Origin of the sequence: Thalassotalea algicola (assembly GCF_012932965.1) — a bacterium.
GTDB lineage: Bacteria > Pseudomonadota > Gammaproteobacteria > Enterobacterales > Alteromonadaceae > Thalassotalea_F > Thalassotalea_F algicola.
The window spans coordinates 807,156-864,826 of the sequence record NZ_JABBXH010000001.1 but is presented as its reverse complement, the minus strand read 5'-3'; the positions used below and the strand labels follow the sequence as shown (position 1 = coordinate 864,826).

At 39.9% G+C, this 57,671-nt stretch carries 45 protein-coding genes (2 of these 45 cut by a window edge); 20 read left to right on the top strand and 25 right to left on the bottom strand.

What is annotated here, in order from left to right:
* On the bottom strand, nucleotides 1-466 hold the 5' portion of the coding sequence (gene ubiE, locus HII17_RS03900) for a bifunctional demethylmenaquinone methyltransferase/2-methoxy-6-polyprenyl-1,4-benzoquinol methylase UbiE (RefSeq protein ID WP_169073979.1). Its footprint begins 311 nt before the window's first position; only the first 466 of its 777 coding nucleotides appear in the window; its start codon is at nucleotides 464-466; its stop codon lies beyond the left edge, outside the window.
* Nucleotides 467-618: 152 nt separating this feature from the next.
* On the opposite strand from ubiE, the gene HII17_RS03895 reads away from it, so the two are divergent.
* The 8 genes from HII17_RS03895 to HII17_RS03860 all read left to right on the top strand — a co-directional run bounded on the left by HII17_RS03895 (nucleotide 619) and on the right by HII17_RS03860 (nucleotide 10,847).
* Nucleotides 619-1,014 (top strand): acyl-CoA thioesterase, encoded by a 396-nt coding sequence (locus HII17_RS03895; protein WP_169073978.1) that lies wholly within the window; start codon nucleotides 619-621, stop codon nucleotides 1,012-1,014.
* A 255-nt stretch (nucleotides 1,015-1,269) separates the two neighbouring features.
* The gene (locus HII17_RS03890) at nucleotides 1,270-3,420 is read left to right on the top strand and encodes a putative bifunctional diguanylate cyclase/phosphodiesterase (protein WP_169073977.1); all 2,151 of its coding nucleotides are present in this window, start codon (nucleotides 1,270-1,272) and stop codon (nucleotides 3,418-3,420) included.
* Nucleotides 3,421-3,537: 117 nt separating this feature from the next.
* Nucleotides 3,538-3,849, top strand: coding sequence for a hypothetical protein (locus tag HII17_RS03885; protein ID WP_211185236.1), 312 nt, complete (start codon nucleotides 3,538-3,540; stop codon nucleotides 3,847-3,849).
* Between the two features lie 77 nt (nucleotides 3,850-3,926).
* A complete protein-coding gene (locus HII17_RS03880) occupies nucleotides 3,927-5,456 on the top strand; it encodes an efflux RND transporter periplasmic adaptor subunit (protein WP_211185235.1) in 1,530 nt (509 codons plus the stop codon).
* A gap of 11 nt (nucleotides 5,457-5,467) precedes the next feature.
* Nucleotides 5,468-8,587 carry an efflux RND transporter permease subunit gene (locus tag HII17_RS03875; RefSeq protein WP_169073975.1) on the top strand — a complete coding sequence of 1,040 codons (3,120 nt, stop codon included), beginning with the start codon at nucleotides 5,468-5,470 and terminating at the stop codon, nucleotides 8,585-8,587.
* 16 nt (nucleotides 8,588-8,603) lie between these two features.
* Complete coding sequence (locus tag HII17_RS03870) at nucleotides 8,604-9,338, top strand: PepSY domain-containing protein (protein ID WP_328824454.1); 735 nt, start codon at nucleotides 8,604-8,606, stop codon at nucleotides 9,336-9,338.
* Nucleotides 9,335-10,051, top strand: coding sequence for a PepSY domain-containing protein (locus HII17_RS03865; protein WP_169073974.1), 717 nt, complete (start codon nucleotides 9,335-9,337; stop codon nucleotides 10,049-10,051). The genes HII17_RS03870 and HII17_RS03865 overlap by 4 nt, the downstream gene beginning before the upstream one ends.
* Before the next feature lie 34 nt (nucleotides 10,052-10,085).
* Entirely contained in the window at nucleotides 10,086-10,847 is a 762-nt protein-coding gene (locus HII17_RS03860; RefSeq protein WP_169073973.1) for a winged helix-turn-helix transcriptional regulator, read from the top strand.
* 39 nt (nucleotides 10,848-10,886) lie between these two features.
* On the opposite strand, the gene HII17_RS03855 is transcribed toward HII17_RS03860, so the two are convergent.
* The 5 genes from HII17_RS03855 to HII17_RS03835 all read right to left on the bottom strand — a co-directional run bounded on the left by HII17_RS03855 (nucleotide 10,887) and on the right by HII17_RS03835 (nucleotide 18,148).
* Complete coding sequence (locus HII17_RS03855; protein ID WP_169073972.1) at nucleotides 10,887-12,221, bottom strand: sensor histidine kinase; 1,335 nt, start codon at nucleotides 12,219-12,221, stop codon at nucleotides 10,887-10,889.
* Between the two features lie 17 nt (nucleotides 12,222-12,238).
* Nucleotides 12,239-13,621 carry a sigma-54-dependent transcriptional regulator gene (locus HII17_RS03850; protein ID WP_169073971.1) on the bottom strand — a complete coding sequence of 461 codons (1,383 nt, stop codon included), beginning with the start codon at nucleotides 13,619-13,621 and terminating at the stop codon, nucleotides 12,239-12,241.
* Between the two features lie 66 nt (nucleotides 13,622-13,687).
* Nucleotides 13,688-16,111, bottom strand: a complete 2,424-nt coding sequence (locus HII17_RS03845; RefSeq protein WP_169073970.1) for an ABC transporter permease — start codon at nucleotides 16,109-16,111, stop codon at nucleotides 13,688-13,690.
* Nucleotides 16,112-16,121: 10 nt separating this feature from the next.
* Nucleotides 16,122-16,838, bottom strand: a complete 717-nt coding sequence (locus HII17_RS03840; RefSeq protein WP_169073969.1) for an ABC transporter ATP-binding protein — start codon at nucleotides 16,836-16,838, stop codon at nucleotides 16,122-16,124.
* A gap of 56 nt (nucleotides 16,839-16,894) precedes the next feature.
* On the bottom strand, nucleotides 16,895-18,148 hold the full coding sequence (locus tag HII17_RS03835; RefSeq protein WP_169073968.1) for an efflux RND transporter periplasmic adaptor subunit: 1,254 nt from the start codon (nucleotides 18,146-18,148) through the stop codon (nucleotides 16,895-16,897).
* Nucleotides 18,149-18,433: 285 nt separating this feature from the next.
* On the opposite strand from HII17_RS03835, the gene HII17_RS03830 reads away from it, so the two are divergent.
* Nucleotides 18,434-20,170: a glycoside hydrolase family 9 protein gene (locus HII17_RS03830; RefSeq protein WP_211185234.1), complete on the top strand. Its 1,737-nt coding sequence runs from the start codon at nucleotides 18,434-18,436 to the stop codon at nucleotides 20,168-20,170.
* 1 nt (nucleotide 20,171) lies between these two features.
* On the opposite strand, the gene HII17_RS03825 is transcribed toward HII17_RS03830, so the two are convergent.
* The 9 genes from HII17_RS03825 to prlC form a co-directional block, all read right to left on the bottom strand.
* Nucleotides 20,172-22,430: a response regulator gene (locus tag HII17_RS03825; RefSeq protein ID WP_169073967.1), complete on the bottom strand. Its 2,259-nt coding sequence runs from the start codon at nucleotides 22,428-22,430 to the stop codon at nucleotides 20,172-20,174.
* A gap of 110 nt (nucleotides 22,431-22,540) precedes the next feature.
* The gene (locus HII17_RS03820) at nucleotides 22,541-23,302 is read right to left on the bottom strand and encodes a ceramidase domain-containing protein (RefSeq protein ID WP_169073966.1); all 762 of its coding nucleotides are present in this window, start codon (nucleotides 23,300-23,302) and stop codon (nucleotides 22,541-22,543) included.
* 45 nt (nucleotides 23,303-23,347) lie between these two features.
* Nucleotides 23,348-24,535, bottom strand: a complete 1,188-nt coding sequence (locus tag HII17_RS03815) for a BaiN/RdsA family NAD(P)/FAD-dependent oxidoreductase (RefSeq protein WP_169073965.1) — start codon at nucleotides 24,533-24,535, stop codon at nucleotides 23,348-23,350.
* Nucleotides 24,536-24,605: 70 nt separating this feature from the next.
* A complete protein-coding gene (gene ftnA / locus HII17_RS03810; protein ID WP_169073964.1) occupies nucleotides 24,606-25,136 on the bottom strand; it encodes a non-heme ferritin in 531 nt (176 codons plus the stop codon).
* 136 nt (nucleotides 25,137-25,272) lie between these two features.
* On the bottom strand, nucleotides 25,273-25,746 hold the full coding sequence (locus HII17_RS03805) for a peroxiredoxin (RefSeq protein ID WP_169073963.1): 474 nt from the start codon (nucleotides 25,744-25,746) through the stop codon (nucleotides 25,273-25,275).
* 233 nt (nucleotides 25,747-25,979) lie between these two features.
* Entirely contained in the window at nucleotides 25,980-27,938 is a 1,959-nt protein-coding gene (locus HII17_RS19295) for a methyl-accepting chemotaxis protein (RefSeq protein WP_169073962.1), read from the bottom strand.
* 105 nt (nucleotides 27,939-28,043) lie between these two features.
* Nucleotides 28,044-28,829 (bottom strand): class I SAM-dependent methyltransferase, encoded by a 786-nt coding sequence (locus HII17_RS03795; RefSeq protein WP_169073961.1) that lies wholly within the window; start codon nucleotides 28,827-28,829, stop codon nucleotides 28,044-28,046.
* Complete coding sequence (locus HII17_RS03790; protein WP_169073960.1) at nucleotides 28,829-29,542, bottom strand: DNA-3-methyladenine glycosylase I; 714 nt, start codon at nucleotides 29,540-29,542, stop codon at nucleotides 28,829-28,831. Before HII17_RS03790 ends, HII17_RS03795 begins: the two co-directional genes overlap by 1 nt.
* A gap of 26 nt (nucleotides 29,543-29,568) precedes the next feature.
* Nucleotides 29,569-31,611, bottom strand: coding sequence for an oligopeptidase A (prlC, locus tag HII17_RS03785; RefSeq protein ID WP_169073959.1), 2,043 nt, complete (start codon nucleotides 31,609-31,611; stop codon nucleotides 29,569-29,571).
* 237 nt (nucleotides 31,612-31,848) lie between these two features.
* Between prlC and HII17_RS03780 the strand changes: the two genes are divergently transcribed.
* From HII17_RS03780 to polA, 3 genes are all read left to right on the top strand, one after another.
* Nucleotides 31,849-36,399, top strand: a complete 4,551-nt coding sequence (locus HII17_RS03780; protein ID WP_169073958.1) for an EAL domain-containing protein — start codon at nucleotides 31,849-31,851, stop codon at nucleotides 36,397-36,399.
* Between the two features lie 93 nt (nucleotides 36,400-36,492).
* Nucleotides 36,493-37,848, top strand: coding sequence for a glutathione-disulfide reductase (gene gorA, locus HII17_RS03775; RefSeq protein WP_169073957.1), 1,356 nt, complete (start codon nucleotides 36,493-36,495; stop codon nucleotides 37,846-37,848).
* Nucleotides 37,849-38,388: 540 nt separating this feature from the next.
* Nucleotides 38,389-41,124, top strand: a complete 2,736-nt coding sequence (polA, locus tag HII17_RS03770; protein ID WP_169074177.1) for a DNA polymerase I — start codon at nucleotides 38,389-38,391, stop codon at nucleotides 41,122-41,124.
* Between the two features lie 274 nt (nucleotides 41,125-41,398).
* On the opposite strand, the gene HII17_RS03765 is transcribed toward polA, so the two are convergent.
* The 4 genes from HII17_RS03765 to HII17_RS03750 all read right to left on the bottom strand — a co-directional run bounded on the left by HII17_RS03765 (nucleotide 41,399) and on the right by HII17_RS03750 (nucleotide 43,731).
* On the bottom strand, nucleotides 41,399-41,953 hold the full coding sequence (locus HII17_RS03765; protein ID WP_169073956.1) for a hypothetical protein: 555 nt from the start codon (nucleotides 41,951-41,953) through the stop codon (nucleotides 41,399-41,401).
* A gap of 149 nt (nucleotides 41,954-42,102) precedes the next feature.
* Complete coding sequence (locus HII17_RS03760; protein WP_169073955.1) at nucleotides 42,103-42,258, bottom strand: DUF2986 domain-containing protein; 156 nt, start codon at nucleotides 42,256-42,258, stop codon at nucleotides 42,103-42,105.
* A 22-nt stretch (nucleotides 42,259-42,280) separates the two neighbouring features.
* Nucleotides 42,281-43,141 (bottom strand): hypothetical protein, encoded by an 861-nt coding sequence (locus HII17_RS03755; RefSeq protein WP_169073954.1) that lies wholly within the window; start codon nucleotides 43,139-43,141, stop codon nucleotides 42,281-42,283.
* Between the two features lie 119 nt (nucleotides 43,142-43,260).
* Nucleotides 43,261-43,731: an FKBP-type peptidyl-prolyl cis-trans isomerase gene (locus HII17_RS03750; RefSeq protein WP_169073953.1), complete on the bottom strand. Its 471-nt coding sequence runs from the start codon at nucleotides 43,729-43,731 to the stop codon at nucleotides 43,261-43,263.
* Nucleotides 43,732-44,015: 284 nt separating this feature from the next.
* Here HII17_RS03750 and HII17_RS03745 point away from each other — a divergent pair, with 284 nt between their 5' ends.
* On the top strand, nucleotides 44,016-45,719 hold the full coding sequence (locus tag HII17_RS03745; protein ID WP_169073952.1) for a sensor domain-containing diguanylate cyclase: 1,704 nt from the start codon (nucleotides 44,016-44,018) through the stop codon (nucleotides 45,717-45,719).
* Between the two features lie 5 nt (nucleotides 45,720-45,724).
* On the opposite strand, the gene HII17_RS03740 is transcribed toward HII17_RS03745, so the two are convergent.
* Nucleotides 45,725-46,516 carry a PhzF family phenazine biosynthesis protein gene (locus HII17_RS03740; protein WP_211185233.1) on the bottom strand — a complete coding sequence of 264 codons (792 nt, stop codon included), beginning with the start codon at nucleotides 46,514-46,516 and terminating at the stop codon, nucleotides 45,725-45,727.
* Between the two features lie 265 nt (nucleotides 46,517-46,781).
* On the opposite strand from HII17_RS03740, the gene HII17_RS03735 reads away from it, so the two are divergent.
* Both HII17_RS03735 and HII17_RS03730 read left to right on the top strand, forming a co-directional pair.
* Nucleotides 46,782-47,630: an ABC transporter permease gene (locus tag HII17_RS03735; RefSeq protein WP_169073951.1), complete on the top strand. Its 849-nt coding sequence runs from the start codon at nucleotides 46,782-46,784 to the stop codon at nucleotides 47,628-47,630.
* Nucleotides 47,627-48,556 (top strand): ABC transporter ATP-binding protein, encoded by a 930-nt coding sequence (locus HII17_RS03730; protein ID WP_169073950.1) that lies wholly within the window; start codon nucleotides 47,627-47,629, stop codon nucleotides 48,554-48,556. The genes HII17_RS03735 and HII17_RS03730 overlap by 4 nt, the downstream gene beginning before the upstream one ends.
* Before the next feature lie 58 nt (nucleotides 48,557-48,614).
* Here HII17_RS03730 and HII17_RS03725 read toward each other — a convergent pair whose 3' ends face one another.
* Nucleotides 48,615-49,304 carry a DUF2306 domain-containing protein gene (locus tag HII17_RS03725; protein ID WP_169073949.1) on the bottom strand — a complete coding sequence of 230 codons (690 nt, stop codon included), beginning with the start codon at nucleotides 49,302-49,304 and terminating at the stop codon, nucleotides 48,615-48,617.
* A 181-nt stretch (nucleotides 49,305-49,485) separates the two neighbouring features.
* On the opposite strand from HII17_RS03725, the gene HII17_RS03720 reads away from it, so the two are divergent.
* From HII17_RS03720 to HII17_RS03710, 3 genes are all read left to right on the top strand, one after another.
* Nucleotides 49,486-50,679, top strand: a complete 1,194-nt coding sequence (locus tag HII17_RS03720) for a helix-turn-helix domain-containing protein (RefSeq protein ID WP_169073948.1) — start codon at nucleotides 49,486-49,488, stop codon at nucleotides 50,677-50,679.
* 140 nt (nucleotides 50,680-50,819) lie between these two features.
* Nucleotides 50,820-51,791 (top strand): GGDEF domain-containing protein, encoded by a 972-nt coding sequence (locus HII17_RS03715; protein ID WP_169073947.1) that lies wholly within the window; start codon nucleotides 50,820-50,822, stop codon nucleotides 51,789-51,791.
* 244 nt (nucleotides 51,792-52,035) lie between these two features.
* On the top strand, nucleotides 52,036-53,016 hold the full coding sequence (locus tag HII17_RS03710) for a restriction endonuclease (RefSeq protein ID WP_169073946.1): 981 nt from the start codon (nucleotides 52,036-52,038) through the stop codon (nucleotides 53,014-53,016).
* 464 nt (nucleotides 53,017-53,480) lie between these two features.
* Here HII17_RS03710 and HII17_RS03705 read toward each other — a convergent pair whose 3' ends face one another.
* The 4 genes from HII17_RS03705 to HII17_RS03690 form a co-directional block, all read right to left on the bottom strand.
* Nucleotides 53,481-53,675 (bottom strand): DUF4177 domain-containing protein, encoded by a 195-nt coding sequence (locus HII17_RS03705; protein ID WP_169073945.1) that lies wholly within the window; start codon nucleotides 53,673-53,675, stop codon nucleotides 53,481-53,483.
* Between the two features lie 131 nt (nucleotides 53,676-53,806).
* Nucleotides 53,807-54,745, bottom strand: coding sequence for a DUF2268 domain-containing putative Zn-dependent protease (locus tag HII17_RS03700; protein WP_169073944.1), 939 nt, complete (start codon nucleotides 54,743-54,745; stop codon nucleotides 53,807-53,809).
* Between the two features lie 44 nt (nucleotides 54,746-54,789).
* Nucleotides 54,790-55,464 carry a DUF2306 domain-containing protein gene (locus HII17_RS03695; protein WP_169073943.1) on the bottom strand — a complete coding sequence of 225 codons (675 nt, stop codon included), beginning with the start codon at nucleotides 55,462-55,464 and terminating at the stop codon, nucleotides 54,790-54,792.
* A 32-nt stretch (nucleotides 55,465-55,496) separates the two neighbouring features.
* Entirely contained in the window at nucleotides 55,497-56,207 is a 711-nt protein-coding gene (locus tag HII17_RS03690) for a hypothetical protein (protein WP_169073942.1), read from the bottom strand.
* A gap of 147 nt (nucleotides 56,208-56,354) precedes the next feature.
* On the opposite strand from HII17_RS03690, the gene HII17_RS03685 reads away from it, so the two are divergent.
* Entirely contained in the window at nucleotides 56,355-57,053 is a 699-nt protein-coding gene (locus HII17_RS03685; protein WP_169073941.1) for a response regulator transcription factor, read from the top strand.
* 26 nt (nucleotides 57,054-57,079) lie between these two features.
* Nucleotides 57,080-57,671, top strand: the 5' end (the start) of a protein-coding gene (locus HII17_RS03680) for a HAMP domain-containing sensor histidine kinase (RefSeq protein ID WP_169073940.1). It continues 728 nt past the right edge of the window; the window shows 592 of its 1,320 coding nt (coding positions 1-592); the start codon lies at nucleotides 57,080-57,082; its stop codon lies off the right edge, out of view.

Here is a 57,671-nt window from a genome sequence, read left to right as displayed (position 1 = left end):
TATTGGTTACGTTTCGAAGACCAAATGCGATAGTAACAATATCAAATGTGTTTTCTTCAAAAGGTAAGTACTCGGCATTGGCTTGAACATATTCAATATTCTGAACTAAACCTTTATCTCGCAATTTATCGCGACCAACATTGAGCATTGAGCTGTTGATATCCGCTAATATCACTTTGCCGTCTTTGCCAACCAGCTGCGAAAATTTTGCCGTTAAATCACCGGTACCGCCAGCCAAATCCAATACATTATTGCCTGGGCGGACACCTGATGCATCTATGGTAAAACGTTTCCATAAACGATGAACACCAAATGACATCAAATCATTCATAATGTCATATTGTTGCGCTACAGAGTGAAATACTCCGGCAACCAGCGATTCTTTATCTTTTTTATCAATGGTTTGATAACCAAAATGCGTTTGATTTTCGCTAGAATTTGTATTGTTTTGTTGCTGTTCCGACATGAATTATTCGCTTACTCTGTCAAGTTGACGCTAGTGTACTGCATGCAAAAGTTAAAATCAGCAACAACACAGCAAACTTCGCCATTTATCAATGCGGATCAAACATCTGTGCTAAAATATGCTCTTTGTCCTTATAAGTTTCGGTAGTCTTTATGAACGAGCAGTCTCAAGAATGGGTGTTTTACGGTCGTCGTTTGGTTCAAACGGGTAACCTCAATCATAACAATACCTTATTTGGTGGCACTATGATGTCGTGGATTGATGAAGAGCTATACATCTATGCCAAGTGTCAGCTAGGTAATAAAGACGATATGACGATGGTGACAGCACGCTTTGGTGAAATTAATTTCCGCTCGCCAGCCTTTAAGGGCAATATCATTGAGTTTGGCATGAAAACTAAAAATCTTGGCCGAACCTCCATTACGGTTGATGTTTTAGTGCGTAATAAGTCTACTCATTGTGTGATATGTGAAGTACATGATGTGACTTTTGTATGTGTTGATCCAGAATCGATGAAGCCAGTTCCACATGGCTACTTTGAAGAATAGCGAGTTTCAGCGATACATTTAATTAGCTCTTGCAAAAATATTGATAACTGGCTGTTTTATAATTGCTTACCTCTGCTGGCAGTATTTTTATTTCCTGCTATAAATTAAGGTGGTAAGAGCACTACGCCACGGATTTTAAGGTAAAACATAATATTGAATATATTCGCTCAAATATGGTTAGTTAAAGTAAAAACCTAATCAGAGCGTATTGGCTCACTAAATTTGAGGTAGTTTTTGAGCGTTCCAGCTAAGCGAATGAAAGAAATCATTGCATCTCGTCGGACTATTTTATTAACCAGCTTAATTTTTTTAGCGCTGGTGCTTTGGAATGCGTATTCCTCTGTTCAATTACACAAAAGCTATCAACATGCCTTAATGAAATCAGTTACCGACAGTGTTTTAGCTGATTATCAAGAATATTTGGCTCAATTACGTACTGACGTAATTCATTTTCAAGGACAAAACTATACGCAAATTGCAGCATTAGCAAATAAAGGGCCGCTAGCTAGTAAAGAAGAATATATGCAATTGCTAAAACTGATGAAAAATCAGTTTAGTGATTTAAGGCTATTTGCCATTATCGACAACAATGCGCAAGGAGTGCTAAAGCATATCACGGGTGACTTTCTTGATGACTGTAAGGACGAAATTAGAACCACAGTTGACGTCGGTAGCCAAGAGCATTTGTTTTTGCATCGTAGTAGCAATAGCATTCATTATGATTTATTAGAACCTCTGAATATCCCTGGTAAACAGGGCTGGTACTTTTTTGTAGCGTTTAATACTACGGTTTTTGAATCTCTTTTAATTAAATACCAATTACCACATCAAGAACTTTTCTTACTGCGTACTGATTTAATCGGAAAAATAGAGTTAAGCACTACAACCACTACAGATGAACATATAGCGGGTATTGAAATGAGTGCCGAAGAAGTACAAATGTTTAGTTTTGTGAAAGAAATACCTGGAACCCGCTGGCAACTGGCTATCCGACAAGAACCTAATTACCAATCCTCCATTTTAGTTAAAAGTGTTATTAAAGCACTAATTTTATGGCTGTTTGCGAGTGCAATTATTCTAGCGTTTTACTTGTTCCAGCGCCAACGAGCACGCTCGCATTATGCGATTAAAAAGGCGTTGGAATTCAACGCTACACATGATGCGCTAACGGGGTTGATGAATCGAGCGACCTTTGAGCAGAGCTTAACTAACTTTATAAGCCAAGCAAAAGATAACCCTACCCATGGCGTTGTGCTCTTAGTTGATATTGACCAGTTCCAGCTTATTAATAATGGTTACGGCTATGCAGTAGGAGATAGCGTTTTAAACTTTTTATCAATTGAGCTTAAGCGCTACCTACCAGAAAATGTGGCATGTAGTCGTTTAGGTAATGATGAGTTTGCGATTTTAGTGCCTGATTTATCGTTCGAGCATGCGCAAGCTTGTGCCAATAAACTTAAACAGTTTATTAATGATTTAAGTTATGTCACCGAAGAGTCGTTAATAAAGCTAACTGCTAGCATCGGTGTTTTGCATATCGATACAGATCAGATCTCAAGAGAGCGAATTTTTAATTCTCTAGCGCAGGCAGTTCGAATTGCGAAAGAGAAAGGTCGCAATCGCGCGCAGTTATACCAAAGTGATGACCAAGCGCTGATACAACACGCACAAGAAATGTCAGTCATTAAAGACATAGATGCAGCACTTAATGAAAATCGCTTTATGCTATATCGTCAACATATTAATGCGCTGCAAGGTGATATTAATATTCCCAAATATGAAGTATTAGTCAGGCTTAAGAGTCGACAAGATGAAATTATTCCACCCGATCACTTTATTCCTGCTTGTGAGAAGTTTGGCTTAATCACTAAATTAGATCGCTGGGTTATAGAAGCAACGTGTAAAAGCATTGCTGATACAGGAGATAATGGCCATTACAGTATTAATTTGTCTGGTATTACATTAGCAGATAAAGATATTAAAGAATTCGTCAGTAATATGTTTGAAAAATATCATATTAACCCTAACCGGATAGGCTTTGAAATCACTGAAACTTACGCAATAACTCACTTAGAATCGGCAACTAAATTCATTGGTCAAATGTCAGAAATGGGCTGTGAATTTTCGTTAGATGATTTTGGTAGTGGCTTATCATCTTTCAGTTATTTACAGCAACTTCCTGTTCATCACATAAAAATTGATGGCAGCTTTATTAAAGACATTTGCAATAACCGTTTAAACCAAGTATTTGTTGAAACCATGCACAAACTCGCCAAAGAAATGGGTAAAGACTGCATTGCTGAATTTGTTGAAGATAAAGCGACTCAAGAGCATCTTATAGAACTAGGGATTGAATTTGCTCAAGGCTACTATCACCATAGACCAGAAAAATGGTTTGAATACTAGTGGTGTTACATTTGCAGTTAATTGATTACAATTAGTATTGCGAAATAAACTTTAGGTAGGTACCCTTAGCTTCGAAAATCAAAGCGATATTTTGGTATGATGAAACAGATTTTATTCATGATTTTTTTGATATCTTTAGCTGTGGGGCAACCCCAAGCTAGTGTCGATCATGAGTGTAAATCTCAGTCTGCCCAACACCAGCATTCTATTGAAATGGATCATCATGCCATGATGGAAATGGAAGAAATGGACTGTTGTAAAACGCTTTGCCAATGTCAAATTTCCAGCTGTAGTAGCTCAGCTTCCATTGCGATGTTTAGTGCACAAATCCCGGTATTTGAATTAACCCAAGAAGTTCCAATTCACTTTAATGAAGGCCGTCTTGTCCAGTTACAGGACTTAGCCTATAAACCACCCATTCTCGCTTAACCCTAGGATAGATCTATCCAGAATTCCCTTTAGCACTTGCACATCGTGCTAGTTATATAGTTTTTAGGTTAAGTTTTATGAATGTTTTAAATCCTATTTCGGCAACTCGTGGCCGAATAAATACACTTGTACTTGTTGTTATCGCCGCAATACTAGGTGCTGCTGCAAGCTATTTCTTTATTGGCCAACAGAATGGCAGTTCGTCTATTGACGAACTGCAAAATAGCCAAGAGCAAAAGCCTTTATATTGGGTTGCTCCAATGGACGCTAACTTTCGTCGGGACCAACCGGGTAAATCTCCAATGGGGATGGATCTAGTCCCTGTTTATCAAGAAGATAATAGTGAATTTGATGATGCAGGAGTTGTGTCGATTTCTCCAGGAGTTGTTCAAAACCTAGGCGTACGAACAGCAAAAGTGACACTAGGTAAATTAAAACCTGAAATCAATACTATTGGCGTTGTTCGATATGATGAAGAGCGATTGATCCACGTTCATCCGCGTATCGCTGGTTGGCTTGAAAAGCTCTATGTTAAAGCGACAGGTGAGCATGTTGAACAAGGTGCGCCACTTTATGAGCTTTATTCTCCGGAGCTTGTTAATGCGCAAGAAGAATACTTATTAGCGGTTAGCTCTAATGAAAAACGTTTGGTTGATGCAGCAAAAAGTCGTCTTGAAGCCTTACATATACCAAGCTCCACCATCGAGCAATTGCATAAAACTAAGCAAGTGAAGCAATATGTTTTATTCACCGCACCTCAATCTGGCGTGATAGAGAACCTTAACATTAGAGAGGGTTTTTATGTGCAGCCAGACACCACGCTATTGTCTATTGGTGACTTGTCTCAGGTATGGGTTGAAGCACAGGTTTTAGAACGTGATGCTCCTTTTGTTTCTGTTGATGACAAGGTGACTATGCAATTAGATTATTTACCAAGCCGTCTATGGTCAGGGAAGGTTGATTACATTTATCCTAGCCTAGACCCTCAGCAGCGAACACTAAGAGTCAGATTACGCTTTAATAATCAGGAGTTAGTGTTGAAGCCCAATATGTATGCAACGGTTACTATTCATCAATCGCCCCGTATGTCGCAATTATTATTGCCTAAGGCTGCATTGATCCGAACTGGTCATCAACAACGAGTCGTTGTCGCACTTGAGCAGGGTAAATACAAATCTGTTGAAGTAGAAACTGCAGCGTTTGACGATGACTATATTGTCGTGACTTCAGGCGTTGAATTAAATGATGAGGTGGTTATTTCGGCTCAATTTTTATTAGATTCAGAATCTAGTATAGCTTCTGACTTTCGCCGATTTGGTCAAGACAACTCCAATACAATGGAGGACGAGAGTACTGAAGTAAGTCGAGCAAGAGTCAAAGGTGTCGTACAAGCGTTGGAGACCACTAGTAGAGTAGTGACTATCGCTCGAGAAGCGATTGAAAAGTGGCAGCGCCCTGCTGCGACCATGGAGTTTATGCTAGCTGACGATATTGACCTAACTATGCTTTCGAAAGGTAGCGAAATAGATTTTACCTTTGAAATATCTGATGGCGAATTTACGGTAACCACACTTCACGCACACTCAATGCCTACGCATCAGCATTAAGGACGGTGAGCATGATTACGCATATTATTTATTGGTCGGTAAAAAATCGCTTATTAGTGCTTTTGCTTGCATTGCTTTTAGTAGTAGCTGGCTTATACGCGATTAAGCAAACACCGGTCGATGCTATTCCTGACTTATCTGATGTTCAGGTCATAGTTAAAACTACTTATCCAGGTCAGGCGCCGCAAGTCGTTGAAGATCAAGTAACCTACCCGTTAACCACGGCACTATTATCAGTTCCGGGAGCAAAAACCGTAAGAGGTTTTTCTTTTTTTGGTGATTCATATATTTACATAATTTTTGATGATGATACTGATTTGTATTGGGCTAGATCGCGAGTGCTAGAATACCTATCACAAGTGACACCATCACTGCCTTCTGAAGCTAAACCCGAGCTTGGCCCAGATGCAACTGGCGTTGGCTGGGTATATCAATACGCCTTGGTAGATCGAACTAACCAACATGATTTAAGCCAATTAACCTCTTTGCAAAACTGGTTCCTAAAATATGAATTGCAAACGGTGGCAGGTGTCGCGGAAGTTGCGACGGTGGGCGGCATGGTCAAACAGTATCAAGTACAGCTTAACCCTGAAAAGATGCGCGCATATGACATTCCTCTTGGGCTAATTCATACCGCAATTGTTCAAAGTAACCAAGAGGTTGGTGCATCTGTTATTGAAATGGCTGAAGCTGAATACATGGTGACCGTTGCGGGTTATGTAAAATCGACCGCTGATCTTGGTAATACGCCACTTGGTATAAGCATTTCTGGTACTCCGCTTCTCCTTAAAGATGTTGCTGAAATTCAATTAGGCCCTCAAATGCGTCGCGGTATAGCCGAACTTAATGGTGAAGGTGAAGTGGTAGGCGGAATTGTTGTCATGCGTTTTGGTGAGAATGCCGCGCAAACAATAGCAGGTGTTAAAGCTAAGTTGCAGGCGCTTGAAAAAGGCCTGCCTGACGGCGTGGAAATAGTGACTGTTTATGATCGCTCATCATTGATTAATCGTGCAGTAGATAACTTATGGCAAAAGCTAATGGAAGAGTTAGCAGTCGTTGCTGTCGTTTGTATGGTATTTCTTTTTCACATGCGCTCCTCAATTGTTGCGGTGATTAGTTTACCTCTGGGTATTATTGCCGCCTTTGTTGTGATGTATTTTCAGGGCATTAATGCCAATATTATGTCGTTAGGTGGTATAGCTATTGCGATAGGTGCCATGACTGATGGCGCAATCGTCATGATTGAAAATATGCATAGACATATGGAGAAAACACCGCTAACCAAAGAAAACCGATGGCAGGTGGTTGCTCAATCAGCAAGTGAAGTGGGACCAGCGTTATTTTTTAGTTTATTAATTATCACGGTTAGCTTTTTGCCCGTCTTTATTTTGGAAGCACAGGAAGGGAGATTGTTTGCACCGCTTGCCTATACAAAAACGTATGCTATGGCTGCAGCAGCAGGGTTGGCCATAACCTTAGTGCCTGTGCTCATGGGCTACTTTATACGCGGTAAAGTCATGGCTGCCGATAAGAATCCAATTAACCGTCTATTAGTTGCCGTTTATACTCCTGCATTACGCGTAGTGCTCAGCTTTCCTAAAACGACCTTGCTATTAACTATAGCCATTACGGCGTGGGGCTTTAGCCCTGTTAATAAAATAGGAAGTGAGTTTATGCCGCCGCTTGATGAAGGAGATTTGATGTATATGCCGACAACCTATCCGAGTATTTCTATAGGTAAGGCACGGGAATTATTACAACAAACAGACAAGCTTATCCGCACAGTACCGGAAGTTGAAAATGTGTTTGGCAAAGTGGGGCGTGCACAAACAGCCACTGATCCAGCACCATTGACTATGATCGAAACTATCATTCAATTAAAACCTCGCGAGCAATGGCGTACGGGTGTGACTAGTCAGTCGCTAAGGGAAGAGTTTGATCAGTTAGTGAAGTTTCCTGGCTTAACTAATGCTTGGGTAATGCCGATTAAAACGCGAATCGACATGTTAGCAACTGGGGTTAAAACCCCCGTGGGTATTAAGGTTTCAGGGGATAAATTAGCCACTATTGAACAGGTCGCTACTGAAATTGAGAAAGTACTCCATAATGTTGAAGGTACTGCGTCGGTGTATGCTGAACGAGTTGCAGGAGGCCGATACATCGATGTTCAAATTGATCGATTAAAAGCCGCTCGCTATAACCTTACCATTGAGCAAATTCAGCAAGTGTTAGGCATGGCGGTTGGCGGTCGAAATATCGCACAGTCTGTAGAGGGAAGAGAAAGGTACCCTATTAATTTACGTTATCCTCAAAGCTATAGAGATTCGCCAGAGTCGTTAGCAAAATTACCTATTGTAACGGAACAAGGTCTACACCTAGTGCTAGCTGATGTTGCTTCAATAGAAGTCAAAGAAGGCGCTCCGGGGATTAAAAGTGAAAATGCTCGTATTAATGGCTGGATTTATGTCGACATTGCTGGCGTTGATATTGGTCGCTATGTTGAACAAGCAAAGCTAGCGATTGCAGACCAGGTTGCATTGCCATCAGGTTATTCGATCAACTGGGCAGGACAATATCAATATATGGAGCGAGCACAAGAAAAGCTTAAATTTGTACTGCCATTAACTTTGGCGATTATTATCGTTTTGTTATTTCTGAACTTCAGAAATTTTTCAGAAGTGTTAATTATTATCGCCACTTTACCATTTGCCTTAATTGGCGGGATTTGGCTGTTATACCTTGAAGGGTTTAATTACTCGGTAGCTGTTGGTGTAGGGTTTATCGCGCTAGCAGGAGTTGCGGTAGAAATTGGCGTCATTATGCTGGTGTATTTAAATCAGGCGTATAACTCGTTACTATGCGGCAGGACTGATAACCTAGCTCGTATCGATGCAGAGCAATTAAAACAAGCGGTTATACAGGGGGCAGCATTGCGCGTTAGGCCGGTAATGATGACAGTAGCAACGATAGTTGTCGGGCTTTTACCGGTACTTTATGGTAGCGGCACTGGAAGTGAAGTGATGAGCAGAATCGCTGCACCTATGGTCGGCGGAATGGCAAGTGCGTTAATACTTACTTTACTAGTTTTGCCGGTTGTTTATTATCTATGGCGCAAACAACAAATAAAATAATAAAAGGTGTAGTTTAGTGAAGTATCACAAACTTAGTCGACAGCTCCACCAATGGCTGATGGCCTTAATAGGCCTTCAGTTTGTCATCTGGTCGATAACTGGTGTGTATATGGTGGTTATGGATATCGATTATATTCATGGAGATAGCCTTATTGAGAATCACCAAATAACTATTGATGCCACTAAGGTTAATTACACTCTGCCTGCACTGATTAATGCTTACCCTGACGCTATTGAAATAGAACTTGGTAATTTACTTGAGCAAGCAGTTTATCGTTTTAAGCGAAAAAATTCTGGGAACCGTGTCATGGTATCAGCAATCGATGGCTCACTATTATCGCCTTTGACGCAAGATACCGCACAAGAGATAGCCGAGTTTTATTATGCAGGTGGAGGTACAATTAGCGCGATTAATCTGATTGCACAAACTCCGCCTTTTGAACTTAGTGCCCGACATTTACCGTCATGGCAGATTATTTTCGATGACAATGAATCCTCAGTTTTATATGTATCAGCGTTAACAGGAAACATTGTTACTAAACGCCATCAATATTGGCGCATGTTTGATTGGATGTTTCGCTTTCACGTAATGGATTACCAAGATAGTGAAATAGATAACCAATTATTATTTTGGATTGCATTATTTGGCTTAATTGCCGCTTTTTCAGGGGCGGCTCTGGCTTACTTTCGCGTTTACAAACCTTATCAACACAAGCGTAAGGTTAGTGCCAATAACCGAGTATCAATATGATGTCAGTGATCAGAAAAATACATAAATGGCTGGCGATCATCGTTGGTTTGCAACTTATTATTTGGCTGAGTTCCGGGCTTTATTTAAATATTGCCGATGCAACTAAAGCATCAGGTCGACAGTATTTAGTGAAGACAAAGCCGACAGTCGTAGATATTGCATCAACAGTGTCAGTTAAGTCTGTTTTGACGCAATACCCCAATGCTCAATCGATAAAATTAATTACCTTATTGGATAAGCCCTTTTTTTTAGTGACGCTAGAAAAAGGGCTATATGCGCACTTTCCCAATCGCTATCAATTGGTCAATGCAGTTCAAGGTAATCGTATCGAAATAGACTCAACATTTGCCGCTGAACTTGCACAGGCGAGCTATAGTGGAGGTGGTGACATTAGTGATGTCCGTATTATCGAAACTCGGCCGAGTGCATTTCCTAAGCAACAAAATGCGAGCTGGCAAATAAGTTTTACGGATGAAGTGTCAACACAAGTATATATTGAGGCAGATTCTGGTCGGTTGATTGGTCATAGTAATGATCACAAGGCGCTTGCTGGTTTGATGTTAATGTTACATTTTATGGATTATGGTCGTATTGGTAGTTTCAATAGTTGGCAAATGATTTTCTTTGCCCTAATAGCGCTGTGGCTGTCTATTTCAGGCATGATTATGGCGGTAACGTTCACTAAACGAAACGTTCAACGTTTAAAAATATAGCAAGCACTGTCAACCAATTGCTTAGCGTTTCGTTATGGTATTAAACAACCATAACGAAGACTTTCCTTTGAAAAAGAAAATACTACTCTTTAACCGTAATTTGGCTTTAAACAATGCGTTAATGCCATTTGTCCAATCAGCGAGTTGGCAAGTTAATATTATTTTGTTGCCAGAGCTGATTAGTTACCTGTTATCGAAACAACATTTTGATGCACTCATTTTAGGTTTTTCTAGTTTAGATACTGAGGATTTGGCATTGATTGCTAAACTTCGTCAGCAGTTTTCTTTACCCATAATAGCGATGTGCGATGGTCAAGATGCCGCCAAAAGGGTTGATGCTTATAAAGTGGGGTCTGATGACGTTACTTTGTTGGATAGTTGTCCTGAAGAATTCCAATTAAAGCTGCAAGCCATATGGCGACGAAGTGCGTTAAGTCAGTTACAAAAATCAATTGCCAAAGTATTAGATATAAACGATATTTTTTTAGATCCAGCTGTTCGTCGTGTCTACTGCCAACAGCAGGAAATCATACTAACTAGCAAAGAATTCAATATTTTACAGCTCTTAATGCAAAGAGCAGGAGAAGTCGTTAGTAAAGTTGAACTGTGCAACACGGTACTTTGTCATAAATATAGCCCGCTAAGCCGAGGAATAGATGTACATATTAGTAATATTCGAAAGAAAATTGCTAGTGTTTGTAGCGATGACAAATTTAAAACGGTTCGCGGTGTTGGGTATGTATTTTTACATAACCACATGGCGCTAAATTACCCTAAGACATTAAGTGCAAGCTGAGTTTTAATGCCTATCTGTTCATTGAGGGATTTAACGTGGCTATGCTTTCGTAGAGCCTTTCAATAACTGAATTGTGGCAATACAGCCCGAACCATCTTTTCTATCTTGCAATGTAAGTTGCCCTTGGTGCGCTTCGACTATCTGCCTTGATAGTACTAAGCCAATGCCACTGCCTTGTTTTTTCGTGGTATAAAATGGAGTAAATAAGTTTTTAGAATTGCTTAGTCCAACACCTTGGTCGATGACTTGAATATGCAAGTCATTCAGCCCTGAAGAGACGATGATTTCTATGCTTTTGTCTAAATTACTTCCCGATGCTTCGTCAGCATTTTTCAATAAATTAATAAGCACTTGTTCTATTTGAACAGGGTCAATATTGGCTGTTAAATCATCCGAGCAAGTAATTGTCACTTGCCGTTTAAAAAGAATAGGTAATTTGGCTAGCAGTAAACCAATATTCGTAGGTGTTTTTTTAGGCGCAGGTAAATGAGTTAACTGCCGATAGCTTTGGATAAACTGGCTTAAACTTGTCGCCCTTTCACTGATCACCGTTAACCCTTCATTGAAGTTGTCACTGAGCTCCTTATCTTCAATTTTTTTGGTAAATGTTTGTAGTGTGTTAGCCAAAGAGCCGATCGGCGAAAGAGAATTATTAATTTCGTGGCTAAGCACCCGAATTAAGTCTTGCCAAGCCTGTCGTTCTTGCTCCCTTAATAATAAATTTACATCGGTGATAAAAAACAATTGGTGTTGATGCCCTTGTTCACGATATTGGTCGCAAATTACTTGGTAACGACCTATTTGCCCTGCGAACTCCAAATTAACTACATCATGGTTATTAACTTCAAGTAGGGACTTTCCGCCTATAAATTCTAGCGGACTTCCAATGACTGAACTTTCAGTGATATTGAGTAGTTTTTCTGCTGCAGGGTTTACAAATGCGATATTTTTTTCATCATCAACAGCGATGATTGATACGTCAATGTGTTGAATGATTTTGGCCACTAAAAGTTGGCTTTCGGTAGCCGTATAACGTTGTGCAAGTAACGTATCGGCGAGGGCATTTATTTGGTTAATGAGCTGCCCTAGAGCATTATTGGTATCACTACTTCCTCTGCGCCCTCTAAGTGAGTAATCGCCATGCACCATACCTTCTAATAAATTAGACAAGGTACGCAGCTGAAAAGTAATTTTTTGATATAAAGTGGTGGCACAAAAGCCCGTTAAACAAGTAAGTGAGAGAATAATTAAGCCGATTAAATACCTTGAAGCTCCGTAGTACCAAAGCGCAATAACTAATGCGATAGCGGGCACTAGTGTTGCTACCAATAAATATTTTAGTAGTTGTCGTTCAAATTGTAGTTGTTTGGCCATCTAGTAATCGCTGATTATCAAAACTTCTCTATTCTGCGGTAAAACGCACTTCGGCTTAAGCCTAGCGACTTTGCTGCTTGGCTCATATTGCCATGAAAGTGGGCGATACGTCTTTCTATAATTGCTTTTTCGAGTGCTGATAAAGGTTGATCAAACTCTTCTGTTTCATTAACTATACAAGTTTCTAACGGGTGTTCTTGTGATGCTAACGATAAGTTTAATTGCGTAATATCTATTTGATTGGTGGATGATAATATAACTGCTCGTTCTATTAAGTGATTAAGCTCTCGTATATTACCTGGCCAATGGTAACTGATTAATGCTTGCTTAGCTGACGCAGTTATAGTGAAAGAGTCTTTTTGATACTTCTGACAAAACTGTGTTAAATAATGCTCAGTTAAAGGAATGATGTCTGCTTGGCGTTTGGCTAACGAAGGCAATGTGAGTTCGATGCTATTGAGTCGATAAAACAAATCTTGTCTAAAATCGCCAGCTTCAATTAATGAACCTATATCGGCATTAGTTGCGGCAATGATTCTTACATCAACCTGCTGAGTTTTTGATGAGCCAACGCGTTCAAATTGTTGAGATTCAAGCACCCTCAGTAACTTTGCTTGCTGAGAAATGGGAATATTTCCGATTTCATCAAGGAATAAACTGCCATGATGTGCAAGTTCGAAGCGGCCAATGCGGTTTTCTCTAGCGTCTGTAAAAGCGCCTTTAATATGCCCAAACATTTCACTTTCAAATAGGTTTTCAGCGATTGCGCCCATATTGACCTGAATTAGCGAATGCTGTGCTCGGTTTGAGCAATTATGGATATATTCAGCTAACAGACTTTTACCAGTGCCATTTTCGCCAGTAATTAAAACATTAACATCGCTCTTGGCGACTTGCTCTGCGGTTGAAAGCAATTGTTGCATTGCCTCCGACTCTGCAATCATTGCTTGATTACGGCCAGATTGTGCTTTAAGTAACTGGTTCTCAACATTCAACTTTTCGTTTTCTTGCTTTTGACTCGCTAGAGCAATTTGATTGCGAATTATCGACAATAACCGTTCATTGTCCCAAGGCTTTTGCACAAAGTCGCATGCCCCTTTTTGCATGGCTGCTACCGCCAGTTCTACGGTTGCCCAGCCAGTCATCACGACAATTGGTAGGTTTAACGCTAACTTTGTTATTTGCTCAATAACCGCCAAACCTTCTTCGCCAGAGGTGGTATCTAAGTTGAAATTTAGATCAAGCAATAACGCAGAATAGTCGTTTTGTTTAACCAATTCTATAACTTGCAGCGGCGTTGAAGCCAAAGTGACGCGGTAATTTTCGCTTGTTAATAAAAACTTTAAAGCAAGCAGAATATCGTGGTCATCATCAGCAATTAATATATGTCGCTGGCTCATTGGTGGTAACTTCCTTTTGGCAGTGAGCTTAATACCCAAAGGTATAGCTCACGCCGTTATTTGTTATTATTCGTATCGTAATGCCGAGCTAGGCTCTAGTGCAATAGCCTTTTTCGCTGGCATGTAAGTCGCAATACTGACGACTATCGCGATAATTAGTGGAATAGCAACAAATACACCGTAATAATAATTGTGTTCTGGGCCCACTAACTGCACCATTCCTTGGCTGGCTAAAAAGCCAAGTGGCAGACCAATAATTAAGCCAATTGCTAGCTGTTTCCAGCCTTGTTTCATGAGCATGCTCATTACCTCTTCGTCAGTGGCACCAATTGCCCGTCGTATACCAATTTCTTGCGTTCGTTTACTGGTACTATTTGCAAGTACGCCGTAAATACCGCTTGAAGCGAGTAAAAGTGCACACAAAGCAAATACCGCAAAAAGATCTCGAATAAATGTCATGCCACCCGTATTGCGCTTAAAGCGTAAGTCTAATGGTGCAACATTATACGCTGGTACTTCAGGATCTAAGCTGGCTACTGCGTCTGAAAGTGCTTCGCGAAAATCATCTGCATCACCATTGACGTCGATTACGATCGACATAAAACGTCGGTGACTCTGTGTGAATGGCACATAAGCAGCTGTTCGATGCTTCATATTGCTATATGGCTGGCCGTGAATGACATGCTTAACTACACCAACTATGGTTAACCAAGGGTTACTTTCGTCGTTGGTATACCTAAATCGCTTGCCGATAGGCGATTCATTTGGCCAATATTTGCGAGCTAACTGATCGCTAATAATCGCAACTGGTAATGAGTCTAGTTGATCGCGGCTATCGAAGTTACGCCCTTCAAGCAACTCCATGCCAATAGTATCCATTGTGCCTTCAAAAACGGTAACTCGACCTGTGTTGGGGTACTGATTATCGACTACTTCATAGCCTTCAGGTAAAAATGGCTGATACCATGCGCCGTTTCCAGGCAAGCTAGTCATTGCGCCAGCACCTTTTATGCCTGGCGTGCTGCGTAATTTGTCCATTAAACGCTGGTAATATTGTTCTTGCTGATGAGGCTCTGGATAGTTAGCTTCTGACAAACCTATTCTGGCGGTAAGTTTATTGTTTTTATCAACGCCATAACTTGAGTTGTTTGTTTCCTGCAGCAATACCACTAGTACGCCAGATAAGCTTAATAGTATGCAGGACAGTGCAACTTCAACAATCACTAATAGTCGATTAATACGGCCCGCTCGTTTTCCTTGTGCACCACGGGTTCCATCGCGCAATATTGCATTAAAGTCTCCTCGGGTCATTTTCCAAGCTGGTACTATGCCAGTTACAAACGCCGTTGCGCCAATGATGGCGATCGATTGCAAAATTAATTCACTATCTAGTTTCATTATCCACCAGAAAGGTAATGCTATAGGCAACATATTAGGTAAAACATATGACAGTAGTTCCAATGCCCAAGCGGCTAATAGCAGACCAAATAAGCCACCAAGTACACAGATAATGATACTTTCCCACATCATTTGCATGATTAAACGGCTCTGTGGCGCACCAAGTGCAACTCTAATAGCCGTTTCTTTAGCACGTTCGTTGGCTCGTGCTAATAATAGATTGCCCACATTAACGCAGGCTAATATTAAAACAAAGCTAACTGCGGTTAACATTAGGCCAACAATCATATTGGCGCCGTCACCCATCATTGCCTTTTGAAATGTGGCAATGTAAGCACTGGTTTTGCCATTCGTTTCAGGGTATTTTTGTGAAATTTCAGCCATGATAGCTTTTAGCTCTTCACTCACTTGAGCAGTAGAGCGGGTTGGCTTTTTCATCACAAACGCGGAAACACTGATCGATTCACTTCGGTTTAATCGAGTAGCATCATCTTGTAGTGGAACCCACAAGTCAGCCATGTTCGGAAAACGGTAACCTTGAGGCATCACACCAATGATTTGGGTTGATACACCATTGTTCTTTACACTTTGACCGATAATGTTAGCGTCGCCACCAAAGTAATTCTGCCATGTGCTGTATGCAATAACGGCTACAGGAGTCGAGCCTTCAATGGCATCGTTAGCGGTGAATGTTCTTCCTAATAGTGGCTCTGTTGAGGTATAGCTAAATATATTAGCTGTGGTTACTGTTGCTGCAAATCGTTGGGCGCGATCACCATTACTCAAATTGGCAGTGGCTGTGTAGTAAGCACCAATTTGAGTAAAACTGTCACTTTGCGCTTTGATTGCTTCATAATCATGAAGCAATAATGAGCCACCATTATATTGAACACCATCTTCCATCGCTTCAACAATATACATGTCTTGCCCATTATCAAATGGTAAAGGGCGAGTCATAACAGAAGCGATAAAAGCAAGCATAAAGACGCACAAACCTAGCCCGGCTGCCATTACCGAAACGGTTAAAGCGGTAAATCCAGGGTTTTTTATTAGCATGCGATAAGCATACTTTAAATCAAATAAAGCATTCATAGAGGTGTCCTTACGCTGCTTGTACGCCACGCGCAATTGGATTGTCGGCAATGACTTTACCGTCGAGAATTTCAACTAAGCGTTGTGCACGTTTAGCTGAACGTGGATCGTGCGTTACCATACAAATGGTCGCACCTTCACGGTGTAACTCGTCAAGTAAACTCATTACAGCTTCAGCGTTTTTACTATCTAAATTACCCGTTGGCTCATCGGCCAAAATAATCGATGGATTGCCGGCGATTGCTCTTGCAACGGCAACTCGTTGTTGCTGGCCGCCAGATAACTGTGAAGGAAAATGATTAGCACGATGTGCCATATCGACTTTTTCTAATGCTTCTTTAACTGCTTTATCAATGTCTTGACTAGAAAAGTCATCACGGTAAGTCAGTGGCAGCGCGACATTTTCTTCCACTGTTAGGTCACTAATTAAGTTGAATGATTGAAAAATAAAGCCCACTTCCTTGTTTCGTATTCTTGCTCTTTGTGTCGCATTAAGTGACGCAACCTGATGACCATTAAGTTGATATTGGCCATTAGTCACAGTATCAAGTAAGCCTAAAATTGAAAGTAATGTAGATTTGCCACAACCAGATGGACCCGATATAGAAATATATTCACCTGCGTTAATACTTAACTCTATATTTGAAAGTGCATGAGTTTCTACTTCATCTGTAAAAAATACTTTTTGAATTGAATTTAGCTCGATTAGTGTTTGTTGGTTACTCATCTTGTTGTCCTTAATCTATTATCTTTTGCTAATTTGGTTTCTATGCACTTAACGTTTTAATTAAGTGAGATTTTGTTAAATCGGTCTAGCTCTTCATTTTGTGAAACAATGATTTGTTCCCCAACATTTAAACCACGTTTAATTTCGATGTGTTGAACTGACCCTAGGCCAAAATCAACATTGATTCGTTCGGCAATGCTGCCATCTGTCGCTAATTTAAAAACAGTTGCAGTGCGATTGCTTTGCACAAAAGGCGGGCGTCTTACATGCATAACATCACTCAGTTGAGCGATAATAATTTCTCCATCAATGCTTAAGTCAGGTCGAGCATCGTTGGGCAGCGGTTGAATAAGTGCAACATCAACTTGCACGCTACCTTTATCAACTGATGGCGCTATACGGATCACTTCGCCATCTATCTGGTTATTCCGAGTATCAATAACTACTTTTTGGCCAAGAGCAACATCACGGATAGCCAGTTCAGGAATTTGTAATTCGGCTATTAGCTCATCTTGGCGAGCCAGCTTTGCTAAGCTAGAACCCATAGTTACTTGCTGCCCGGCTTCAATCGCAACGTCTTGCACAACACTGTCGATGCTCGCTCTAATTTCAAGGTTTTCAACTTGCTGCTCCATTATCTCGTAGCTTTTACGCATTTTGTTTAAACGCGCGGCACGTGCGGTAGCTTGAGCGTCGATATTTTCTTGCATCTTAATGAGGCGTTGTTGCTCAATTTGCCAACGCTTACTGCTTTGTTTTGTTGCCAGCTTGGTTTTTTCGTAATCAAGTTTAGAGACGGCTTGGGCGCCTTTGTCGAAAAGCTCGGTTTCGGCGCGTAAACGCATGGCGTTACTTTCATAATCTAGTTCAGCGTTTAGCACGCGGGCCTCTTGATCAAGTAGTAGTGATGCAAGCGATGTGGTTTCGGCTTTGGCCTCCGCTTCTTGTGCCGTAAGCTCCCACCGAGACTCTTCAAGTTGGCGTTCAAGTTTTGGGTTGGTCAGTTCAACTAAAAGCTCGCCCGCTTTAACAATGGCACCAGGCTTAACCAAAACACGTTCAGCACGCCCTTCGACATCAGATGCTATCCAACGAATATTTTTTGGGGTGAGTACTCCTGGCCCTCTCACCTTTACCGCAAGTTCACCGCGCTTAACGGTTGCAATTCTCAACATGCTTTTATCTGCGGCATAGTCGCTAGTGACTATGGCTTGGCTAAAACCAAAAATCGCCATTGAAATAACACCAATAGCGATAGGTAGTCGGTATTTCGTAAAAAATGAAACTTTCTTTTCTCTTACTATATCCATGCTATTGCTTCTTTTTTAATAATATAAATAGAATGATGATGCTTGAAACAAGTAATTGCACATGGTGTGCCACTAATTAATTTACAATAAAAACAAATGGTTAATGTGATTCTATGGGTTTGTTGCTACCTTGTTGTTTCGATATTGGGACAGGCTAACAAGTGGTTATGTCCCAATTTTGGGACAGGTGATGTTTTTTCTTAAAGGCATGAAAATTTTCTCTGAGGTGTTATAAATAATGACTTGGATGATCAAACATAAGTCGCAAATTTAGGGAGTTAAATAATGTTGTTTCGTACGTTCTTGGTGAGCAGTACCTTTTTGATGTTAAGTGCATGTGGTAACAGTTCAGGTTCTAGCACATCAGAGGAATCTACAAACAATACGGCGCCAACCTTGAAACGCGCCAGTACGATACATACGAATCAATTAAGCTACCTTCCGATAGGAGAAAAAATTGCTCTTATACCTAATGTCTCAGCGCTTACCTATACGCTAACTAATAAAGACGATGGCAACATTGTTTACAAAGGAACCTTAAGTGAAGCTAAAGTGTGGCAACCGGCAGGCAGTGTAACGGTCAAACAAGCGGAATTTTCAAGTGTCCAGTCCACGGGGAGTTACTTGTTAACCGTAGCAGGAGTCGAACCGAAGGAAATAGATATATCATTCACGCCATATGCAGCGTTACATGATGCGGCACTAAAGTCTTATTATTACAATCGGGCGAGTAGCGAAATTACCAGTGAGTATGGCGGTCAATGGGCTCGGCCGCTCGGTCATAGCGATAATCAAGTCACAGTGCACTCGTCTGCAGCAAGTGAAGAAAGGCCAGCTGGTACTGCGATTACAGCTAGTAAAGGTTGGTATGACGCAGGGGATTTTGGGAAATATGTGGTGAATTCTGGCATAGCTACCTATACGTTAATGGCAGCTTATCAACATTACCCAGCATTTTATCAAAATCGTGAGCTTAACATTCCTGAGTCAAATGACGATGTGCCAGATATTTTAAATGAGATAAAGTGGAACCTAGATTGGTTGCAGCATATGCAAGATATTGATGGTGGCGTTTATCATAAACTCACCACGCTGGAGTGGCCTGGTAAAGAAATGCCGCATGAAGATCAACGAGAACGCTTTGTTATCGGAAAATCTACCGCTGCAACATTAAATTTTGCAGCAACCATGGCCATGGCAAGCCGCGTGTATTCATCACAATTTAAAGCGTTAAGTACGCAGTGGTTAACGGCGTCGGAACTAGCATGGCAATGGGCAAACACAAACCCTGCTGTGGTATATGTTCAACCAACCGATGTAAAAAGTGGTGAGTATGGTGACGACCACTTTAACGATGAATTTGCTTGGGCAGCTGCCGAGCTCTACCTTGCTACCCAGAATGAAGAATATTTATCGGCATTTGAACATCACCATGGCTTGCTAGGGATTTCTAGTTGGCAGCATGTTCCGTCTTTGGCTGTGATTAGCTTGTTGCGTGAAGGTGGTGGTTTATTACCTGCTGCGCTTGTTGAGCAGCTAACTCAGCTGCTAAACAGTCTTGCCGGTGACCTTCTTCTTCAATATCAAAATAGTGCATATGCCATCGCTATGGAACAAAACGACTTTGTGTGGGGAAGTAACTCTGTAGTGTTGAATAAAGCAATGATTCTTATGCAAGCTTATCATTTTAGTAAAGATACCTATTATCGAGATGCATCCATTGGTGCTATTTCTTATTTACTTGGTAGAAATCCAACGGGCTATTCATTTGTCACTGGGTTTGGTAGCAAAACGCCAGTCGACCCACATCATCGAGCGTCGTATAGTGATAACGTAAATCAACCAATCCCTGGTATGCTCGTTGGTGGGCCGCAAAATGGCCAACAAGATGAGTGTAGTTATCCATCAAACCAAGCTGCGTTATCTTACTTAGATCATTGGTGTAGCTACTCCACGAATGAAGTAGCGATCAACTGGAATGCTCCATTGGTTTATGTGTTGGCCGCTTTACTCGCCGAATAAACTAATTAGCTTTTAGCCATTTGGTTAAACAAGTTTGAAGTTTAGTCGTTTCAATGGGTTTACTTAAATAGTCGCTCATACCTGCTGCCAAGCATTTTTCCTTGTCGCCTTTCATGGCGTTAGCGGTCATAGCAATTATCGGAATATTTTGGTACTCGCTACCGGCTTTTCCTGCTCTAATTTGCTGTGTGGTTTCGTAGCCATCCATTTCTGGCATTAAACAGTCCATTAAAATTGCGTCGTAGTGTAAAGGCTTGCTTGATAACTTTTCTAAAGCATCTATGCCATGTTGGGCAATATCGACATCAAACCCTATATTGTTGAGAACGCCTTCAGCAACTTTTTGGTTAATACGGTTGTCTTCAACAAGCAATATGTTTTGAGTTGAGCTTGGACGTTCGGTGGTGATATGCGGCTCTATTACAGAAAGCTTTGCTAAGGTATTAATCGCTTTAGCTTTGTTTATCGAATGAGCTAGCTGAAAGCGCGTATCGTTATTTCGAATACTGGCGAGAATTTGCTGAATTAAAGAAATTCTTATTGGCTTATATATTTGAAAATGTACATTATTTTCAACAAGTTCTTGTTTAGCTTTTTGGCAGTTTAATCGAGACATATAAACTACTTTACAGTGTTCAGGTAACAAGTGTTGATTTGCCGAAAGCCAGCTTAGCCCGTCATTGTTAGCAAATTCATCGCTAAGTATTAATAAGCTAAATTGTTGGTGGGTTTGGACAAATGAGGTTATTTCATTATTAGCTTCAAGGCCATTTTTGGCGGTCACAGCGCAGCCTTTGCTATCAGTAATAAATTGCTTGAATGCATCAAGGTGTGACTGGTTGCTATCAAGAATCAGGAAATTAAAATCGCTAAAATCGGTCAATGCAGGTACTTTGTTCTGTTCACTATCATCGAGTTCAATAGATACTTCAAAAGTAAAGCAGCTGCCTTTATTCAGTTCACTAATTACCGAAATATTGCCACCTAATAAATGGCAAAGCTTCTTACTGATATTTAGACCTAATCCTGTTCCTCCGTACTTTCTTGTAGTAGAAGCGTCTACTTGACTAAACGACTGAAAAAGCTTGTTAAGTTTATCTTGAGCAATACCAATACCCGTATCTTCAATCGAGCAAATTAACATTTGGCTGTCATTAATGTTTTCTATTTTGACAGTAATGATAATTTCACCTTGTTCAGTGAATTTAATGGCATTGCCCAATAAATTAGTAAGTATTTGCTTTAGTTTGCTTGGGTCTGTTTTTACACTTAAATGTTCTAGAGATAAGGTATTGAGAATGACCTCAATGCCTTTCTCATGAGCAAGTAGCGCTATGCTTTCAGTAACTTCTTCAAAAAGCTCCCTGACATTAAATTCGACAATATCAAGCTCAGCTTTACCTGATTCAATCTTAGCGAAATCCAATATTTCGTTAATTAAACCCAACAGTGAATTCGCACTGCTTTTAGCCACTTTGACGCGATGTTCTTGTTCATAATCTAGCTCGGATAATGCCAGTAAATCCAACATACCAATAACACCATTCATGGGGGTGCGAATTTCATGACTAACGTTGGTGATAAACTCTGTTTTACTTTGCGACGCTTTTTTCAGCTTTTGTTCGCGCCTTTCTGCGACAATGCTAATAAATCCGACGATTAGCGCTAGTCCGCATGAGGCAGTGATGCCGGCAATGAGTATTTGAATATTATCGGTAAATATCGTCCTACCGTGGTAGTTAAAAAACTCTCCTAAGGAAAACAAACTATTGCCAATTAAGTTTGCTGTTAAGCAGATATTTATAAACCATATATGCTTGGTGTAGTGATAACGGTTGTAGCGATTAAGAAGGTAAATAAGTCCTGCATACTGGCAAGCAAAAATGAATGCTAAAGTCATCACCCTTATCGAGCTATTAATATCAAGCGCAAAGCAAATAACGGCAAAAGATACCGCGAGTAAGTAGGAAAAATATATTGGTGTACTTTTAAACGCTAATTTAAGTAATTTGATTAGGCTTAAATTTAAAAAAAGTATTGTTGTGCAGGCACCTAAGTTTCCTAAAAGCGCTGCAACATTGATGTTATATGGTGCTATTGTTGCGTAACTAAGCGACTCAAATGACAGAAAAAAGCCGTAAAAAAGCAATTCTCGGGTGCCAGAAAGTTTAGGGTTCGTTAACCAAAAAAAACCTGTTAACACAAAACAGAGCAACCCAAGGCCGCCGAGCATAAAGTAGCCTGTATAAACATCTAACATCGTTTGCTAACCTTCAGCTTTTATTGAATTAGGTATATAAACCAATAGGTGATATTACCTCAAACCATAATACAAATATCTCACAAGCTAAAGGCGAATAAGGGAAATGACTAAGAGTTTCGGTGTTTAGTGGTTTTTAGCCATTCAATTACATAAAAACAGGCGATGGCTGCGGCAACATGTTTTAGGCTATGGCCACTAATAATGGTAGTTATTTCCAATATTTCAAAATCACCCATTTCCAACAACTTAGCTAATGAATACCAAATCAACACACCAACCAATTTAGTTTTGTTAAATTCATCGGATTTAAAAAACAGTAGAATAACTAATGTTAAAATCATCGGGAGAAACTGTACTAAGGCGTACCAGCGTAAATCACCCTGACCTGCTGTTTCGGTTGCTACCCAATAAACAACACTAACAACCCCTGCAACTAATAGCCAAGGCAGTAACTTAATGCCACTTTCTGCTCGGACAAAAGCAGAAAGGATCATGGCGTACAACCCCATAAACCCTATGGTCATCGGCAGTCGGTCCCACACTAAGGTTTCATTGTTTGGTTGCCAGTGATAATAACCAGAACCAAAAGCGACTAATAAGATGCCAATGGAAAAAGTCAAACCACCCCAATACAGAGATTTAAGCTGCTGTTTAGCGCTAAGTACGAATCGCACGCCATAAATGCCAGCAAAGAGAAACGGGATATTTGAAATTACATTCCACATATTGGGGATGCCAAGGTATGTGTGCGAATCAGCAAAAGCATGGTAGCTAAGATCTTGGCTAATAGGTGGAATTTGTCCAATGCTGATCACTGCTATGATGGTGATACACCATAAAAGAATTCGCTTGCTAGTGGTTGGTTCCATTAATTGTCCTTAACTAAATTTTCGTTTTTCTATTGCGAATTATGGTTAAACCGCTTGCCCACATGCAACACCACAGCTCCAAGCATATTGGAAGTTATAGCCACCTAGCCAGCCTGTTACGTCGGTAACTTCACCGATGAAATAAAGCCCTGCCGCTTTTTTCGCTTCAAAAGTTTTTGAAGAAAGTTCGTCGGTATCAACGCCGCCTAGGGTAACTTCTGCCGTTCTGTATCCTTCAGTGCCGTTAGGTTTAATTTGCCATTGATGCAAATATTGGCCAAGGTAAGTGACTTCATCGTTACTTAGCTGATTAACGGCTTTGTCGGTAATTTCTTTGTGATTAACCATAGACTCGACAAGGCGTTTTGGTAATACAGTAGCAAGTAAGTTCTTCAACGACTTTTGAGGGCTGTTTTGACGCCATTCACTCACAAGCTCTGCGATAGGAGAGTCAGGCAATAGATTGATGGTAATCGACTGTCCAGCTTGCCAAAAGCTAGAGATTTGTAAAATTGCCGGCCCTGACAACCCTCGGTGAGTAAATAGGATGTTTTCTCTAAATATTACGCCAGATTCTGAGCTAACCAAACAATCAACACTAATGCCAGATAAACCGTCGAAGCGTTGTTTATCGTGATCATGCAATGTGAAAGGCACTAATGCGGCGGTTGTTGGGAAAATGTTTAAGCCAAACTGTTCTGCAATCTTATAACCAATGGGCGTCGCGCCAAGTTTTGGCATGGTTAAGCCACCTGAAGCAACCACCAAAGAAGCGCATTGATAGCTATCGCCAGAAGTTTTTACTAAGTAACCGTCTGTGTTTTTTTCAATAGAAAGCACCTCGCTGCGCAGCGCGATATTTACCCCTGCCCAATCACATTCGGTCATCAAAATATCAACAATATCTTGGGCGCTATCATTACAAAATAATTGGCCTAATGTTTTATGATGGTATTCAAGTCCGTGACGATCAACAAGTTCAATAAAGTCTTGGGCGCTGTAGCGACTTAAGCATGATTTAACGAAGTGTGGATTTTGACAAAGGTAATTTTCTGGGCTGGCGTTTTCATTGGTGAAGTTACAACGACCGCCGCCGCTAATCAAAATCTTACGGCCAGGCTTTTTACCCATATCGACAACGGTTACTGATTTACCTCGATAACCAGCAGTAGCGGCACACATTAGCCCAGCGGCGCCTGCGCCAATAATTAATACATCAGTTTTAGTTGTCATGGTAAATTTCCAGCAAAAAATAAAGGGGCTTATAGCCCCTTAAAATCTTGTGGATATTGTAGCAAACTCTCTATACTTGCGCATCTGTCATTATGCTGCCATTACCACCAGATTTCGCCATTTCGGCAAGATCTTTATCGACAAAGAATAAGGCGTGTCCGTCTTGGCCCACCAAGTTAATTTTATCCAAGACGCTTTTGAATAAGGTTTCTTCTTCATGCTGCTCAGCAACATACCATTGTAAGAAATTAAACGTTGAGTAATCTTGTGTGGTAAATGCTTTGTGCGCCAAGCTATTGATTTGCTCTGTGATCATGCACTCATGTTCATAAGTTTGCTTAAACACTTCTGCTAATGACTCAAACTCATGCGGTGGCGCTTCGATAGCGCCCAAAATAGGCATAGCACCAGTTTCACTGACATATGTAAATAGTCGATTCATATGATCCATTTCTTCTAATGCGTGCTTACGCATAAATTCTGCAGCTCCTTCAAAGCCTTGGTCTTCGCACCAAGCGCTCATTTGCAAATACAAATTAGAAGAATAGAACTCAAGATTAATTTGATTATTAAGTTCTTTAACCATCTCTTGTTTCAACATTTACCTACCTCAGTTAAATTTATCAGGTGCTATTGTGCCTGTTATGACATACTATTTCAAATAAAGTTCAATAAAAACAAATGGATAACAAATGGTAATTGTTATCGTTTGTGTTTTGTTTGGTATTACCTTGTCGTTAAAGTGCGTTAAGAATGACTTCTGCTTTTGACACTTCAAACGACTTAGGTTGCTCAACGTTTAAATGGGTTACGGTGCCATTTTCAATGACCATTGAATAACGTTGAGAACGGATACCGCCAAAACTACCGGTAGCCATGTCTAAACCAAGTGCTTTAGTGTAACTTCCGTCACCGTCAGCCAACATTGAAATGCTGTCGGCATTTTGTGCTTCACCCCATGCATTCATCACAAACGCATCGTTGACACTTAAACAAATAATAAGATCAACACCTTTAGCGCTTAACTCGTCTGCAGATACTACGTAACCAGGTAAGTGTGCAGCTGAACATGTTGGCGTGAAAGCGCCAGGTACGGCAAACATAACCACTTTTTTGTCTGCAAATAATTCATCGGTATTGTGAGTGATCATGTTGCCGTCTTTTAATTCTTGCAATTCGCCACTTGGCATTTTGGTGTTTTCAGAAATCATAAGTACCCTGCTTGCTTGTTATTTTAATTTGATCGGCTTACACAAAAAGCCTTTATCATGTGCACTTCTTGCACAATCTTTACAGATAAAACGTGGTTTATCGACAATATGGATCAATTCGTGGATATTTTTTTCAATATCCTTCTTTTTCCATTTACACAGTGATTTAGCCATAAAAAAACCTCTAACCTTATTTTAGAAGATTAGAGGCTTAATTTCAGTGTTAAAGTGCGTTAAGAAACAAGTTTTAACGTTTCATTAATGTCGCCTACTTGTTCGGCGACATCTTGTGAGATGGTTTCAGCGAGTTCCTTAGAGTGATTAACTTCATTATTTACACTTTCCATCGCTTGTTCAAACTCTGCAAAATGTTGACGTTGTTGGTTTATTTGCGCTAATGAATCTTCAGCAACATGAGCAGAGGTGATCGCTTGCTCAACGACACTTTCAGCATTGTCCTTTAGTAATTGTGATATCTCTTTTTGTCGACCAGAAGCTTCTTCGATACCAAAAATGTTGCTTTCAAGTGCTTGGCTTGCACTATTGAGTTGTTCTAGGCGCTCGCTCACCTGTTTCAATGATTCTTGAGTTTTACCGGCAAGCTGTCTTACTTCATCTGCCACAACAGAGAAGCCGCGACCATGTTCACCTGCTCGTGCTGCTTCAATAGCAGCGTTTAAGGCTAATAAATTAGTTTGGTCGGCAATTGAGCTGATTACGTCAACAATAGTACCAACACTATCAACCGAATGACTAAGCGATTCTATCGCTTCTTTGCCGGATTGCGCCGCAGCATTGGTTTTATCACTTGCAAGTAACACTTCGTCAACTTTTAACTGACTGTCGTTCATTGCTTGCTCAGTCGCTTTAGCGTTACTTGCAACTTGTTGGGATAGTGTATTCACATGTTCTGTGACTTGTGACAGAGCCGCCATAATTTCATCAACGGCAAGTAAATGTTCACTGGTGCTTGATGAAGAATTTAAAATGGTTTGTGCTTGGGACTCCATGGTCTGCATTGCTGTTGATACTAGACCAAGCTGTTTCGCTTTTTGTTTATCTTCTTCAGCTAGCTGAGTGACCATTTTGTTGAAGCTGGTAGAAATTTGCCCTAGTTCGGTTTTTTCTTCAATACCGGTGATTAAATCAACCCGGCCTTCTTCAACGAGCGTAACAAAGCTATCACGTAATTGACGAAGCGGATTTAACACTACAGTGCGTGTTAGCCAATAATTCGCAGCTAAAAATACTACTAATATGGTCATTAACACGATAACTACCCAAGTAATGCGATTATTAATGTTTTCTTGCTCGGTCAATATTGCCGCTTCGCCTTGTAAAATGATGGCTTCCATGGCGTTAACGTCTTTGTTTAATGACGCTAACCCTTGCTGACGTTGTGTTTGCTGATTAATTGTATTGGTTAATTCACTACGATAACGGGTGGCAAGTGAGCGAAGTTCATCAAGCGCTTCTTCGCTTAAGTCTGTTGCGTCTTCATCTTCTTCAAGCAATAAATCGTCGTCATCAACCAATTCGTCCTCATCTTCACTGCCATCTGATATCTCAAGGTACGGAAACTGATAGAGCGCCTCGATTAATTTATTTAGCTCGTTAAGCGGCTGGGCAACTAAATCTAAGTTAGGCTGTTCACTAATAAAAAGTTTTTCGCGAATATTCACTAAGTCATTTATGGCAGCGCTTAAATTTGCATTGGTGGCAATGTAGTCGAGTTTTTGTGAGGCATTTAATACATCTGTCGCTAATGCATAGCTAGCTAGGCTTGCGTTGAGCGATGCCATACCTTGCTCACTATTGCGTAGCAACGCCATTGGATCACCACTTAATTTACCCAGTGCTCGGTATTTCTCGGCAATATCGCTTTTAAGTTGACGTGTTTTATCTGAAATAGCGTTTTCTAATTCAGCAATGGCGAGTCGTTTAGCACTGGCATTTATTTCATCTATTTGTGTTTCTGCGTTATTGAGTAAGCTGGCATCACCAGACTGTAAATAACGGGCAATTGTGCGGTAGAAGTCGACAGTTGTTAGTGATTTCAACTGTTGATATTCAGCTAAGTGTAAGCGGTTTGCGGCTAGTGTGTTTGCCACTTGATACATGGCCATCAAAAATATAAAAGCAAAACCGCTAATGGCAATCACAGAAGAGCGTGAAAAGGTAGATACGCGCACGATATTAATCTCGAACCATAATGTTAGTTAACTGAATTTTATGATCGAAATATGACAGTTGTGTTACATCTACGAAATAAGGTGGAATGCTATGCTTTATGCAGGCTAGCTTTTAGGAATGCCTTTATTTACATAGACATCGAAGCGGTTTTTCTTCATTTTAATTTCAGTTGATGGTTTTTTATCGTCTAAATAGCCTGCATAAGTTGGCCTTTTGACAACGACACGGTAGTCGGCCAATTTTAGGGCTGGTGCTAATAGCTGATCAGCGTCTAAGTCGGCACCAACTAATGACTGAAAAACTCGCATCTCTTTTTTCACTTGCGCTGATTTTTCCTTATGAGGATACATAGGGTCAAGGTATACGACATCGAAACTGTCTAGCTCAGTCATTTCACTAATTGACGACTGATGTATCAGCTTCATGTGCTGAGCAATTTCACTCACTTCTATATTGAGCTTGGCCCGTTCGATGCCATCATCTAATAAGGCGGCTACTACGGGATTTCGCTCAATTAATGTTACCTTACAACCAAGACTTGCTAAGACAAAAGCATCTCTTCCTAAGCCGGCAGTTGCATCTAAAGTATTTGGCGTAAAGCCATGTTTTAGACCAACCGCTTTCGCAATGTCTTGCCCTCGGCCACCACCGAATTTTCGTCTGTGGGCAACTGCCCCTTCTACAAAATCGACTTTGATTGGTGTGAGTTTAGGTTCATCTAACTTAATAAGCTCAAGTACTTGATCATTTACTTGTAGAATAAATTCCAGCCGCTTATGGTTAGAGGCTGCCGCAATATCGCCAATGTATAAAAAGCTCCATTTATTGGCGATTTTTTTGGCGTAATCCGCATCAGTTGAATGAACGTATGCTACTGCAACATTTTCCATTAATTGCTGGCCTGTATTGATTCCGCTTGAACATGATTGTCACCGGTCGCATATGCTACAAGGCGACTTAATTGTGCTAGCGACAGCCCTGATTCTTGATGCCATTGATTAAAGGCGCTTTGAATAGTAGCCAAACTTCCCTTGGTTTGAACGCCACCGGAGATAATATCGTGAGCACGAAAATACGCTTCTATATCACGAGAAATTAGAAACGTATCTTTACCTAGTGCTCGCAACGCGTAAGGACCAGTATTGCCTCCTAAACGTGCACCATGCTTTTTAAGGTATGCCCATAAACCAATAATATCTTCGCTAGGCCATTGATGAATAAATTCAGCAAAACGATGACCGTTTTGCTGCTCTTCAAAAATCATCTGGGCATTGTCTTTAATGGTTTTTACTTTATTAAAGTTGCGAATAATTTTAGGGTCACTGGCTTTTCGCTCCATCATATCTTGCGGCATCATCAGTACTTTTTCGATATTGAAATTGAAAAAGACCTCTTCGAAGTCTGGCCATTTTTTTTCGACAACTCGCCAAACAAAACCTGATTGAAAAACCTTTTTAGTGAAGGCTGCTAAAAAGCGGTCGTCGCTGATTTCAAGTAATGCGTCTTGGTTTTCCGTTGCCGGCAATAAGCTATTGAGCTGCTTAACACCGCCTTTGCGTTTTACAGCTCGTTGATAAAGCTTATCAAAAGATTCGAGTTTCATTACTTTTCCTTTTAAGCGTCAGCTCTCTATGCCGCGATGCCACTATGGCGAAGAAGCGCATCAATTTCAGGCTCTCGGCCACGGAATGCTTTAAACAGCTCGCTTGGCTCTTGCGATCCTCCTTTTTCAAGGATGTTAGTTAAAAAGCTATGGCCAGTTTCTTTATTAAAAATACCTTCATCTTCAAAGCGTGAAAAAGCATCGCTTGAAAGTACTTCTGCCCATTTATAACTATAATAACCGGCGGCATAACCGCCACCAAAAATATGGCCGAAGCTATGTTGAAAGCGGTTGAAATCAGCAGCTTTTACCACTGAGTATTGCTCTCTTACCTGATTTAATACTGTTTGAATTTCATCACCCTTTTCAGGGTTGTATTCTGCGTGCATTGTAAAGTCGAATAAGCTGAATTCCAGTTGACGTAACATTTGCATTGCCGATTGGAAGTTCTTAGCCGCTAGCATTTTATCAAGCATTGCTTGTGGTAACGCTTCACCGGTTTCAAAGTGACCAGAGATAAATGCTAAAGCCTCTGGTTGCCAGCACCAATTTTCTAGGAATTGGCTTGGTAATTCTACAGCGTCCCAAGCTACGCCATTAATGCCCGAGACACTCGCTGCATCAATTTGCGTAAGCATATGGTGAATACCGTGTCCAAATTCGTGGAATAGTGTGACGACTTCATCGTGGGTAAACAGCGCTGGCTTGTCGCCAACAGGGCCATTGAAATTACACGTAAGGTAAGCAACGGGTAACTGAACCGTGTTGTCTGCTAATGCACGGCGACCAACGCATTCATCCATCCATGCGCCACCGCGTTTTTTCGCGCGGGCATATAAGTCTAGATAAAAACTACCACGCAGGTTACCGTCTTCGCCGTACACGTCATAAAATTTTACGTCGTCGTGCCAAACATCGACGCCGATACGTTGCTTGATGGAAAGGCCAAACAAACGATGAACGACTTCAAATAGGCCTGCGACTACTTTTTGCTCTGGGAAATACGGGCGCAGTTCTTCATCAGAAATACTGTAACGAGCTTGTTTAAGTTTCTCGCCGTAGTAAGGCAAATCCCATGCGTTTAATTCGCTCATGCCGAACTCGCCTTTAGCGAAGGCGTGAAGTTCGTCTAATTCTTTCTGGCCTTGTGGTTTTGACTTTGCTGCTAAATCTTTTAAGAACCCTAGTACTTGGTCAGAGGATTCAGCCATTTTGGTTGCAAGTGACTTTTCTGCGTAGTTGCTAAAATCGAGTAGTTGGGCGATTTCATGTCGAAGTGCCAAAATATCTGCCATTACAGTTGAGTTATCATACTCGCCAGCATTTGGGCCTAAATCTGATGCTCTAGTCACAAAAGCACGGTACATTTTTTCACGTAACTCACTGTTATCACAGTACATCATAACAGGAAGGTAACTTGGAAAGTCTAAGGTAAATACCCAGCCTTGTTTTTCTTGCGACTCGGCAAGAGCAGCTGCAGCGTCTTTTGCACTTTGTGGTAGACCTGCTAGTTCACTTTCATCGTTAATTTCAACGGTAAAGGCTTGTGTTGCATCGAGCAAATTATTGTTAAATGTTGAGCCTAACTCAGACATTTTGGTAACAATTTCGCCATACCTAGCTTGTTTGTCTGTAGGTAATGCGATACCTGATAATTTGAAGTCGCGTAGGGCATTGTCGATCACTTTCTTTTTTGCAATATCTAGTGTGTGATAGTGCTCACTTTCAGCAAGTTGCTTATAAGCTTCGTACAACCCTTGGTGCTGACCAACAAAAGTGCCATATTCCGATAAGAGTGGTAGGCAACTTTCATAAGCATCGCGCAGCTCATCACTGCTTACGACAGAATTCATATGCGAGACAGGAGACCAAAGTTTACCCAACATATCGTCAACTTCATCAACTGGTGCGACTAAATTATCCCATGTATATTCAGAATGCTCAGCTAACACTTTTTCTATCATGGCCTTACAGTCAGCGATAGCCTTTTCTACAGCGGGTTTTACATGTGCTGGTTTAATAGCGGAAAATTTTGGTAGTGAATCTAATTCTAATAACGGGTTGGTCATTATCTTGCCTTTAGCGATTTTATTTACTTCTATACATTTATAGTCAGTTAGCGCTTAATTCAAGGCTACGAGTAAGAAAAGAGATAGGAAAGCCTGAAACTTGAAACAGGAATGTACCTCTTTGTATAATTAACACACAATTAACAAATTTACTGTCATAATAAGAAGTTAGTACGCAAACTTACGTTTTGTATACCAATAGTATTTTAATTTTTCGCTGTAGTTGTGGGGAAAAGTTTGTTTCGAAATATCGTCTTTTTCTTTGTTTGTTTAATGATCTTTTTAGGTCAGGCTTCGTATGCCCAAAGTAAATTAACGCTAAAAAACCTAACTGTAGCAGACGGCTTAACGCAAGGCACCGTCAACGTTATCATGCAAGACAGCAATGGCTTCATGTGGTTAGGCACTGAGAACGGTATCAATATCTTTGATGGCTATCGTGTTCGCGCATTAAAGGCACCGAATATTGATCTAAGTAAATACGCGGTTTATGACATTAGGCAGAGTAAGGATAATCTCGTTTGGTTTACTGTCTTTGGCAAGGGCTTGTATTCCTATAATCCGGTAACTGATGAGTTTCGTTTCATAATTGAACATGATCCAGAAAACAAAGACTACCAAGTATCTTCTTCGTTAGAACATAAGCCAGGTATTTCTGAGTGGATTATCACATCTAAAACGGTAGGTCTGTATCACCATCAAGAGCAACGCTTTGAACAACTGGTAAACCTAAGCGAGTACTTAACTGGTTTCGACAGTATCTATCGTGTTAAACAGTTTAGGGAACATTTGTTTATTGCTACGCGTGCTGGCGCATATGTTTACGATATTAATGCTCATACCGTCAATCGAATTGCTATAACAGCGCAGACGTCATCTCCTATACAACGATTTGACTTACACGAAGCCAACAAAAGTTATGACTTTGCGCAATCGGGAGATCGGCTGTTTATTGGCACCAATGATGGTGTTTTTGAACTTAGTATGGAACAGCTGGAAAGTGATTTCGATAATATTAAGCTCAAACAAACACTTCCATCTATAGGCGTTTGGCAGTTTTATGTAGATAACGGTAAGTTAGTGATTGCAGCTAATGACGGTTTGTATCATTACGACATGATTAAAGACTCTGCGGTGTTATTAGTGCGTTACTCGGATACGTTTAATCATGTTGCAGAAAATTCAGTAGTAAGCTTTGAAAAAGATAAAAACGGCCTTTACTGGATGGGCTCACAAGCGACAGGAGCATACTATTGGAACCCGCAAAGTTTGCTGGTACAAAATTTTGGCTATAGCAATTTAGAAAATAATAGCTTGTCTAATGGCAGCGTTCATGCGTTAGAAGAAGACGCTAAAAATTCTGAATTGTTATGGGTTGGCACTGCCAATGGCTTGAATCTTATTGACGCGACAAATAATAAAATCGACCGCTTTTTGGTGACAGACCAATCTAAAACTACGTTTACTTATGGCAATATTTATTATTTTGAACAATACAACAATCAAATTTGGCTCGCGACCTATGAAGGGTTGAAGTTATTTGACAAAGCTTCTCGCCGCCTTGTTCCGATACCACTTTCTGAAGAGATATTAGCTTGGTTACAGCAAGAAACTGTGGTCTTTCATCTTGAAAACGATAATTTGTGGTTTTCAGGAGAAAAAGGCAGTGCGCGTATTCATCTACCTTCGCAAACATTTGAACGTTTAACTGTTATAGAAGAAACCTTAGGCGTCAATAATATTTGGAATATTCTTCCCTCGATTGAGCAAAGACCCAATGAGATATTGTATGCGACCAATGACAGTGTTTGGTCGTATCATAAAGTGACAGGAAGCCTGACAAATTTGATTCAATTTCCAGAAAAACCCGATTCTGAATATTTTACAATTGATGGCATGGTTGTCGATAAGAATGGCACTTTATGGGTAGCTTATAGCGGTATTGGTTTATTTGGTTATGATGTAGAAACGTTTGAACAAGTGCACGCATATAGCAGCAAAAACAGTGTAATTGACGAAAATGTCTATGGCGTACAGCTTGATCAACAGGGGCATCTTTGGTTCTCTACACACCAAGGTATCTTTAGATTAGATATTAATACACATCATATTAGGCAGTTTGATATAGAAGATGGCCTAATCGCAAACGAATATAATGCAAGTGCCGTGGCTAAACTCGCTGATGGTCGACTTGCATATGGTTCTATGCAGGGCATTAGTGTGTTTGACCCAGTCAAACTTCACAGTAATGCAAATAGCCAAAATATAAAAATTCGTTTTGCCAATATCGACGTACTTTCTCGTGAACTAAATTTGCCGATGTTTCTCTCAAGTAATAACTCGGTAAATTTACGCTATGATGATGTTGGAATTAGAGTTGATTTCTCAACATTCTCATTTCTAAATGCAGACCGGATTAGTTATAAATTTGAATTAACTGGATCAACTAATATAAAGTCGCCACTTACCTCGCAAAATTATATAACTTTCCCGACTTTAAATTCTGGCAAGTATACATTGTCTGTATGGGCGAAATCCCCATATACCGGGGAGTTTTCAGCGCCAACGTCAATAGAGTTTAACGTTAGCTATGCGTTATGGCGCTCTCCTCTAGCACTATTTTTATATAGTTTTGTTGCATTAAGTTGTTTTGTTATTTGGCTTAGAGGTCGACATAACCGACAACAAGAATTATTAGCAGCTCATGAAGAAGTTAAGTATAGAGAAAACAGATTACAACTAGCGCTCACCGGCAGTAATAGTGAGGTTTGGGATTGGTTTGCTGAAAACAATCGGATATTCGCAAAACGATTCACGGGTGAATTAGGCTATACACATTCAGATAGTTCACTGAGTATGGACAAGCACCTTGCGCTAATTCATCCTGAAGATCGCGAATTATTCATTTCAAAATGGCAAGTGTTCCTGATGAATAGTACGAAGGATGAAAGCTTTGAATGTAGTTACCGATTGATGAGTAATGACGGCCAATGGCTTTGGTACAAAGATTTAGGGAAAGTAGTAGCCAATAATAATGATGGTCTACCGACACGTGTTACTGGTTCATACACTAATATTACTCAAAACAAAGTAGATGAAGAGCGCGCGCAGCATTATGGTGATGCCTTTAAACAGACCAAAGATTGGGTATTCATAGTTGATGATAAGCTAACTAAGATTACGGCAAACCAATCGCTGTGTAATGCCTTTGGCTGGGAGCAAGAAACTTTTGCTTTTGATTTTAGCCTATTAGGTATTAGCCAAAAAAGATTAATGCACTATGCACGTTTATTGCCCTCTTTAAAAGACGTTGGCCACTGGAGTGGCGAGGAATTGGTAAAAACGCCCTGTGGTGAGGAATACCATGTGATTGTGACGATCAGTGTCAGTAAAAGCGGTACAGGGAATGCTTCACATTATATATTTGTCTTAACTGATATTAGTGCGCAAAAGTCGGCTGAACGTGAGCTTAGGGTTTTAGCAAACTACGATCATTTAACGGGCTTACCAAATCGTTCGCTATTACTTGAGAGAATAAAGCACGGTATTGATCAAGCAAACCGTCATCATGCGGCGATTGCGCTGTTCTTTATCGATCTTGACCGTTTTAAACATGTTAATGACTCATTGGGACACGATTATGGAGATTTGTTGCTAAAAGAAATAACTAAGCGACTAAAAGATACTTTACGACAAGATGACACGGTTGCTCGTATTGGTGGCGACGAATTTGTAGTCTTGCTTGAAGATTTTAAATCTAATAATCACCTAAGTCGTATTGCGCAAAAACTAATTGATGTAGTTGAACAGCCATTCCAGCTTAATAATAATGTGGTCAGTGTTGGCGCGAGTATAGGCATCGCCTTATTCCCAGATGATTCTAAAGATCAGGATGAGTTATTGAGAAATGCCGATGTCGCTATGTATCATGCTAAGCAACAAGGCAGAAATAACTTTCAGTTTTTTACTGAACATATGAATAAAGAGGCAAAAATTCGCCTTGCCCAAGAGTCTAATTTAAAGCTTGCGGTACAAAACGATGAATTCTTTAACTTGTATCAGCCGCTTGTCGATGCTCATACAGGTAAAGCTGTTGGTGCAGAAATGTTAATGCGCTGGCAAAGTAGAGATGGCATTGTTCCTCCATGTGAATTCATACCGCTTGCAGAAGAATTAGGCTTAATTAAACCCATGACGGATATGGCGTTGGACAAGGCACTTTTGGTGTTGAATGTTTGGCGTTCAATTAGGCCTAATTTTTACTTGTCGATCAATGTATCTGCGCCGCATTTCTCTGATGGTAGTTTAATGGATTTTATTGCAGCCAAATTAGCCAAATTTAACTTACCACCAAATGCAATTAAATTAGAAGTCACGGAAAGTGCCTTCATTACAGAACCTGAAAAAGCCATTAAGACTATGCAAGAGTTGTCAAATTATGGTTGTAAGTTGGCGTTAGATGATTTTGGTACAGGCTTTTCATCGTTGTCATACTTAAAGAATTTACCGCTCGATATTATCAAAATAGATCGCAGTTTTGTGAATGGCATAGGCGTTGAAAGTGCAGATGAAGCAATTGTTGATGCGACGCTAGTTCTAGCTAAAAGCTTAAATATTGCGTGTATAGCAGAAGGGGTCGAGACACAGGCGCAGCTGCAATACTTAGTTGATCGTCAATGCCACTACATTCAAGGTTATTTGTATTACCCGCCGTTATCTACAAATGACCTAACGGAAAAGCTTAACGAAGATAAAGTTGAAATAAAAGCTAAGCGAAACGTTTCTTAATACCTACTTAAAGGTTAATCATACTTGCAATCGAACATGATTAGCCCTATCTATTAACTATTAATCAGTAAGCCTGTGCAAAGGTAAGAAAATATGACTCAACATTTTGATTTTTTAGCTATTGGTGCTGGCAGTGGTGGTATAGCATCAGCCAATCGAGCAGCTAAACATGGTAAAAAAGCTGCGGTAATCGAAGCAAAAGCGATTGGCGGTACTTGTGTAAACGTAGGTTGTGTGCCAAAGAAAGCGATGTGGTACGCAGGGCAGATTGCTGATGCGCTAAGCTATGCGCCAGATTACGGTTTTAATGCGCCTCTACAATCGTTTGACTGGGGAACATTGGTTAAGAACCGAGAGGCATATATAGAGCGCATTCATGCTGCTTACCAGCGAGGTTTTACGGCAAATGATGTTACCGTAATTCAAGGCTTTGCAAAATTTGTTAATAAAAATACAGTAGAAGTAGATGGCGAGCTATATAGCGCTGATCATATTGTGATTGCCACTGGTGGTAGACCGAGTATTCCTTCAATTCCTGGGGCAGAATACGGCATAGATTCTGATGGTTTTTTTGCATTAACAGAACAGCCTAAATCAGCTGCGGTTGTCGGTGCTGGCTATATTGCTGTTGAGCTAGCAGGCGTGTTGCATGCGTTAGGTTGTGAGTCACATTTGTTAGTGCGTAAAGAAAAACCGTTACGTGGCTTTGATGACATGCTCAGCGACACTTTAGTTGAGCAAATGGCTAAGCACGGTCCTACTTTGCATAATAATAGTGTGCCAGTAAGTGTTGAACAGCACACCAATGGCCAACTCAGTATTCATTTAGAAAATGGCAATACAGTGGGACCTGTAGACAAGCTTATATGGGCAATTGGCCGCGAACCTGCTACAGACGCTATCAATTTAGCAGCGACTGGCGTTGAAACAGACGAGCGCGGCTACATTCCTACCGATAAATATCAAAATACTAATGTTGAAGGTATTTATGCTGTTGGTGATAACACTGGGAAAGTTCAACTGACACCGGTAGCTGTGGCGGCGGGTCGCCGTTTATGTGAACGATTATTCAATAACAAACCGTATGAACATTTGGACTATGAAAATGTCGCTACCGTTGTGTTTAGCCACCCAGTGATTGGCACGGTTGGTTTAACAGAAAAAGAAGCGATTGCTGAATTTGGTGAAGAGCAAGTTAAGGTGTACAACTCGCAATTTACAGCGCTTTATCAAGCAATGACAGAGGATTATCGCGACCCTACACGTATGAAATTAATTTGTGTAGGTAAAGAAGAAAAAATTGTTGGTATTCATTCGATTGGTTTTGGCTCAGATGAGCTGCTACAAGGCTTTGCAGTGGCAATGAAAATGGGGGCAACTAAAGCTGATTTTGATAACACGGTAGCGATACACCCAACTTCTGCAGAAGAATTCGTTACTATGACTTAATGTCAATAAATATTACCCCAAAATGCCAGCAAAAACTGCTGGCATTTTTATTCAATAAAAATAAATTTGTCATAAAAAATTCACCATAAAATTATTATGGATTTACGCAAAACCCCGTCAATTCTGGCTTAGAAAATTTTGTTATTTAGCGATGTAAAATAACGTTAAAAAAAGTTTAATAATCTTCTGGTAATCATTTTTCAATCTGGTAATCTCTTAAGCCTTACTTAGCACCTGAACGCTTTTTGAGCAGTGCTGAGAAAATAGAGATAGATGTTTTATCCACAAAAATAAAAATAATAAATGTTGTGTTTAAAAAGGATTTTTGCCTCTCCTTTTTTATGAATTTCAACAACTTAACATATGATATCTGATTTAAGGTTTAACTTATTTCGGAGGTTTTTTATGTTTGTCAACAAAGTTATCCACAGAAGACGCCGAAATTCCTAATAAAAATCACGATTTGTTCACAACTGGTTATGGAGTGAATGCGCTGGTTGTGGCATGCTTAGCCAAATTTATTTCGACGCTGATAGACCTATGGCTACCTCTACACTTTCTCCCTTGATTCTCGTTGATGGCTCTTCTTATCTTTTCCGAGCCTATCATGTGCCTTATTTACAGGCATTATCGACCGCAGATGGCCACCCGACAGGTGCGATTACCGGCGTACTGAATATGATCAAGAGTCTACAAAAAGACTATCCTAACGGTAATATCATTGTCGTGTTTGATGCGAAAGGGAAAACCTTTAGAAACGACTTGTACCCAGAATATAAAGCCAATCGTCCTCCTATGCCGGATGATCTGCGCTGCCAAATAGCGCCGCTGCATGAAATGATCGAAGCAATGGGTTTCCCAATGTTAGTGATTGAGGGTGTCGAAGCTGATGATGTTATTGGCACATTAGCTAAGCAAGCGAGTGAAGAGGGTATTGAAACTGTAATATCTACAGGCGATAAAGACATGGCCCAGCTTGTCACGCCTCACGTTCGTCTAATTAATACTATGACTAATGTCGAAATGGATGAAGCGGGTGTAGTTGAAAAGTTTGGCGTTCGCCCTGATCAAATCATTGATTACTTGGCATTAATGGGTGACAAAGTCGATAACATCCCTGGTGTTGAAAAATGTGGCCCTAAAACAGCGGTTAAATGGCTTACGGAACATGAAACCTTGGATAATGTCATTGCGAATGCTGACAAAGTTAAAGGTAAAATTGGTGAAAATCTTCGTTCAGCGCTAGATCAATTACCACTATCTTACGAACTCGCCACAATAAAATGTGACGTAGCATTGGAAAAAAATGCGAGTGAACTAGCGCCAGTTGAAGCCGACACAGAAAAACTTACAACACTATTTACCGAGTACGAGTTACGCCGTCATTTAGCTGATTTGAAAAAAGGTAAAGATGCGCCTTCGGCAGAAGAAGTTGTTGAAGAAGAGGCAATACCGGAAGCGATTGATGCTGATTACGATATTATTTTCACGGAAGCCGATTTTAACGCTTGGCTAAATAAGTTGATGAATGCAGGGACATTCGCCTTCGATACCGAAACCACCAGTATTGACTATATGCAGGCGGAATTGGTTGGTGTGTCTTTTAGCTGTGAAGCTGGTAAGGCGGCATATGTGCCTTTCGCACATGACTACGAAGATGCACCACAGCAACTTGATCGTGATTGGGTACTTGGCAAACTTAAACCTATTTTACAAAGTACTAGCTACAAAAAGCTTGGCCAAAACCTAAAATACGATGCACACGTTTTAAGCCACTATGATATTACATTAGCAGGCGTGGCGTTTGATACTATGCTGGAGTCATACTGCTACAACAGTGTTGCCAGCCGTCACAATATGGATGCCTTGGCGGAAAAATATTTAGGTGTTAAGACTGTTAAGTTTGAAGATATTGCAGGTAAAGGTGCTAAGCAGCTTACCTTTAACCAGATTGAAATTGAAAAGGCAGGGCACTACGCCGCAGAAGATGCCGATATTACTCTACGCTTGCACCACGCTTTATATGGTAAGTTGTCAAAAGAAAAAGGGCCGTTATCAGTATTTACCGATATTGAATTACCGTTAATGCCGGTGCTTACCCGTATGGAAGAGCATGGTGTGTTGATCGATAGCGATTTGCTTGGAGAGCAAAGCCAAGCGATTGGTACTCGTTTATCTGAGCTTGAAATTGAAGCACACAATATTGCAGGTAAGACATTCAATTTAGCGTCGCCGAAACAGCTACAAGAAATTCTATTTACTGATTTACAAATCCCAGTGATCAAGAAAACCCCAAAAGGCGCACCGTCAACGGCAGAAGAAGTGTTGCAAGAATTAGCGTTAGACTATCCTTTGCCGAAATTGATTTTGGAACATCGCGGATTGGCCAAATTAAAGTCTACCTATACCGACAAGTTGCCTTTACTTGTACAGTCCAAAACCGGACGAGTACATACTTCTTATCATCAAGCTGTTGCTGCAACAGGTCGTTTATCGTCAACCGATCCTAATTTACAAAATATTCCTATTCGTAGTGAAGAAGGTCGAAAAATTAGGCAAGCATTTATTGCTCCAGACGGTTATAAGATTGTTGCAATAGATTACTCGCAAATTGAACTACGTATCATGGCTCACCTATCGGATGATCCAGGTCTAGTTAAAGCATTTGCTGAAGGAAAGGATGTGCATAGTGCTACTGCCGCTGAAATATTTGGCGTTGATGTTGATAGCGTTACTAGTGACATGCGCCGCAGTGCTAAGGCGATAAACTTTGGCTTAATTTACGGAATGTCGGCATTTGGCTTATCAAAGCAAATTGGCGTTGGCCGAAATCAAGCGCAGGCCTATATGGACAAGTATTTTGAACGTTATCCTAATGTGATGTCCTATATGGAAGGTACTCGCCAAACGGCAAGTGAAAAAGGTTATGTAGAAACATTATTCGGTCGTAGATTATATTTACCTGATATAAAAGCGCGTAATCAAGCCCGTAAAAAGGCTGCCGAGCGCGCAGCAATCAATGCACCTATGCAAGGCACTGCAGCAGACATTATCAAAAAGGCAATGTTGGCAGTAGATGCATGGATTGCAACGCAAGATAGTGAACTTGTGAAAATGACGATGCAAGTACACGATGAATTGATTTTTGAAATTAAAGAATCAGCACTTGAAAGTGTTACTGCTAAGTTGGTTGAAATCATGAATGATGCAGCCGAACTTAATGTACCTTTAATCGCCGAGGCGGGCCATGGTGATAATTGGCAACAGGCTCATTAGCTTTTGTCGTAAAGTTTCCAAAGTGTGATGAAAAAGCCGCAAAAAGCGGCTTTTTTTATACTCACACAGTAATATAATTGTATTTTTACAACAAAAGTGAAAATAAATTACAAAATTGGCTTTACAAGGGTAGAGTCGATACTCTATAATTCATTTCGTTCCTCAACGTGAACGCTTGTTGTAATAATTGTAAATTCTAGCTTTCCTCATAAGCTAATATGCCGGTAACTTTTGTTACCGGTTTTTTTATACCTGTAATTAATTTACCAACAGCTTATTTGGTGATCACCGACTTACCTTCTAAAGCAACAGGTACCATAATATGTGCGTAATCTGTATCTCCCCACATTACATATGGGCCGCCGTCGCCTGGATTAGTCGTCAACCCATTTAACAACTTCTTTGGCACGACAATCATAATGTGAGGGCCTGTTTCCACGTAATCTTCGGCATTTTTATGATCATGATGGTAGGGCGTAGAGTTACTGACACCTGAACCCGTTGGTTCACCTTGGAGCATATATGAGATGCCAATGCGATCGGCTTTAAATGGTGCTTGCTTTCCTACCGCTTGCATCATTTTCATCCAAGTTTCATCATTGCACATAGGCGCTTTATCACCGGCCATCGTATCCGGCAGACACGTCCACCCATTGTTACCTTGTTTTAGCACGGTACCGTCTGTGTCGATGATCAATGCATTTTGACTAATAGAAGTGGGCGCTGCCGACATAGCTCTTTTGATTTTTGTACTAGCAGGTTCGCTAGCACTAACTACTGTGGTAAATGCTGTCATTACAGCAACTAGCAGATAGGTTTTTATTTTCATGGTATTCCCTCACATAAGTGGCTTTATTTGAACACCAGTTAATTTGACTGCTTGTTCCTACTCCATGAACAATAAGTAATCAGGTGTGTATTAAAGTTAGACGAGACATTGGTAAACGTCTAATTGTATGGAAGGTTTGTAATCATTGTTTAATTTTCGTCATTTTGCTCTGTCTCAGAAGCTTCAGCTAGTTTAGCGCGCTCTGCTTTTGAGATGTATTTTGGCTTATTACTTTTATGTAATTTTGCATTAGCCTTTTTTTTCTTGGCTAACAACGTACTTTTTATCTTCTTTTTTCGATTCATGTGTTTAACTTAACTGTATTTATTACTTTGTTTTGAGTATAGGTTCATCAGCATAATGCTGCTTTAAGTATTGCTTCAGTTTAACTAATTCATTTTCGGAAAAGGTATTTTTATGAGACAAGTAATAAACTTCAGTGGTGTATAGATTAGTTAATAATTCGCTTAGCTTGTTAATGACTTGCTGACCTAATTGACTGTTTGCACAATTGAAATAGGCAGGCAAATACTGTGGTGCGCCAGCAATGCTGTACCGCTCGACCAAACCTTTCTGTTCGTCGCTAGGTTTAATATCAACCGGTAATGCAAGTAAGTAGTCGACACGATTGCTATATAGCATTGCTTCTAATGCGGTAACGCGATTATTGCCGCTACGATAGTAAATGTTCTTTTTATTGACTTCGGCCATTCGCTGATCAAGAAACTCACCATAAGACACATTTTCTGCGACGCCAATTTTCGCATTAGGAAAATGTTCAAAAACCTTGGCAATACTATTTAGCTCGCCTTGCGAATTTAATAGTGATTCAGGTAACGGACTTTGTTGGTTAAAGCGATACAACTTATGGGTTAGATAAAAAGCCTGAGGTTTAGAGAAAATTGAATAACTGCGACGTTCTGCGGTGTTAGCTCTATTGGCGGCACAGGCGTTATCTCTATTTTTCAGTGAAAAATTAATACGAGACATAGACACTCGCTCAAATTTAACATCGTAGTACTTTGCTAATTGGCTAGTGATAATTTTTTCTATGTAAGTAGCTGTTGGTGTTTGTTTAGTATTCTCTGCCAAAATATCGACGTTTTCTTGCTTGTCTTCAATCAGCCACATAATGGTTGGCTTTTGTTCAGTACTTTTCTGAGGGGCTGCATCGCCCGCTTCAGACATGTTGAAGTGGGCAGAAATGAAAAAAATAACAATTAACGAAATTGGGTAACGGATAACCATAAGATACTGATAGATAAAACTTTATTGGAATGCGTACTGCTGAGTAAAACGTTGGCTATCTAATTAATGGCTAATAGCTCTACTTCAAAAATTAATAGAGAGCCCGGTGTTATTTTTCCTGTAGCTCTATTGCCGTAACCCAAATTAGCTGGAATGAAGAATTTAAACTTATCGCCAACAGTCATCAGTTGAACGCCTTCTGTCCAGCCAGGAATTACTTGGTTTAAACCAAAGCTAATCGCTTGCCCACGCTCAACAGAACTATCGAAAACCGTACCGTCAATTAATGTCCCATGATAATGTACTTTCACTTTTGAAGTTGCCGTTGGGTGCTCGGTACCCTCACCTTTATTTAGCACTTGATACTGTAGGCCTGAAGCAGTTTCTACAACATCAACAACCGTTTTATTGTCTGCTAAATAGGCTTTAGCTATTCGATTATTTTCTTCTGCGGCGGCTTTGTTATTAGCGCTTCGATTAAATAAAAATACCGCAATGGCAATAATGATAAATAAAACAACAAATTTCATGAGCTATCCTGAGAACCGAATGAGTTTGGTATTCTAGCATTGGTTAAAAAAGTTAAGGAAGAAATTAAACAATACTGTGTGATTTTGGGTGAGAATACCATGTCAAACTGAATGAAAAGTAATATCTTGATTAGCATTTATCGAAGAGTGGTGAATTCGATGTTATTATTAACAGTATAGATGTTTCGCTTTGTCTCTCTTTTATGCTCCTGCTTTGTAGCGATAAATATCATTGTTTGTATAAACCTAGCCATGTAAATCACAAGGCATTTTCTTGTGCGTTAATGTTTTTTATTCTGATATTTTCCTTCGGTGCTTATGCAGATTCTTTTGAAATCCCCGAATTTAGTGATGACACATTAGGCAAGCACACGCAGCTTTTTCAAGAGCAAAGCAGAAAGCTTTCATTAGAAGAAGCTCGAGCTCAGTTCGCTCAAGGATATTTTCGCTCTTGGTCAAGCAACTCAATATCACTTGGTATTGATGTAGAACCTGCTTGGATGAAGTTTAGGGTTAACAACACCAGCAGAGCTGAACAACGCTACCGTTTGAGTATTGAAACTCCTTGGCTTGATTATATTGATACTTGGCTAGTGGTTAATGGAAAAGTGGTATCGCATATTGTCGGTGGTGATGCCATTCCTTTTGAACAACGGCCAATGCAATATCGATTCTACGCATTTGAACATGGCTTTGAGCCAGGGGTAACAGAAGTATTCATACGTGTTGAAACTATTGGGCCGATGGCAATGCCTGTTAGGTTTAGCGCAGTAGAAAATGCTGTAAAAAATGACATAGCTAATGGTTATCAATATGGCGTGTTATATGGCGTAATGATGGCGCTAGCCTTGTATAACTTAGTGCTTTATGTGTTCATTCGCCAGAGAGAATATGGGCTGTATAGTTTGTATTTAATAGGCTTTGTTGTGAATAGCCTTTCATATACTGGCCAGCTTCATACCTTAATTACTTATGATTTTGGTCCGTATTTTCAAGACTGGCTCGATATCTTTCTAATGATCACCTACAGCGTTGCAGGGCTGCATTTTGCGCGAGTGTTACTAAGTACAAAAGACTATGCACCGAATTTAGATAGATTTGTAATACGAACAACGGTTGTCGTGCCTGTTGGTATGTTACTTGGCTTCATTTTTAATCAGTTGTTCTTTTCGATGGCGTTAGCCTTTTTATTGAACACTTGTTTCGTTATTTTATTTGTCGCAATGGGTATTCGAGCCTTATATGCGAGTAAGCCTTTTGCAGTTATTTTTATTCTTTCGTCAGTGACTGCGGCAATTTGTATCACCATATCAACCTTAGCTGTTGCCGGCTTTCTTGTGCCTTATAACGATTACACGTTTAAAGCGATTGAAGTTGGTATGGCTTTTGAAGCTATTTTGCTTGCCGTAATACTTGCTAGACAGTTTCGAATGGCTAAATTGGATAAGCTTATTGCTGAGACATATGCTCGTACCGATACCTTAACCCAGCTCAATAATCGCCGAGGGTTTCAAGACTCTGTAAAGCCTATTTGGCAAAATATTTGCCGGGAAAAGCGTGATGCGTCAATTGTGTTACTTGATATCGACTTTTTTAAGCGTTTTAACGATCAATATGGGCATGATACGGGTGATCGTGTTTTACAGCTGGTCGCAAAATGCATTACAGAAACTTGTAGAAAAGGCGATATTTCGGCCCGTTGGGGCGGTGAAGAGTTTATTATACTTTTACCTGAAACCTCTCGAAATCAAGCGACTTTGCAGGCTGAAAGAATCAAGCTTGCGATTGCTGCACTCGAAATACGTGTAGCGCAAGTGTCATTGTCGATTACCGCGAGTATTGGTGTTGCAGGAACAGAAGCTGGCAAGTTTAATCAGGAATTCATGGCATTGAATACTCTTGAGCTAATGATTAATCAGTCAGATAGAGCACTTTATGTCGCTAAACAAAGCGGTAAAAATCAAGTGCATGTGCAAAATAGCAATTGACAAATCTAGGTATAAATTTTCCCTTTCATATATAACACACCAGTGCCTGAAACTAATACTCGATCACCAGTAAGACTGCAGGTAAGCACGCCCCCTCTTTTAGACGCTTGATATGCGATTAGCTTGGTCTTATTTAATTGCTCTGCCCAGTAAGGGGCTAATCCAGAATGAATTGAACCGGTAACAGGGTCTTCGTCGCCACCATTTGCTGGCCAAAAATAGCGAGATACGAAATCATAGGCTTTTGCCGGAGCTGTAATAACCACATCAAAAGGTGCCAATTGCGCTAATTGTTGAGAATCATAATTTATATCAAAAATATCATCTTCTGAGGCATAGACGGCAAAGTATGCTTGCCTGTTCTTCAGTACATATATGGGCTGCTTAGATAACCCTTGTAATATTTCAGTAGGTACTTGATTGATGCCCGTTGGCTTTTGATTTGGAAAGCTCATTTCAATGTTTTTACTATCGCGTAACGATACTCTGAGCGAGCCAACTTTTGCTGTAGAGTATTCGATTACGCCTTTAAGACCAAATTCGAAAAATAAGACATAAGAAGCTGCTAACGTTGCATGACCACAAAAATCGATTTCAGTTAATGGTGAAAACCAGCGAATCTCATAGTGGTTATCACAAATATTTTTAATGAATGCGGTTTCAGACAAGTTGTTTTCAGCAGCAATGCTTTGCATCAAATGAATTGCAGGCCATTCATTTACTGGAACAACGGCAGCAGAGTTTCCTTTAAATTGCTTATCAGTAAACGCATCGACAACAAATATATCCAATTCCAAGATAAATTCTCCAAATAGCGACAAAGCTTATAAGTCGATTATGTGACAGTGAAAAAGTTACGCAAGTCATTTTATTGAGTTAAATTCGTAACTTATGGATGTTGATTTTCTTAATCAAACTTAACTTAATGACCGAATTAACCAAATTATGGCGTGATATACACTTTACTTTTAGATTGTTAATTGAAAAATCTATAAATTTCAATACTATAGTGTTGGCATGATGATAGCTTGAGTATAGTTAACATGATAACAAGGACAATATATGCAAAGTAGTACAATAGACACTGTACGGCAGCCGACCTCAATTTCGCGAATATGGACAATTGCCAATTATGAGTTAACACGTTTATTTAATACCAAAAGAGGCTGGATGGCACTTATAGCCTTTGCCATAGTGTGGTATTTCATTTTACGCTATCCAGTTTACTACGCGTCTTCGATTATTTCACAGCCGCAGCTTGAAGACACCTTAAAGCAAGTCTTTGGCATGGTGGGAGTAGAGAACTTATTAGCATGGCCAGTCCCAGAGTTGGCGGTTTATTGGGTGACTTCGTTAATACTTTATCCTTTGTTTGCATTACTTATTACTTCCGATCAGATTTCGTCGGATAAAGCTCGCGGCACGTTGCGATTTATTGTGCTGAGAACGACGCGTTTTGAGTTGTTTTTTGGTCGTTATTTAGGGCAGCTGCTAATTTTAACGATTCTAATATTGGCAACATTATTGGCGGCATCTGCAATGGCGATTTATCGCGACCCTGTTCTATCATCGTCGTTTGCCTCTCATTTTGGGTTTATTTTGTTTCATATGCTGTTTGTATTAGCGCCAGTAGTAGCGGTAACCGCGCTAACATCGGTGGTATGTCAATCGGCGCGCTCTGCTACTTTCTTAGCAATTATCGGTATTGGATTTTCTATTATTTTGGTGGCTGTTGTTAGTTACTACATACCGCAGCTTAGCCTATTAAGTGATGTGTTATTGGGTGCACAAGTGACGGATTTAGCGACATCTTCAGGGATGGATTCTATGTCGTACTTAATTCTACCTATCAGTCAAACAGTGGTTATTCTGATTATTGCCATGTTTTTATTTAATAGGAGAGCGTTATGAGTACAGTAATTAGCTGTAACGGTATTAGCCATAGTTACGGTAACAAATTAGCGCTAAATCAAGTTGATTTTTCGGTAGATGTTGGTGAACCAATAGCATTAGTTGGACCAAATGGGGCGGGTAAAACAACACTATTTAGTATTTTGTGTGGTTATTTAAAACCAACGACAGGTCGCGTTGAAATTTTTGGAGAACAGCCCAATTCACCTAAATTGTTTGGGCGAGTTGGTGCTTTGCCACAAGATGCGTTATTAGATCCGCGTTTTTCGGTATTGAAGCAACTTCTGTTTTTCGGACAACTGCAAGGTATGAGTAAGTCCAATGCGGTAAAAGAGGCCGAGCGGGTGTTGGATTTGGTTGGTTTGGTAGAAACAGCAAATGTTAAGCCGCAAGAACTTAGTCACGGAATGCGAAAGCGTATAGCGATTGCGCAGGCGCTACTCGGTAAACCAGAATTAATATTGCTTGATGAGCCAACAGCAGGGCTAGATCCCGCTAATGCTAGAGTTATTCGCAAGCTGATTGGCGAGCTTTCTTCTGAAGCGACATTTATGGTGAGCTCACATAATTTAGACGAACTAGAAAAATTGTGTCGTACCATTCTTTATCTTGAAGGCGGTAAGCTTTCTCAGCAACAGATAGGTGAAAGCAGTAGCAATGCGGGTTATTTAACGATTCAATTGCTTGATGAACTTGCTCCTAAAAACCTTTCGTTATTGCAAAAACTGTCGTCTGTTGAGCAAGTAGAGCAAACTCAACGCATGGAATATTTAATTACCTATGATGATCAGCTAGAGCCTTATTTTGACCAGCAATTATTGGGTTTCTTAGCAGACAATGCTTTGAAATATAGACAATTAATTAAAGGTCGTTCGTTAGAAGAACAGCTATTTACAGATTCAGACAAAAACGTGGTTAATCAGTAGTATTGCATTGAAGTAGGCGATAACGGGAAACAGATCCTATTATTGCCTACGTTTTATGTTAAAGCGCTTTTTTGCTGATGATGATTTCAGCAATGGCTAAATTTATCGCCATACCCAATAAACGGCCGTAATCGTATTGAAGCTTTGTTAACACGGCAAAAAATTGTTCAAAGTGACTAAATAAGACAACGCTTAATAGTTCGACAAATAGTGGCGTAACAGCAGCTAATGTTACAGCTACTGCCCTTGCCATCCAAATTCTGTGTTGTGCAATGTTACGTTTAATCGCGAACATTAGGGCAATTGAAAATGTAAGGCAAATAGCTGCACTAGTTAAAATTAATATGAAATAACGTATCCCTTGTGATTCTGGCGTGAGAACGTTATGCATCCATACACCAGAGGTTGCCATAACAAATGCTGAAATAACGGCGACTCTTCCTGCTATTTTATGTCGTTGTGGATTACTAACTCGTAATTTAGGTGAAAACTGAAATGGCATGGTTAAGAAAAATAAAATGCCAAATCCGCCGTGTAGGTAAATTGCCATTGGTGTTTCGAAATGGGCGACGTTAATTATTGTTGAAACTTCACCGGTTGCAGATGGGCCTAGAGCAACCATCGCTACTAAAAATATTGCAGGAATACCTGCAATACCGGTTAAAAAAAATAGTAACCCAACAATAGACCAATTAGCCGGAGGGAAGTTATCGGTAACGTTGTTATTTAGTGTTTTTGCTAGTGTCATATGCGTTCACTTTTCATTAAGTAGCTAAGGATGTGTTGATTATGTAGAATGAAAATGTTGAAAGCGTCTGACTATGTTAACTCGAACCTTTTTTATGACTTGGCCTGTAGGTTCGGACATACGTTGAAAGTCGAACCTTCTTAATTCATCGGCATTACAAAGCAGTTTTGAGTATTTTTAAATGGATGAATCTTTACTACTTGCGCTAAACATTTCTACATTAGCGATTATTATATTTAGTGCTCATTTGCTAATTTTACGCGCTTCCGAACGCCACGCTTACTTGCCGTTAGCGATTTGCTTATTGGCCATTGGTATTGTTATTTGCCAACCGACGTTGGCGAGTGTAGCCAAACCTTGGCAACCGACAATTTTAATATTTTCATTGCCTGCGATATTGTTGATAGCGCCGACCTTTTGGCTTTATGTCGTTGGAATAACGGCTGAAACACCATGGCAATTTCAAGACGCAAGCAAACGTCATTTTATTCCCGCACTAATCGGCTGTGCGGTTTCATTACTAGCCTTATTTGTACCGTATGATGTGCAATACGCCTTGTTGATTGAAGGCAATGAAAACATCTTAAAAAGCACATCTGAAATGATACGCTATATTGCTTATGGCACTTTGATTGCAACCTTATTGCTCGTGCTGGGTTGGGTAATTCAATCGGGTATTTATTTTTACAAAGTAGTTAAACGGTTAACGCAATATCGACAGCACTTGAAAGATTTATTTGCTAGTACAGAATCTAAAGAAATTAGATGGTTAAGTTGGTTACTGTTAGCGGTAGGTGTAGTGTGGACCGCAACTGCGGTGAACATTGTATTAGATAATTTGGTATTTGCTACGCAATTAAATGCTGGTATCGCAGGAAGTGTAATATTGGTGATGATCTGGAGTATCGCACTTTGGGGTTTGCGACAAAAACCTGGTTTTGAAGAGCTATATGATAGCAAAGAACAATTGCCGATTGGGTTAACGAACAGTGAACCTTCACAAAGTAAATATCAGCGTTCAGCGTTAGATGAAGCCCATGCTAGCCAAATCGCTAATAAAATAGAAAATGCCATGCATAACGATAGGCTTTATTTAGACGCTTCACTTTCACTACAAAAATTAGCAAAACACATCAGTACCTCGCCAAATTATATTTCACAAACGTTGAATGAGTCACTGGGCGCAAATTTCTTCGACTACGTAAATAAGTATCGAGTAGAAGCAGCTAAGCAAATGCTGCTTGAATCGAATGACACGGTACTAAATATCGCCATGAATGTTGGCTTTAATGCGAAGTCGTCGTTTTACGCGGCGTTTAAAAAAGAAACTCAATTAACACCAAGTCAGTTTAGGAAATCAATGAATCAGAGTTAAGTTAACACTTGCTGCATACTTGCTTTAGTGTTTCAAAGTAGCAGACTTAACTATCTTGCGAATTAAGGTTGTCACAGTATCTATTTTTACTAAACTTAAAAGTGGCTCTGTTCTAGAAAAAAAACTTAATGGTGAGTTGTATGTTACAACCTGAACAGTGGATTTATGAACAAGACAGGGATGAATTATTATTACCGGCGTGGCAGAGGCTTGTCGATTTAATGGCTGAACTTTGCGGCACTCCTGCAGGCTTTATTGTGCAAGCAGGAGATGAAAAGTATAAAGTTATTATTGCCAATCAATCAGTTGAAAACCCATATGGTGCAGGTGTCACTATCGATTCTGACGTTAATATATTTTGTCGTGAAGTTGTTCGGCAAGACACAGGGTTATATGTAGGTAATGCGACAGACCAAGATGAATGGATTAGTAACCCAGAAGTCAGTGAAGATGGTTTTAATACATATCTTGGCTATCCTCTTCACTGGCCTGATGGTTCTACGTTTGGCACCATTTGCGTCATGGACTTCCTCAAAACCGATTATGATAGTCGTTACCATAAACTCATAAAGCATTTTCGCGATATGGCGGAAAGAGAGCTGAGCCTACTCGATAAGAACATTCAACTTGAAAGCTCTGCAGCAACGGATCACCTCACTAACTTGTTTAATCGTAAGGGCTTTTTTATTGCGGCTGAACAATTGTTTAAATCTGCGAAAAGAAACAAAGCCAACATTGGAATAAGCTATTTTGATATCGATAATTTGAAGCCAATCAATGATACGTACGGCCACAAAGTCGGCGATGAAGTGATTATGTCATTTGCTCGCTACTTAAGAGAAACATTCAGAGAAGTCGATATTATTGCTCGATTTGGTGGTGATGAGTTTGTTGTAATGTGCCAAGGCGAAAAACAGTTGGATATTACTATAATGATACGCAGACTGAATGAACTATTAGCCCAAAATGACCAGCAACCTAGTCTTACATTTAGTTATGGCTATGCATCGCTTAATGCGGAATCGTTAGAGAGCGATGTGGTAGAAAGGCTCATAAATATGGCCGATGGTGAAATGTATAAAGACAAGGAAACCAAAAAAAATAAAAAATAAAGCCAGCAATGGATTTAGTTCTATTGGAGCTCGCCTTAGAGTAAGTTCATATCTAAACATAAACCGCAAACATGCGGCTCTATGTAATTCAGCTTTCAATTGGCATGCACATCAAGCCCTTTTATGATGGATAATACTATTGATTTATTGGAACCTAAGCTCCTTATTTGCAACGGTGTTAGATTCAGTAAATAAGCTATTAATTCAGAATAAGAAGAAACTAAGGTAGGTAGGAGATAAATCTATGGGAAATATTCTTTTGGTTCGTGGTCCAGAAAACCTACTTAAGGCTGGCATTGCTGGATATGGATGGAGCCAAATTAATTTGAGTAGCTTTGAGAGTTTCTCTGTTGTCGACCAGTTTATTAAAGAAAAAGAAATAGATATTGGCAGACAAAGAAACCAAATCAAGCGCTTCTATGACATTAAAGGTGGAGATATCATTGTCGTTCCAGTTTCAAGAGCAATTGTTATTGGTATTGCAAAAGGAGAGAAGTCATATGCGCAAAGCCCTTGGAATGGTGCAAATCGTGTGTCGGTTGAATTCTTTAAGAATGAAATTGGAGACGTTATCAGAATACCTCGTTATAAACTGTCTGAAGGAGTGCAAAGTCGGCTGAAAATTAGAATGACAGTCGCTAATTTAAACGAGTTTTCAGATGAATTTGAAGGTTATATAGAGAGCCTTCAAAACGATAACTCAATTTGCTTTGATTCTATTTTTCAGCAAAAGGTCGACAGAGAAATTGAATCGCTAAAAGAGGAGCTGTTAAGTCGAATTGTATCGGGTAAAACTACGCTTGAAAGTGGTGGCTATGGTTTAGAAAAGTTGATTGCTGAACTTATGGAAATAGAGGGATACGAAGCGTCAATTGAAGCTAAGAACAAAACGCATGATGACTCAGATGTAGATATCATTGCAACGAAGGCAGATACGTTATCAAGCAGTAAAGTATATATACAGTGCAAGCATCATTCAGGGGTAACGAGTCGTTGGGGAGTGAAGCAATTAGCTCTTTTAGAGGAGTCTAGCTTGCATGTTGATATGTGGTTAATAACTACTGGTAGCGTATCAGAAGATACAAAAACTTATGCTGCTCAAAATAACATAGGTGTAATGGAAGGCGTTGATCTGATTAGCTGGATTTTTTCACATATCCATGAGCTTTCTCCGGGCACCAAAGAGAAACTTGGCTTATCTATAATGCCCAAACTTATTACGTAGCTTTTATCTCAAGGGCCGTGAAGGTTCAAAGAATGACTAATAATGCTAGAGGCTGTCTCATCTATGGAATTGGTACATCACTGACCTTTAACGAAACTTAAAATATGTGGATCTTCATTAATAATGAGAATTCTTGAATGGAGTTTTCTGACTTGTAGCCAAGTATTGAATTACTAATACAAATTGTTGCGTCAGCAGTTGCGAGAAAATCATAAAAAGCTCCAAAATTAATCAGAAAATTTATAACTCAAGTCCATGACGATTTCGGCTAGTGTTAGTATATCTTCATGTTTTTCTGTTGAGAAAAGGGAGCTTCTTAAATATAAAAATTTAATGACTGTTTTGTGCCGTGAGATCAACCAATGTGTTGTGTCCATCGGTTGTTCTCACAGCCATAAACGGACGATGGTAGCCCTAAAAAGTCCCGCTTGAATAGCTTTTAGGCAATTAAAGCCTATAGGTAATTAAACTTCTTTTTTCATTACTCCTGCAAACTCCCGTCCACCCTCGAGTTCGCGGAAATCAACATTCACAAGTTCCCATCCTTCAGCCCCTAGCGAACTAAGGTAAGCTTCTAAGTCTTCTCGTTTTCTACTTTTGAATAGTCCTGCTGATTCAACATCCCTAGTATCCACAATTTTATATTTGTACTTTTTCATGAGCTCTCCATAACCTAATTTAATAATGTATGCCTAATAATTTAATAATGCGCAAATCGCGTATATTTCTACCACCCAACTCCTCACTTTTCTGATTACTACATTTTTATCAATTAGCTACCACTTGCTAGCTAAGAAAATATTTGAAAGTACCTTAAAGGTGATATTTGGTTTTGATACAAACTACGATTTAATATCCTTTTTGCATCTTTCAAAACTAATATATCCTTGATAACTTGTTTTTTACTTGGAGTTTGTTCATATAGCTTTTTTATAATTCTTTTTCCTATCCAGTAGCCCATATCAGGTGGCATATTGCTTTTTGGCTTTGAGTAAAGCCATGGGAAATACTCATTTTCATACATAACCTTTGAGAACTCAGACCAAATCATTTTTTCATGTTTGGCTCCATAGGTTTCTCTCTCTTTTTGCAGTTCGCCGCTTCTTTCCATCACAATTTCAGAAAAATAGTCTGCCGCTCCTTCAATTAAAGAAATCTCTAATAGTGTGAAATTCAAGCTTGTTCTTTTACTATTTCGATATTGAAAGACATGGATAATTTCATGAGCAATATATTCCAACAGTATTGATTCTGCTTCCTTAGCGGAAGAAACGCCTTTACAAACGCTTTCCAGCGCCAAGATTATTCCATCAGGGGTTGCGGTCGCTGCGGTATTATTGGCTCCGAATACAATATCGACTGACACATTGCCAGACTCTAATAAAAAAGAGAGTGATTTAGATATAATCTCATTTGCATCATCTTCAAGTTGCATAGCAACTGGCAAACATATATCAATGGCGTGCCGATAGTCTTGCGTATTGTTATCTATGGCTAGCGTTAAGTTTTTTGCACCGTTAATTCGAGCCGAAAGTGCCTTTAAACCATATGAATTGTTCGCTAAATAGTGATTAGCTTCCTCTAGAGACAAAGCATCATTTTGAGAAAATGATTTTAAAAACGCCTCCGCTGCCGACGTTTGATAATTTGTCACTGCATGCGCTTGCAGTGAACTAGAGATATATATTAATAAAACGAAAACCAGTTTATTTGAAATAATTTGCTTCATGGCTACTCCATTTTGAGGAAGATTATTAAGTAAAAAATATGTAATTAGGAATGTATCTGATTCATTCTGAATTTCTCGGTGCCTACCTTCACAACCCAAAATACAGCAGTAAAAACAACGAATAATAGTGGTACTAGCAAAAACTCAATACGTTGAACGATTTCTGGTAAATGCCTTGATTGCCCCAAAAAGAAAGCAGCTGTCGACATCATTAGAGGAAAGTACATACGCCAAAGGTGCCGGATTAAACGACTTTTCCCCCGCAAGCCGCCTTGCTTTAGATTTCGATAGTCACCAATCCAGAAGCAAACCATAATACTGCCAAAAACAGCGAAAGCCTCGATTCCAAAACCACCTAGTTTGCCACCTACAGTATGGCTGGCTTGGTAGCCATACCAAACAAAGCCAAGGATTATGAGAGTTACAAATACAAACAACAATTTATCGAAGTAATTGATTCTCGCTGGTGATTGCCAAACAGTATTAAGAGATGACAGAACTAGGTAGCAGAGCACCAATCCGTTCAGGAGAGAAAGCGGTACTTCTCTTAAAATAGCAATGTAAGTGCCAGACAGACCAAGAAACAGTATTGCAACCACATAAGTTCGGCCTAAATACTTGTGTGCGACCTGACCTTTTTTGATAAAAGCAACGGCATATCCAGCTAAGAGCGCAATTGCTCCAGCACATATGTGAAACAGTAGTATTGATGACATCATGTTATACCTCCTATGGTTGCCAAACAGCTGAGTTAGCTTGTTTGTTCTATCTGACTACCTGAAGTAGTCGCTCCAGATTTAAAACCCGCTTTTAGTAAGTAAACAGGTACTATGATTTGGGTAACAAACAACGGCAATTGCATGATGTTTGGAATGGACTTTTCGAAGAAAGTATGACCCACTGCAATAAGCTGAAACAAAGTCGATAAAAGAGCGAACACAGCAAGATAAAAAGGAAGTAAAGAAGCCCTTATCGTCAAAACGTAAAACAACAATAAGCTAATGCTAGAAATAAAAATTGAATAAAAATGGGCTTCATTGCGACCAATTGCTAATATTTTTTTCATATACTCCAGTGTTGTATCACTGGCAGCCGCATCAATTGAATAAGTTGATGACAAAAAGACAACATATTCAGAGAGCTTTGCGTATTCATTGGCACTCATTGCAATGCCAATGGATGCAAAAGCTATTAACGCAATAAACAAACCCGAGTGCTCTTTTATCTTCGACTTTGGTAATAAAAGACCAAACACGACGTTCAGCGAACTAATTACCAAGGCCAGCAACGTAGCGCAGCCCAAAATAAAGGTCAGTTGTTCCGCAGATAATGTCCCGTCATACTTTAAAACTGGGCTAATAAAGTGAAAGTTAAGTAAAATACCAAAAACCATCTGCCCAAGCATTAAGCTTGCTAACAGCCTCGCTGAATTTTTGTTATTGTCCTGTCTCAACATGTTCATAAAAACTCCTATACGTTTATTTAGTAACAATGTTAACCAGTTTGAGACAGAGGTTGGGTAACATAGTGTAACAACTGAAAGGAATGGTTTGTTTTTAACTCTCCTATCGCCGACTATTACAGTAAGAGAATTGAGAAGTAATTGCATATGCCCAACATATTGATGATTGATGACGACAAGGATTTAACAGACAGCCTGACGTTGTTCTTTAAAAAGCACCACTTAGAATTGGTTGTTGCTAATGATCCGTTAGTTGGGTTAGACCTTATAGGCGAAGCTCATCCCGCGCTGTTACTACTAGATGTCATGATGCCAAAGGTAGATGGATTCACTTTGTGTAAACAAGTCAGAGAAAAGTCAGCTTTGCCTATTATCATGTTAACCGCCAGGGGGAAGTTAGAAGACAAAATCTATGGTTTTGAACTAGGTGTTGATGATTATCTGCCAAAGCCATTCGAGCCATTAGAGCTATTAGCGAGAGTGCAAGCTCTTTTGCGACGCAGTGAACTGCAAGGCCCAACTGAAGAAACATTAAACATGATGATTCAATTTTCAGGATTAGACATTATCGCCTCGCAGCAGCGAGTTAACGTTGATGGAGTCGACATTCAGTTATCTGGAATGGAGTTTCATTTACTACACACGTTGGCGACTCACCCAGGGAAAGTGTTTAATAGAGAGCAGATCATTGGGGTACTCAAAGGAGTGGAAGTTGATTTGTATGGACGAGCAGTCGACATATTGCTAAGTCGACTAAGGCAAAAGCTTAATGACTCCGCCACCTCTCCACGATTTATCAAAACGATTAGGGGCATGGGCTACACATTTATTGCCAAACCACTTTAAAGCCGTGATTTACTAAGTAATCAATTATGAATCTTTCAAAAATTAATTTTCCAAATATGCGACTTCCCAACCTGAATCTATATACCCGATTTTTCTTATTATTTTCCATCAACACGATTTTACTCGTTACTCTCATTATCTTAGGCAGTTTCTCAATATCCGAAAATGAAGCTGAAAAGATCGTTTCAGATCGTCACGAGGCGCTGTACGATATGATGGCGAAGTTAGTCCAAGGTCCGATAGATATTGAAAGCCTTAAAGCTGAAGCGAAGAAAAACCGAGTATCAATTCAAATTAACCGAGGAGAGGAAACTTGGAGAACAGGGAGTACGTTGCCATCATCATCTGAGCTTATGACAAATGCCGTAGCCTTGGGCAAATTGTATTTTACAAAAGTAGGCTCCAAATACTTTATTTTTACCACTTCAAATAACTCTACGATTGCCGTCACCTCACAAATCGCCAACCTAATTGTTTACCCTAACTGGCTCGTTTTATGGCCTTGGTTAGGCGTATTAATGGTATTATTTATTAGCTATAAAACGCTAAATTCTCAATTAACCCCTATCCGAAATGCTATCCACAGCGCATCTCAAATAAGTCAGGGTGACCTTAAAT

Excerpts from the sequence above, each read along its gene's own strand:
- HII17_RS03895 (WP_169073978.1), top strand. The coding sequence starts at position 619 with ATGAACGAGCAGTCTCAAGAATGGGTGTTTTACGGTCGTCGTTTGGTT.
- HII17_RS03890 (WP_169073977.1), top strand. The coding sequence starts at position 1,270 with ATGAAAGAAATCATTGCATCTCGTCGGACTATTTTATTAACCAGCTTA.
- HII17_RS03885 (WP_211185236.1), top strand. The coding sequence starts at position 3,538 with ATGATTTTTTTGATATCTTTAGCTGTGGGGCAACCCCAAGCTAGTGTC.
- HII17_RS03880 (WP_211185235.1), top strand. The coding sequence starts at position 3,927 with ATGAATGTTTTAAATCCTATTTCGGCAACTCGTGGCCGAATAAATACA.
- HII17_RS03875 (WP_169073975.1), top strand. The coding sequence starts at position 5,468 with ATGATTACGCATATTATTTATTGGTCGGTAAAAAATCGCTTATTAGTG.
- HII17_RS03865 (WP_169073974.1), top strand. The coding sequence starts at position 9,335 with ATGATGTCAGTGATCAGAAAAATACATAAATGGCTGGCGATCATCGTT.
- HII17_RS03860 (WP_169073973.1), top strand. The coding sequence starts at position 10,086 with ATGGTATTAAACAACCATAACGAAGACTTTCCTTTGAAAAAGAAAATA.
- HII17_RS03855 (WP_169073972.1), bottom strand. The coding sequence starts at position 12,221 with ATGGCCAAACAACTACAATTTGAACGACAACTACTAAAATATTTATTG.
- HII17_RS03850 (WP_169073971.1), bottom strand. The coding sequence starts at position 13,621 with ATGAGCCAGCGACATATATTAATTGCTGATGATGACCACGATATTCTG.
- HII17_RS03845 (WP_169073970.1), bottom strand. The coding sequence starts at position 16,111 with ATGAATGCTTTATTTGATTTAAAGTATGCTTATCGCATGCTAATAAAA.
- HII17_RS03840 (WP_169073969.1), bottom strand. The coding sequence starts at position 16,838 with ATGAGTAACCAACAAACACTAATCGAGCTAAATTCAATTCAAAAAGTA.
- HII17_RS03835 (WP_169073968.1), bottom strand. The coding sequence starts at position 18,148 with ATGGATATAGTAAGAGAAAAGAAAGTTTCATTTTTTACGAAATACCGA.
- HII17_RS03830 (WP_211185234.1), top strand. The coding sequence starts at position 18,434 with ATGTTGTTTCGTACGTTCTTGGTGAGCAGTACCTTTTTGATGTTAAGT.
- HII17_RS03825 (WP_169073967.1), bottom strand. The coding sequence starts at position 22,430 with ATGTTAGATGTTTATACAGGCTACTTTATGCTCGGCGGCCTTGGGTTG.
- HII17_RS03820 (WP_169073966.1), bottom strand. The coding sequence starts at position 23,302 with ATGGAACCAACCACTAGCAAGCGAATTCTTTTATGGTGTATCACCATC.
- HII17_RS03815 (WP_169073965.1), bottom strand. The coding sequence starts at position 24,535 with ATGACAACTAAAACTGATGTATTAATTATTGGCGCAGGCGCCGCTGGG.
- ftnA (WP_169073964.1), bottom strand. The coding sequence starts at position 25,136 with ATGTTGAAACAAGAGATGGTTAAAGAACTTAATAATCAAATTAATCTT.
- HII17_RS03805 (WP_169073963.1), bottom strand. The coding sequence starts at position 25,746 with ATGATTTCTGAAAACACCAAAATGCCAAGTGGCGAATTGCAAGAATTA.
- HII17_RS03795 (WP_169073961.1), bottom strand. The coding sequence starts at position 28,829 with ATGGAAAATGTTGCAGTAGCATACGTTCATTCAACTGATGCGGATTAC.
- HII17_RS03790 (WP_169073960.1), bottom strand. The coding sequence starts at position 29,542 with ATGAAACTCGAATCTTTTGATAAGCTTTATCAACGAGCTGTAAAACGC.
- prlC (WP_169073959.1), bottom strand. The coding sequence starts at position 31,611 with ATGACCAACCCGTTATTAGAATTAGATTCACTACCAAAATTTTCCGCT.
- gorA (WP_169073957.1), top strand. The coding sequence starts at position 36,493 with ATGACTCAACATTTTGATTTTTTAGCTATTGGTGCTGGCAGTGGTGGT.
- polA (WP_169074177.1), top strand. The coding sequence starts at position 38,389 with ATGGCTACCTCTACACTTTCTCCCTTGATTCTCGTTGATGGCTCTTCT.
- HII17_RS03765 (WP_169073956.1), bottom strand. The coding sequence starts at position 41,953 with ATGAAAATAAAAACCTATCTGCTAGTTGCTGTAATGACAGCATTTACC.
- HII17_RS03760 (WP_169073955.1), bottom strand. The coding sequence starts at position 42,258 with ATGAATCGAAAAAAGAAGATAAAAAGTACGTTGTTAGCCAAGAAAAAA.
- HII17_RS03755 (WP_169073954.1), bottom strand. The coding sequence starts at position 43,141 with ATGTCTGAAGCGGGCGATGCAGCCCCTCAGAAAAGTACTGAACAAAAG.
- HII17_RS03750 (WP_169073953.1), bottom strand. The coding sequence starts at position 43,731 with ATGAAATTTGTTGTTTTATTTATCATTATTGCCATTGCGGTATTTTTA.
- HII17_RS03745 (WP_169073952.1), top strand. The coding sequence starts at position 44,016 with ATGTTTTTTATTCTGATATTTTCCTTCGGTGCTTATGCAGATTCTTTT.
- HII17_RS03735 (WP_169073951.1), top strand. The coding sequence starts at position 46,782 with ATGCAAAGTAGTACAATAGACACTGTACGGCAGCCGACCTCAATTTCG.
- HII17_RS03730 (WP_169073950.1), top strand. The coding sequence starts at position 47,627 with ATGAGTACAGTAATTAGCTGTAACGGTATTAGCCATAGTTACGGTAAC.
- HII17_RS03725 (WP_169073949.1), bottom strand. The coding sequence starts at position 49,304 with ATGACACTAGCAAAAACACTAAATAACAACGTTACCGATAACTTCCCT.
- HII17_RS03720 (WP_169073948.1), top strand. The coding sequence starts at position 49,486 with ATGGATGAATCTTTACTACTTGCGCTAAACATTTCTACATTAGCGATT.
- HII17_RS03715 (WP_169073947.1), top strand. The coding sequence starts at position 50,820 with ATGTTACAACCTGAACAGTGGATTTATGAACAAGACAGGGATGAATTA.
- HII17_RS03710 (WP_169073946.1), top strand. The coding sequence starts at position 52,036 with ATGGGAAATATTCTTTTGGTTCGTGGTCCAGAAAACCTACTTAAGGCT.
- HII17_RS03705 (WP_169073945.1), bottom strand. The coding sequence starts at position 53,675 with ATGAAAAAGTACAAATATAAAATTGTGGATACTAGGGATGTTGAATCA.
- HII17_RS03700 (WP_169073944.1), bottom strand. The coding sequence starts at position 54,745 with ATGAAGCAAATTATTTCAAATAAACTGGTTTTCGTTTTATTAATATAT.
- HII17_RS03695 (WP_169073943.1), bottom strand. The coding sequence starts at position 55,464 with ATGATGTCATCAATACTACTGTTTCACATATGTGCTGGAGCAATTGCG.
- HII17_RS03690 (WP_169073942.1), bottom strand. The coding sequence starts at position 56,207 with ATGAACATGTTGAGACAGGACAATAACAAAAATTCAGCGAGGCTGTTA.
- HII17_RS03685 (WP_169073941.1), top strand. The coding sequence starts at position 56,355 with ATGCCCAACATATTGATGATTGATGACGACAAGGATTTAACAGACAGC.